This window comes from Streptomyces sp. CAI-85 (genome assembly GCF_013363615.1).
Classification (GTDB): domain Bacteria; phylum Actinomycetota; class Actinomycetes; order Streptomycetales; family Streptomycetaceae; genus Streptomyces; species Streptomyces antibioticus_B.
The window spans coordinates 1-57,671 of the sequence record NZ_JAANNX010000019.1; the positions used below are offsets into that span (position 1 = coordinate 1).

The window sequence follows — 57,671 nt, forward strand, 5'->3', positions numbered from 1 at the left end:
AGGACTGGCAGGACGCCCTCGACGAGACCGAGGTCGAGGACTGCCGCTGGACGCCGTGCTTCGACTGCGGGGTGTGCCCGGCGATGGACACCAGCATCCAGATCGGCCCCACGGGCAAGAAGCTGCTGCCGCTGACGGTGAAGCAGCCGGCGGGGAGCGGCGCGCACAGCCACTGAGGTACAAGCTCGCTGAACTGCTTTTCGAGCCCCCTTTCCCCGGATTCCGGCCGGGAAGGGGGCTCGGTGCATCCAACCGGCGTGCGCCGGCGTCCTTACCGGTATGGACCTGGAGAAACGTCCCGTCGCCCCGGAGCGGCCGGAGGGGTGTCTCGTCGTGGCGATCCGGCTGCCGGTGCGGATCGTGGCGCTCGTGCTGGTGCTGCCCGTGCGGATGGCCTGGGACGCGCTCGTCGTCGCGGGCCGCTTCCTGCTGGACACGCTGCTGCGGCCGGTGGGCCGTGGGCTGCTGTGGCTGGGAGTGTGGCTGGGGCGCGTGCTGTTCGTGTGGCCGCTGGTGGGGCTGTGGCGGTACGTCGTCGTCCCCGTCGGCACGGCGCTGGGCTGGCTGGTGAAGGTGCTGGTCGTCGTCCCGGCGGTCTGGCTCTACCGGGCGGTCCTGACACCGGTGGGCCACGGGCTCGCCTGGGTGGGGCGGACGGGCTGGGCCGGCCTCGCGTGGCTGGGCCGCGGCTTCTGGGCCGGACTGGTGTGGCTGGCCCGGGGGTTCGGGGCCGGGCTTGCGTGGGTGTACGCGCGGCTGATGACACCGTGCGGCCACGCCGTGCTCTGGCTCCTGCGGTACCTGGTCGTCGTACCGGCGGCATGGCTGTACGCATGGATCCTCGCCCCCGTCGGCCGGGCCGCCGTGTGGTGTGTGGCGGCGCTGGTCACGGGGGTGGGGCTGGCTCTGTACTGGGTGTGCCGGGTGCTGGTGGTGTGGCCGGCGGTCGGGCTGTGGCGGTGGGTGCTGGTGCCCATCGGGCGGGTTCTGGGGGTCGTCGTCCATGAGGTGGGGCAGGCGCTCGGGCACGCCTGGCGGATCGCCGGGCGGATCTCGCTCGCCGTCGGACGGTTCCTCGCGACCCTCTTCCGGTGGATCGTCGTGGACCCGGCCCGCTGGGTGTACCGCACGGTGCTCACGCCCGTCGGACACGTGGTGCGCGACGCCGTCCTGCGGCCCGTCGCCCAGGCCGCCCGGGCCCTGGGCCGGGGCACCCGGCAGGCCCTGGCCACCGCCCGCGAGACGGTCCGGCAGGCCCGCGCCGACGTACGACGGGCCCTCTTCGGGGCACCCCGGGAGAGGGAGACCGCCGCCGGGCGGGAACTGGTGGACGCGCAAACGCGTACTCTAGAAAAGAGGACCGGACGCGAAGCCTCCCCGCCGATGCGGGGGTGATCCCGACCGCACGACCCTGGGAAGGCGTCGGCCGGACCGCTCCCCGCCACCGCGGGGATCCGCGCCACGGTCCCGACCGCCGTAACACAAGGAGAAGTCCCCTGGGCAAGCGACAGCCCGAAGGCCCGCCGCCCGCACCCGCGGTGCAGCGCATCCGACTGCGCTACACCAAGCGCGGCCGCCTCCGGTTCACCAGCCACCGTGACTTCCAGCGTGCCTTCGAGCGCGCGTTGCGCCGTGCCGAGGTGCCGATGGCCTACTCGGCGGGGTTCACACCGCACCCGAAGGTGTCGTACGCCAATGCCGCACCCACCGGCACGGGCAGTGAGGCGGAGTACCTGGAGATCGCGCTCACCGCGGCGCGTGATCCGGAGAAGCTGAGAGCCCTGCTCGACGAGTCGCTGCCGGCCGGGCTCGACATCGCGGACGCGGTCGAGGCCCGCACCTCGGGCCTCGCCGACCGGCTCACGGCCTCCGTGTGGGAGCTGCGGCTCGACGGGGTGGAGGCGGCCGACGCCGAGCGCGCCGTCCTGGCCTTCAACTCCGCCGAGTCCGTCGAGGTCCAGCGCATGACCAAGAACGGCGTGCGCACCTTCGACGCCCGCCCGGCGGTCGTCCGACTCGAGGCAGGACCCGAAGCACGACCCGAAACACAGAGTGAAACGGCTGATAGGCCGACCGACCGGCCCTGTGCGATACTGCGGCTGGTTGTTCGGCACGTGACGCCTGCCGTACGACCCGACGACGTCCTGTCCGGTCTCCGCGCCGTGGCCGACCTGGCGCCGCCGGTCCCCGCAGCGGTGACCAGGCTGGCGCAGGGGCTGTTCGATGAAGAGACCGGCGCGGTGACCGACCCGCTCGCGCCCGACCGCGAGGCAGCCGGGGCCCCATCGGCCGATCCGACTGCCGCCGCGAAGGCGCCGGCGTAGGGAAGGCCCGCACCGGGACGGACGTCGTAGCGCCGCCCTCGTACTCGGGAGCCACCTGGGTCGGGCAGCGCACCCACCAGAAGACTTTCGCCAGGCCGTAGGCAACACGGCGTACGGAACCGGCGAGACAAGACACAGAGAGCTCCCGTGCGGCGGCCGCGCCCCGGACGGCGGCAGCGCGCAGGGCGCGCGAGCCGCGGACGTCAACGGTGACCGATCCCCAGTGATCGGCACCGGACCAGCGCGGCGCCCGGGAGCCTGACGGGAGACACACCCGCATGCTCGAGCCGACCGAACCCGCCCAGGGTTCCGCAGACCAGAACGACACCCCCAGCGACACCCTGCCGCCGCGTCGCCGGCGCCGTGCCGCTTCCCGGCCCGCCGGCCCGCCGGCCGCCGGTGCCGAGGCGTCGACGGAGATCACCGCGCCGGCCATACCGGCCGCGGAGTCCGTCGAGGCCCTGGCGGAGGAGGACGCCGAGAACGCCGAGGGCGTCGAGGAAACGAAGATCGACGAGACCGTCACCGACGTCGTCGAAGAGGCGCCCGCGCCGCGCACCCGCCGCCGGGCCACCCGCCGGGCGTCCGCGCCGGCCGGGGCCCCCGCGGCGGCCGAGGCCGCCGAGACCGTCGTAGCCGCCGCGCCCGCCGAGGTGAGCGCCGAGAGCCCGGCCGCCGAGGTGACCGACGAGGCCGAGGCCCCCGCCGAGGACGCCGCGCCGCGCCGTACCCGCCGTCGCGCCACCCGCCGGGTGTCCGCGCCGGCCGAGACCCCCGCGGCCGTGGAGCCGGCGGAGTCCGAGGCCGTCGAGTCCGCCGAAGCCGTCGCGTCCGCCGAGGCCGTCGAAGAGGCGCCCGCGCCGCGGACCCGGCGCCGGGCCACCCGCCGCGTGGCCGCGCCCGCCGTCGAGGAGACCGCCGAGGCCGTGACGTCGGCCGGTACCGAGGATGCCGAGCAGGCCGTCGAGGCCGCCCCCGCTCCGGCCGCCGAGGCCGTCGCCGACGAGCCCGCGCCGCGTACCCGCCGTCGCGCCACCCGCCGGGCCTCCGCCCCCGCCGGTGCGCCCGCGGAGACCGAGGCCGCCGAGGCGCCCGTCGCCGCCCCCGCCGCCGTGGAGCAGGCCCCCGAGGTTGCCGACGACGAGGACTCCGGTTCCCGCCGTCCGCGCCGCCGGGTGGTGCGCCGCGCCGCCGGCGGGTTCTCCGAGCCCGCGCGCGCCAAGGGCGGTGACGAGGGCGACTCCCCGCGTCGCCCGGCGCGTCCCGCCGTCGCCGTGTTCCAGGCGCCCGTGTTCGCCGAGCCGCAGTTCCAGACGCCGCAGCGGGCCGCCGCCGAGGCCGCGGCCGCCGTGGCCGACGAGCCCGAGGAGCCCACCGAGGTCGAGGAGACCGAGGAGCCCGTGGCGGAGGAGCCGTCCGGCTCGCGCCGCCGCCGTCGCCGCAGGGGCGCCCCCGCCGCCGAGGAGACCGAGGCCCCCCGCCCCGCCGCCGCGCCCGTCGCGGAGGAGGAGCCCGAGGCGGAGGAGGAGGCCGACGAGGCCGCCGAGGACGCCGTCGAGGGGGACGACGACGGCGAGGAGACCGGCTCGCGCCGCCGTCGCCGCCGCGGTGGCCGTCGCCGCCGCCGGGGCGAGTCCGCCGACGGTGACGCCGGGGACGACACCGACGAACTGGCCGCCGAGCAGGCGGAGCAGGACGCCGAGGACACCGCCGAGCAGGAGGACGAGGACGCCGAGGAGGAGACGGCAGGATCCACCGCGGGCAGCCGTCGCCGCCGTCGCCGTCGCCGCCGTGCCGGGGACAGCTCCGCCGACGCCGAGGCCGGTGACGGCGACCCCGAGCGCACGGTCGTCAAGGTCCGTGAGCCGCGCAAGCCCTCCGAGCCGTCCGACGAGGTGCAGTCCATCAAGGGCTCGACCCGTCTGGAGGCCAAGAAGCAGCGCCGCCGCGAAGGCCGTGAGCAGGGCCGCCGGCGCGTCCCGATCATCACCGAGGCCGAGTTCCTGGCCCGCCGCGAGGCCGTCGAGCGGGTGATGGTCGTCCGCCAGAGCGGCGAGCGCACCCAGATCGGCGTCCTGGAGGACGGCGTGCTCGTCGAGCACTACGTCAACAAGGAACAGTCGACCTCGTACGTCGGCAACGTCTACCTGGGCAAGGTCCAGAACGTGCTGCCGTCGATGGAGGCCGCGTTCATCGACATCGGCAAGGGGCGCAACGCCGTCCTGTACGCCGGTGAGGTCAACTTCGAGGCGCTCGGCATGGCCAACGGGCCGCGCCGGATCGAGTCCGCCCTGAAGTCCGGCCAGTCGGTGCTCGTCCAGGTCACCAAGGACCCCATCGGTCACAAGGGTGCCCGTCTGACCAGCCAGGTCTCCCTCCCGGGCCGCTACCTCGTGTACGTCCCCGAGGGCTCGATGACCGGCATCAGCCGCAAGCTGCCCGACACCGAGCGGGCCCGGCTGAAGACCATCCTCAAGAAGATCGTCCCCGAGGACGCGGGCGTCATCGTGCGCACCGCCGCCGAGGGCGCGAGCGAGGACGAGCTGCGCCGTGACGTCGAGCGGCTCCAGGCGCAGTGGGAGGAGATCCAGAAGAAGGCCAAGAGCGGCAACGCCCCGACGCTGCTCTACGGCGAGCCGGACATGACCGTCCGGGTCGTCCGCGACATCTTCAACGAGGACTTCTCCAAGGTCGTCGTCAGCGGCGACGAGGCATGGTCGACCATCCACGGATACGTCTCCCATGTCGCCCCCGACCTGGCCGAGCGGCTGTCGCGGTGGACCTCCGAGGTCGACGTCTTCGCCACCTACCGGATCGACGAGCAGCTCGCCAAGGCGCTGGACCGCAAGGTCTGGCTGCCGAGCGGCGGTTCGCTGGTGATCGACCGGACCGAGGCGATGGTCGTGGTCGACGTCAACACCGGCAAGTTCACCGGCCAGGGCGGCAACCTGGAGGAGACGGTCACCAGGAACAACCTGGAGGCGGCCGAGGAGATCGTGCGTCAGCTCCGGCTGCGCGACCTCGGCGGCATCATCGTCATCGACTTCATCGACATGGTCCTGGAGTCCAACCGCGATCTGGTGCTGCGGCGTCTGCTGGAGTGCCTCGGCCGTGACCGGACGAAGCACCAGGTGGCCGAGGTGACCTCGCTGGGCCTCGTGCAGATGACCCGCAAGCGGGTCGGCCAGGGTCTGCTGGAGTCGTTCTCCGAGACCTGTGTGCACTGCAACGGCCGCGGTGTCATCGTCCACATGGAGCAGCCGACGTCCCCCGGTGGCGGCGGCAAGCGCAAGAAGCGGGGCCGGGGCGGCGACGCGTCCGGCCACGACCACGAGCACGAGACGGTGACCGCCGAGGTGACCGAGGCGGCCGTGGCCGTCGAGGACACCGACACCGAGACCGAGGCGGAGGTCGCCGCGGAGGTGGCCGAGCCGGTCGCGCTGTCCGCGCCCGACTTCGCCCTGGACGAGGAGCTGTTCAGCAGCGTCGCCGAGGCGGAGGCCGCGGCCTCGCGCGGGCGGGGCCGTCGCCGGTCCGGCCGTCGGGCGTCCGCCCCGGCGGGCGCGCCGAGGAGCGGCGGGTCGCGGCGGCAGGGCGGCGCCGAGGCGGAGTCCGAGCGTCCGGTGCAGCCGGCCGACGCGGTCGCCGCGCACGCGGAGCCGGTCGCGGTGGAGGACCCGGTCGTCGAGGCGCCGGTCGCCTCCGAAGAGACGGCCGCCGTGGTCGAGGCTCCAGTCTCCGAGGCCCCGGCTGTCGAGGCCCCGGCCGTCGACGAGGCCGCGCCCAAGGGGCGGACGCGTCGGCGTGCCACCCGGAAGGTGTCCGCGCCGGCCGGTTCGCCCGCCGGGGCGGAGGCCGCCGTCGTGACGGTCACCGAGCCCGCGGCCGCTCCGGTCGAGCAGGCCGAGGCCGCGCCCGAGCCGGCGGCCGTGGAGCCGGTCGCCGCCGAGCCGGTCGCCGAGAGCGCGGCCCCGGCCCGTCCGCGGCGCCGCGCCGTGCGCAAGGCCACCGCGCCGACCGCGTCCGAGGAGACGGCCGTCGTGGTCGTCCCGTCGGCCGAGGCGCCGGCGGCGGAGGCGCCCGAGGTTCTGGAGGCCGAGGTGTCCGAGGCCCCAGTTGCCGACGAGCCGGACGCCGCCGCTCCCGCCAAGAAGGCCGCCGCGCGCAAGACGGCCAAGAAGGCCACGGCGAAGAAGGCCGCCACGAAGAAGACGGCGGCCAAGAAGACGACCGCGACCGCCGCGAAGAAGACCGCCGCCAAGAAGACGACGGCCAAGAAGGCGGCCAAGGCCACCACGGCGAAGAAGACGGTGGCGGCGCAGCAGAGCGCGCCGTCCGTGTCGGCCTCCACGGAGGACTGACCCGGTCTCACCCCGACGGCGGCGCGGGCACCCGGATCCCACCGGGCGCCCGCGCCGCCGTCGTACGGGCCCGTGCCGGGTGCCACCCCCCACGTACCCGCGTCGCCGTGCGTTCATCGCGGAGTTACTCTGTGTCTTGCTTGTGATGGAGCGCACCAGAGCCCTGGGTTTCTCTGTGGTAACACCCGCGAAAAATGCCGTCCCCGTGCTGGTAACGTGCAGTCTGGTCCCGGTGGCCAAAGACATGCACACCGTGACCACAGCCGATGAGCACCTCCGGCCCTCCGGACCGGGTACGGCTGACTTCCCGCCAGGAACCCTCGGGGGGCGGGCTCCTGTGTACAACCCGTCCACTCGCCCACAGGCGCCGGTGGACACAGGGATGCGGCCGTGCTGAGCATCGACATGGCCCTTCCCGACCCTGCATGACGTGGTGCGCCTTCGAGGTCGCCGTAGAGGAGGGGATGTCGATGACCGACGCCCATGAGTTCATACCGGCCGCCAGACCAGTGATCGCCGAGGAGGAGATCGAGGCCGCGGTGCGCGTGCTGCGCAGTGGCATGGTCGTCCAGGGCCCCGAGGTGGCCGCCTTCGAGGAGGAGTTCTCGGAGCTGGTCGACGGGCGGCACTGCGTCGCGGTCAACTCCGGCACCTCCGCCCTGCACCTGGCCCTGATGGCGCTGGACATCGGCCCGGGCGACGAGGTCATCGTGCCGTCGTTCTCCTTCGCCGCGTCCGCGAACGTCGTCCGGCTGGTCGGCGCCGACGTGGTCTTCGCCGACATCGATGCCGACACCTTCTGTCTGGACCCCGCCGCGGTCGAGGCGGCCATCACGCCGCGCACCGCCGCGATCATGCCGGTCCACCTCTACGGCCACCCGGCCGCGATGGACCGCATCATGGCCATCGCCGCCAAGCACGGGCTCGCCGTCGTCGAGGACGCCTGCCAGGCCCACGCGGCCGCGCTGAACGGCACCCCGGTCGGCGCCTTCGGTGCCGCCGGCACCTTCAGCTTCTACCCGACGAAGAACATGCACAGCCTCGAGGGCGGCATGATCTCCACCGGTGACGCCCAGGTCGCCCGCACCCTGCGCCTGCTGCGCAACCAGGGCATGGAGCAGCGCTACGCCAACGAGATCGTCGGCGCCAACGTCCGGATGACGGACGTCTCCGCCGCGATCGGCCGCGTCCAGCGCCGCAAGCTCGACGGCTGGACCGAGCAGCGCATCGCCAACGCCGCCTACCTCACCGAGCACATCAGCGCGCCGAACGTGGTCACGCCGAAGGTCGCCGAGGGCGCCCGGCACATCTACCACCAGTACACCGTGCGCATCCGCGGCGACCGCGACGCCGCCATGGCCCGCCTCACCGAGGCCGGCGTGGGCAACGCCGTGTACTACCCGACCCCCATCCACCGGCTGAAGCCGTACTGGGAGCCGGACCAGAAGGCCGGCCGCACCTGGGACCTGCCCGAGACGGAGCGCGCCGCCGCCGAGGTCGTGTCGCTGCCCGTCCACCCGGCGCTGTCCGCGGGGGACCTGGAGCGGATCGTCGCCGCCGTGAACGCGCTGGGGGAGCTGTGAGCACCGGTAGGCCGCTGCGGGCCGGACTCGTCGGCCTCGGTTCGATGGGCCGTCACCACGCCCGTGTCCTGTCGGGTCTGGAGGGCGTCGACCTGGTCGGCGTCGTCGACCCGATGGGCGACAAGTTCGGCGCCGCCCAGGGCGCGCCGATCCTGGACACCGTCGAGGAGCTGATCGCGCTCGGCGTGGACTACGCCGTCGTGGCCTGCCCCACCCATCTGCACGAGCAGGTCGGTCTGGCGCTCGCCGAGGCCGGCGTGTGCGCGCTCATCGAGAAGCCGGTCGCCGAGACCGTCGACGGGGCCCGCCGGCTCGTCGAGGCGTTCGAGTCGCGTTCGCTGGTGGCCGGCGTCGGTCACATCGAGCGCTGCAACCCGGCGCTGCGCTCGCTGCGCGCCCGCCTGGAGGCCGGTGAGCTGGGCGACGTCTACCAGGTCGTCACCCGCCGCCAGGGCCCCTTCCCGCACCGCATCGCGGACGTCGGCGTGGTCAAGGACCTCGCCACCCACGACATCGACCTCACCGGCTGGGTGACGGGCCGTGAGTACGTGTCCATCGCCGCGCACACCGTCTCCAAGAGCGGCCGGGTCCACGAGGACATGGTCTCCGCGGTGGGCCGCCTCGACGACGGCACCATGGTCAACCACCTGGTGAACTGGCTGAGCCCGCTCAAGGAGCGGTTCACCTCGGTCACCGGTGAGCGCGGCTGCTTCATCGCCGACACCCTCACCGCCGACCTGACCTTCCACTCCAACTCCGCGGTGACCACCGAGTGGGAGGCCCTCCAGGCGTTCCGCGGGGTCTCCGAGGGCGACATGATCCGCTACGCCATACCGAAGCGCGAGCCGCTGCTGGTCGAGCACGAACTGTTCCGGGACGCGGTGCTCGGCAAGGACGCCGACATCTGCACCCTGCGCCAGGGGATGCGTACGGTTCAGGTGGCGGCCGCTGTGCTGGAGTCGGCGACCCAGAACCGTAGCGTTTCCCTTCAGGTGGAGGACCTGGCAACTCATGGCTCTTGAGAACACGTCGGCGCGGAAGTCGGTGCGGGGACGCATCGTCATGCTGGTCGACAACGGGGTGAACGGCGACTCGCGCGTGCAGAAGGAAGCACGTTCGGCCGCCGCCGCCGGGTGGGACGTCGTCCTGCTCGGCAAGGCACGGGGGAAGCAGGAGACGACCTGGGAGATCGGTGAGGCGCAGGTGCGTCTGCTGCCGGTCCCCGGTCCGCTGCACCGCCGTCGCCACGAGTACCGCCGGGCCGTGCTGCGCTCGCCGCTGGCCTACAAGCCCGGCCCGCTGGCCGCGTACCGCCGGCAGAAGATCAAGGCGTGGCGTGCCGATCTCAACATCCGGCTGATCCTCGCCCAGCAGGAAGGCTCCTTCCTCACCAAGCTGCGGCTGGTGCTGCCCCGGCTGGCGTCCCGCTTCATCCAGAACTGGGTGAACCTGCGGGCCCGCAGGACGGCCGAGCTGGAGAAGCGCCGCAAGGAGATGGAAGGCCCGCTGGACCGGTTCACCACCGCGTTCTGGCACCGCACCATGGGCACCCGTAGCTGGCGCAGGCTCGACCCGCACCTGTGGGACATGGAGCTGGCGTACGGCAAGGTCATCGACGAGCTGGACCCGGACCTCATCCACGCCAACGACTTCCGGATGCTCGGCGTCGGCGCCCGCGCCACCCTGCGCGCCCGGGCCCGCGGCCGCAACGTGAAGCTGGTCTGGGACGCGCACGAGTTCCTGCCCGGCATCAAGCCGTGGAACCCGCACCCGCGCTGGCACCTCGCGCAGTGCGCGCACGAGCTGGAGTACTCGCGGTTCGCCGACGCCGTGACCACGGTGTCCGACACCCTCGCCGGGATGCTCCAGGAGCGGCACTCGCTCAAGGAGCGCCCCTCCGTCGTGCTGAACGCGCCCGACGCCGAGGTCTCCCCGGAGCAGGCCGCCGAGCCGGTCCCGGACCTGCGCGAACTGTGCGGCATCGGCGCGGACGTGCCGCTGACCGTGTACAGCGGTGCCGCCGCCCCGCAGCGCGGCCTCGACATCATGGTCGAGTCGCTGCCGCAGCTCCCGGACGTGCACACCGCGTTCGTCGTGCTCAACACCGAGTCCGAGTACATGCGGACCCTGAGCGAGCGCGCCGAGGAACTGGGCGTCTCCGACCGGCTGCACATCCTGCCGTACGTGCCGCACTACCAGGTGGTGCGGTTCCTGGCGGCGGCGGACCTCGGGGTCATCCCGATCCACCACTGGCCGAACCACGAGATCGCCCTGATCACCAAGTTCTTCGAGTACTCGCACGCCCGGCTGCCGCTGATCGTCAGCGATGTGAAGACGATGGGCGAGATGGTCCAGCGCACCGGCCAGGGCGAGGTCTTCCGCGCCGAGGACACCGAGGACTACGTACGGGCCGTGAAGTCGGTGCTCGGCGACGCCGACCGCTACCGCGGCGTCTACGACCGTGACGGGCTGCTCGACGAGTGGACCTGGGAGGCCCAGGCCGAGCTGCTCGACAAGGTGTACACCCGGCTGGTTCCCGGCAGCGCGGTCCGTCCGGCCGAGCGCAGACCGGTGGAGGCGGGCGCATGAGCACCGCGCCGGACGTCAGCGTCGTCGTCGCGGTGTACAACACGATGCCCTACCTGACGGAGTGCCTGAACTCCCTGATCGGGCAGAGCATCGGCAGAGAGCGCCTGGAGGTCGTCGCGGTCGACGACGGCTCCACGGACGACAGCGGCCGCGAACTGGACCGGTTCGCGGCGCTGTACCCGGACACCGTCAAGGTGATCCACCAGCCCAACTCCGGCGGCCCGGCCGCGCCCAGCAACCGTGCGCTGGACGTGGCCACCGGCCGTTACGTGTACTTCATCGGCTCCGACGACTACCTCGGCGAGGAAGCGCTGGAGCGCATGGTGAAGTGCGCCGACGACAACGACGCGGACGTCGTCGTCGGCAAGATGGCCGGCACCAACGGCCGGTACGTGCACCAGGCGCTCTACAAGGAGAACGCCGAGCACGTCGGGCTGACCGACTCGGCGCTGCCCTTCACCCTCGCCAACACCAAGCTGTTCCGGCGCGAGCTGGTGGAGAAGCACCGGCTGCGGTTCCCCGAGCACCTTCCGGTGGGCAGCGACCAGCCGTTCACCATCGAGGCGATCGTGCGCGCCCGGAAGGTGTCGGTGGTCGCCGACTACACCTGCTACTACGCGGTCAAGCGCGGCGACGCCAGCAACATCACCTACCGCGCCGACCATCTGGCGCGGCTGGCTGCGGCGGCCGAGATCATGGACTTCACGGCCGGTCTCGTCGAGGCGGGCGCGGAGCGCGACGCGGTGCTGCGCCGGCACTTCACCTGGGAGCTGGCCAAGCTCGTCCAGGACGACTTCCCGTCCCTGGACCGGGAGTTGCAGCGCCAGTTGTGCGCGGGCATCGCCCGGCTGGCCGACCAGTACTTCACGGACGGCATCCGGGACGCCATGGACGTCAAGCGCCGGGTGCGGATCGCCCTCGCGCGCGCGGGCGCGATCGACGAGCTGGCCGAGGCGATCTCCTCGGAGAAGGAGTACGGGGCGCCCCCGTTCGTCCTCGACGGCGAGCGCGCCTACGCCCGTTACCCCGGCTTCCGCGACGCGCTCGTCGGGGTTCCCGACCGGGTGTACGAGCTGGTCGGGGAGAAGGTCCCGGGCCGGCTCGCGGCCGGCACCGAGCTGGTGGCCTCCGGCTGGGAGCAGGAGGGCGAGTCCCTCGCCTGGACCGCGACCGTACGGGTGCCCGTCCTCGGTGACGTCGACAGCGCGGTGCTGCGCCTCGCCCAGGGCGCGATGCCGGGCTCCGCGGACAAGGCGGGCGCGCGCCGGCTCAAGGACGATCACGAACTGCCTCCCGTGGTGGGCGAGATGACCCGGGAGACGGCACCCGACGGCACCGCGACCCTGCTGCACGCCCGGGTCCCGCTGGCCCTCGTCACCGGCAAGCGGGGCGTGCGCGTGTACGTCGACGTGGCGGGTGAGACGTACGAGATACCCGTGCGCGGCAAGGGCCTGCCCATGCCGCTGGCCCGTCGGTGGGGCCGGGACGGCGACCCGTACCGGGCGTCGGCCGTGGTCAACCCGAAGGGGCGTGTGGTGATCGACACCGCCCGGCTCCATCCCCCGAAGAGGACGTTCGTCCGGCGGGCACTGGGGAGCCTCGCCCGGAAACTGAAGTCCCGTTCCAAAAGGAAGAAGTAGCGACCCTCCATGAACATCTGTGTAGTAGCGCTCGGCAAGATCGGGCTCCCGCTGGCGGTTCAGTTCGCCTCCAAGGGCCACCGGGTCATCGGCGCGGACGTCAACGAGAAGGTCGTCGAGCTGGTCAACGCCGGTGTCGAGCCGTTCCCCGGTGAGCACGACCTGGACGTCAAGCTGAAGCAGGCCGTCGACGCCGGTCTGCTCAGCGCGACCACGGACACCGCGTCCGCGGTCGCCGAGTCCGAGGCCGTCGTCGTGGTCGTCCCGCTGTTCGTGGACGCCGAGGGCACCCCGGACTTCGGCTGGATGGACGCCGCGACCAAGGCGATCGCCCAGGGCCTCAAGCCCGGCACGCTGGTGTCGTACGAGACGACGCTGCCGGTCGGCACCACCCGCACCCGCTGGGCGCCGATGCTGGCCGAGGGCTCCGGTCTGACCGCGGGCGAGGACTTCCACCTGGTGTTCTCCCCGGAGCGGGTCCTCACCGGCCGGGTCTTCGCCGACCTGCGCCGCTACCCCAAGCTGGTCGGCGGCGTCGACGAGGCGTCCACCGCCCGCGGTGTGGAGTTCTACGAGCAGGTCCTCGACTTCGACGAGCGCCCCGACCTGCCGCAGGCCAACGGTGTCTGGGACCTGGGCACGGCGGAGGCGTCCGAGCTGGCCAAGCTCGCCGAGACCACCTACCGGGACGTCAACATCGGCCTGGCGAACCAGTTCGCCCGCTTCGCCGACCAGAACGACATCGACGTCAAGAAGGTCATCGAGGCCTGCAACTCGCAGCCGTACAGCCACATCCACCAGCCGGGCATCGCCGTCGGCGGGCACTGCATCCCGATCTACCCGCGGATGTACCTGTGGAACGACCCGGCGGCCACCGTCGTGCGCTCCGCCCGTGAGGCGAACGCCGCGATGCCGGAGTACGCGGTGGACCTGCTGGCCGCGGCCTACGGCGACCTGACCGGCGTCAACGTCCTGGTGCTGGGTGCCGCCTACCGCGGTGGCGTGAAGGAGACGGCGTTCTCGGGAGTCTTCCCGACCGTCGAGGCGCTGCGGGCGCGCGGCGCGGTGCCGTTCGTCTCCGACCCGATGTACACGGCCGAGGAGCTGGCCGCGCACGGCCTCCCGCCGCACGCCGGTGAGACGGTCACCGCGGCGATCCTCCAGGCCGACCACGCCGAGTACCGCACCCTGACCCCGGCGGACCTGCCGGACGTCACGGTCCTCGTCGACGGCCGCCGCACCACCGACCCGGACGCCTGGAAGGGTGTTCGGCGGGTGGTCATCGGCGGCTGACCCGCCCCGCCGTCGATAGGATGCGGCCCCGGCCTCCAGGTCCCTCGGGACCCGGTGGACCGGGGCCGCAGTCCGTTGTCCGCCGTCTGTTGTCTGTTGTCCGCCGTCTGTTGTCCGCCGTCTGTTGTCCGCCGTCCGTCACCGGGGGAGCCGCACGTGTCCGCTGCCGGAGCGCGCCGGGTGCGGGTCGCGCTGCCCCTGCTGGTCTGTGTGCTGTACGCCGTCCTCCAGTCGGCCTCCGGCGACCGGTGGACCCTGTTCCCGGACTCCTACCGGTACGCCCGCGCCGCCGAGCAGTACCTGGGCGCGTCCCGGGCGGAGGCGCACCGTACGGCGCTCGCCGCGTTCTGTGTGAGCCGGGCGCGGAAGGAGGCGCACGAGGCGCGGCTGCGGCCCACGGTGGTGACGAGCGAGCGGGCGCTGGAGGCCGAGGCGGACCGCTCGTGCGTGCGCCGGTGGGCGGACGCCGAGGACATCACCACGGCCGACCCCCGCTACCAGGCCATCTTCTCCGCCCGCCCCGGCTATCCGCTGCTCGCGGTGCCCTTCGTCGGCGTGCTGGGCGTGCTGGACGGTCTGCGGCTGCTCGGCCTGCTCACGGCGGCGGGCGGCTCCCTGCTGGTCTTCGGCCTGCTGCGCCGGGGCGCCGGGCTGAGCCCGGCCGCCGCCCTCACCGGCCAGGTGGCCTTCCTCGTCACGCCGCTGGGCTGGTGGAGCGCGCAGGCCCTGGGCGAGGGGCTGTTCACGGTGTGCGTGCTCGGGGTGCTGTGGGGCGGCCTGGCGCTGCTGCGGGGCCGGGCCGGTCCCGGGGCCGTCGCCGGTGTGGCGCTCGCCTACGCGGTGGCCGCGGTGACCCGTTACTCGTCGGCCCTGGTGTTCGCCGCGTTCATGGCGGTGGCCGTGACGGGAACGCTGTGCTTCTCCCGCCGCCGGCGGCACCGGGGCGCGGCCGTGCTCGCGGGCCTCTCGGCGCTGACCGCGGTCCTGGTGGGGGTGGCGATGCGGGTCCTGTCCCTGCCGTCCTCGCAGACGACGCTCCAGGACACCTTCACACGCCACTTCACGGCCCCGGCGGTGCCCGACCCCTGGTCCCGGCTGTTCGGCCTGGCCGCCCGCTTCTGGCAGGACTGGTTCGCCCAGCAGGCGGCCATGCCGTACTTCCTGGCCCTCACCGCCGTCGCGGCCTGGACCCTGACCCGCCACGGCGACGGCCTCGGCCCCCTCGCCACGGCCACGGCCCTCACCGGAGCCTTCGTCCTCACCAACCACCCCCTCCCCCAGGAGGCGGACCGCCTCGGCGTCCTGATGTGGATGCCGGTGATCCTGGGGGTGCCGGTGCTGGTGGAGCGGTACCGGGCCCGGCAGCCGGGACCGACGCCGGCGGCGACAGGCACAGCGACACCGGCCCCGGAACCACGCCCCGCCGCCGACTAGGGCGGCGTCATGACACCGGCAGGGCCTCGTCCTTGACGTGCCGTGGCCGTTCGGGCACGCGGGGTCCCACGCGGCGCAGGAAGCGCTCCAGCGGATGCTCCACGCAGTGGTAGGCGAGACCCGCCAGCGCCAGGCTCACCCCCAGCACGAGCGCCCAGAAAACGGCCGTGTCGAAGGTGCCGCCGGGGCGGCCGGTCACGTCCAGCAGGATCCGCAGCACGATCTCGTGGATCAGATACCAGGCGAACGACCAGTTGCCGAGCCGGATCATCCACGAACCGCCGAGACCGGTGGTCCGGCGCCGGAGGTCGCTGTACGCGGCCGCGGAGACCAGCGCGGCGAAGAGCGGCGCCGACAGCAGGTGCGAAGCGCTGTACGCGCTGTTCCAGGCGGAGTCCGGGACGGCACGCGACCACGGGATGAGCGCCACCTGGAACGCCACCACGAGCGCCACCGCGACCGGCAGGTTGACCGGCGGACGCCAGCCCCGCTTGACGGCGAGTCCGGCGGCGACACCGAGCACGAACTGGAGCATCCGGACCGGCGGGAAGTAGTCGAGGAACCAGCGGCGGGTCAGCAGGTCGGTGATCTCCGAGCCGGCCAGCCACACGGCGAGCGAGGCGGCGCACACGGCGACCGCCACCCACAGCCGGCGGCGCGAGGTGCGCAGCAGCGGCAGCGCCATGAGCAGCGGGAACGTGGCGTAGAACCACGCCTCGTCGCTGAGCGACCAGGCCGCCGGATTGCCGCCCTTCAGCAGTGCCTGCTCCGGGACCCAGGCGTTGACCAGCAGCAGCGTCGCGACGACGCCCTTGCGGGACCACTCCGTGCCCAGGGCGTGCCAGGCGGCGACGGAGGCGACCACCGACACGGCGAGCATCGGCCAGATCCGGGCGAAGCGACGCCACATGAACACCTTCGCGGGCACGCTCTTCCCGTCGTACGTCCACGCCAGGACGAACCCGGACAGGACGAAGAAGAACGTCACACCGCTGCGGCCGTACCAGGCCAGGTCGCTCAGCACCGGCAGGCGCCCGGCCTGACGGGAGAGGTGGTAGAGGACGACGACCAGGGCCGCCCAGAACCGCAACCCGGTCAGCGACGGCAGACGGCCACGACCGGCCAGGCTCCCGGACGGCTCACCTGACTGACGGGCTATGCCCACTGCTCATCCATTCTTCGTGGTCCTCGGCGTGCGGTGCTGGTCTGGCGGTGCGGTGCTGGTCAGACGGAGCGTTCCGTCAGGACGTCGTTCTTCTCGTCGTACAGTTCGCCCGTCTGGGGGCATTCCCAGGCGCCGGGCTCGTCGGTGCGTTCGGTGAGGCGGACGCCGGCGCGGCCGACCCAGCCGATGCGGCGGGCGGGGACGCCGACGACGAGGGCGAAGTCGGGGATGTCCTTGGTGACGACGGCGCCCGCGGCGATCATCGCCCAGCGGCCGATGGTGATCGGCGCGACGCACACGGCGCGGGCGCCGATGGACGCCCCGTCGGAGATCTTGACGCCGACGGCCTCCCAGTCGCCGCCGCGCTTCTGCTTGCCGTCGGGGTCCACGGAACGCGGGTTGTGGTCGTTGGTGAGGACGACCGCCGGGCCGATGAAGACGCCGTCGCCCAGCTCGGCGGGCTCGTAGACGAGCGCGTAGTTCTGGAGCTTGCAGTTGTCGCCCATCCGCACGCCCGAGCCGACGTACGCCCCGCGGCCGATCACGCACCCCTCACCGAGGCGCGCGCCCTCACGGATCTGCGCGAGGTCCCAGACACTGCTGCCGGCACCGATCTCGGCACTCCCGTCGACCTGCGCACTGGGCTGGACCCTGTAGTTCACTTCTTCGCCTTCCGGTGTCTGGGTTCGCCCGGTGAGCATACGGGCCCCGGGGAATCCCGCCGAGGGGTGGAGGGGCGGAGGGAAACGCGGTGCGCGGTGCGGCCGCCGGGGGCGGCTCGGGCGGCTTCGTCAACTGTCCATATCTGTGCGCCCGTTGTGGCGAATCTGTGATCCATGTCATGGGTTCGCCGTTGAACAATCTCTTGCATGTACGCGTCACGGCCGAGATGATCTTTGGCGTTTGTTTGTCGGTTCTTTCTTGACCAACGGGGCGAGGCTGAGTTCACGGTGGGGAAAACGTGGCGTTGGCGGCACAGTGCTGCCGCGGTGGTGTCGGGGGCGTTGATCGCCTGGGGGATCGGGGCCGGGGTCACACCGGCCGCGGCCGCCGTGGCGTGTCCCTCCGGTGTCGAGTCGGACTTCAACGGTGACGGCTTACGCGACACCGTGATCGCCGACCCGGAGGCGGCCGACGCCGGCGTCCCCGAGGCGGGTGCCGTGTACGTCGTCTACGGCGGCGGCAAGGGACAGGTGACGCTCACCCAGTCCCTGGAGAACATCCCCGGCGTCCCCGAGCCGGGCGACCGGTACGGCTACGCGATGGCCGTCTACGACGCCGACCTCGACGGATGCAGCGACCTCGTCCTCGGCTCGCCGTACGAGGACATCGGCACCAATCCCGACTCCGGCGCCGTCCATGTCGTCTTCGGCTCCACCAGCGGGATCAACGCGGGCACCAAGCCGGTCCGCGAGTTCTACCAGGGCGAGGGCAAGGCCCTCGGCGGCGGCCCCGAGGCCGACGACTGGGTCGGCTACGCCGTCGCCGCCGGCAAGACCTCGGCCGGTCAGCCGTATCTCATCATCGGCAGCCCCGGCGAGTCCCTCGGCACCATCGACGACGCGGGCGCCTTCTACTACGTCAGCGGCACCGCGATGACGGTGACCATGAACGGCCAGGACACCGAGACCGCGGGCGCCGTCCCCGGCGCGGCCGAGCAGGACGACCGCTTCGGCTCCACCATCGCCGCCACCCCGACCCACTTCGCGGTCGGCACCCCCGGCGAGGCCATCGGCACCGTCCCGTTCGCCGGCGGCGTGGCCCTGTTCACCCACGCCCTCACCTCCGGCTACCCCAAGCCCACCGCCGGGATGGCCCAGGACCAGGACGTGATCGGCGGAGCCGAGGAGGCCGGCGACCAGTTCGGCGCCGCCCTCGCGATGGTCCCGTACCGCGCCTCCGGCGCCACCTCCACCACCGAGTCCCTCCTCGCCGTCGGCGTTCCCGGCGAGGACCTCTCGACCACCGTCGACGCGGGCGCCGTCCAGGTCTTCCGCGTCTCGGCCGCGGGCTCGTTCACCGAGACCGCCTGGATCGACCAGAACTCCGCCGACGTCGACCAGGAGTCCGAGCCCGGCGACTTCTTCGGCAAGCGGCTCGCCGCCGTCAACACCTCCCCGAACGCCGTCTCCACGGCCACCACCACCCGGCTCGCCATCGGCGTGCCCGGCGAGGAGTCCTCCGAGGAGCACGCGGAGAAGGGCGGCGTCCAGATCGTCCCCCTGGTCGGCCCGGCCGGCGCCTCCGACCAGTGGATCGACCCCGGCTACGGCGTCCCGGGCGTCCCGGCGCCGCGCCAGCTCGCCGGTCTCTCCCTGGCCGCGACCCCGTCCGTCCTCTACGTCGGCATGCCCTACGGCCCCGCCGAGGCCCGCGCGGTCCACGGCTTCCCGTGGAACGTCGCCTCCGGCGGCGCCCCGACCGTGACGTTCAAGCCCGGCGAGGGCGGCCTCCCGGCGACCGGCGTCGCCTTCGGCGCGACCGTCCGCTGACGGACCGGACCCCGTACGGCATCGGCACCGGCCCGGCCCCCGACAGGAGGGGGCCGGTGGCCGTGCCGTGCCCCTGCCCTCGTGAGACAGACATGAACCGACTGGAGAGTGGACCCGTGTCCGCAGACAGACACAGACCGATACGGCGACCGATACGGCGCGGCCTCGTGCTGCGCGCCGCCGTCGCCGCGGTCGTCACCGGCGCGGTGGTGGCCGGTGCGGCGGCCCTCCCGTACGGCGCCGGCCAGGACGGCCCCGCGCCGGTCGCCGCCGATCAGCCGCTGGTGACCGAGCAGCAGGCCCTCGCCGCCGCCAAGGACAGCGGCAAGCGCAAGGAGGTCGTCGGACTGCGCACCGAGCGCAGGGAGATCTTCGCCGAGCCCGACGGCACGTTCACCGCCCGCGAGTACACCGAACCCGTCCGTACCGTGCGGTCCGGCAAGTGGGTCGACGTGGACGCCACGCTGGTCGAGCACTCCGACGGCAGTTGGGGCCCGAAGGCCGCGACCGTCGACCTCGCCTTCTCCGGAGGCGAGGCGGGCGAGCCGTTCGTGACGATGCGGCGCGCGGGCCGGGAGTTCGCGCTGACCTGGCCGTACGGCGACCTGCCCGCACCGAGGATCGACGGCGACACCGCCACCTACGCCGAGGTCCTGCCCGGCGTCGACCTGACCGTCCGTGCGGAGGCGGACGGGTTCGGTCATCTGCTGGTGGTCAAGACGCCCGAGGCGGCGGCGGATTCGCGGCTGGCCGAGGTCGATCTGGGGATGAGCACGGACGGCCTGAAGGTCGCCGAGGACGCCACGGGTGCGATCCTCGCGGAGGACGCGGTGGTCGGCGGCACGGTGTTCGAGGCGGGCAAGCCGGCGATGTGGGACTCGGCCGCGGTCGAGGAGTCGGCCTCCAAGAAGCAGGGTCCCAAGGCCGTCGCCAAGGCCCTGAAGTCCGCCGCCGCCACGACCGCGGACCAGTCCACCCCCACCCCCACCCCCGCCCTCGAAGGCCCGGGCGGCGGCGGCCGTGTGGCCCCTCTCGGCATCGAGGTCGGCAAGGACACGCTCACCCTCGTCCCCGATCAGAAGCTGCTCCAGGGCGAGGGCACGGTCTTCCCCGTCGTCATCGACCCGATCCAGCGCACGACTTCGCGCACTTCGTGGACCGGCGTCATGTCCGGGATGCCGAGCGAGCAGGACTGGAAGTACTCGGGCAGCGCCGGCGTCGGCAAGTGCCCGACGGACTACAACCCGGTGTCCTGCAACGGCGTCGGCGTGCGCCGCGTGATGTTCACGATGCCGCTGTCCTTCTACAAGGGGAAGCAGATTCTGGGCGCGACGTTCTCGGCGCGCGTGGAGCACATCTACAGCGCGTCCCCGACGGCGGAGCCGATCCAGCTCTACCGGATCGGCGGCGCCAACTACAGCCTCTCGTCGTCCAGTAACTGGTCGAACACCAAGGACGATTGGGACGACTATCTCCAGACCGTGGACAAGGCGATCTCGCCGACGTCCTGTTCCAGTAACGCCAATCTGCACTTCGAGAGCGGTGCGAGCGGTGAGCTGACCAGTGAGATCAAGACGGCCGCGTCGGGTGGCTGGAACAGCATGACGCTGGGTCTGCGCGCCGCCGACGAGTCGCGGTTCGCGGAGTGGAAGCGGATCTGCGGCAACGCGTATCTGTCGGTGAAGTACAACAACCTCCCGCGCCAGATCAAGACGTCCGACATGTCCACGGACCCCGGCGGCGTCTGCAAGTGGGGCGCCAACCGGGCCACCACCGACGTGCCGCCGAAGCTCCAGGCCATCGCGAGCGACCCGGACCACGGCAACGGCCAGACCGACAAGGTGAAGGTCGAGTTCAAGGTCGAGTGGGGCGGGACCAACCCCGGCTCGTACACGTATCTCACCCCCGACTGGCTCTCCCCGACGACCGGCACCAAGTTCACACACACCGTGAAGTCGTCGATCCCGCAGAACACCACCATCTACTGGAGCGCCCGCGCCTACGACGGTGACGGCTACGGCCCGTGGAGCTACGACGGCGACACCCCGCAGCGCTGCGAGTTCACCTTCGACAAGACCTGGCCGGGCAAGCCGCTCGTCCTGTCGAAGCAGTACCCGTCGGACACCGTCTACCACGACGGCGTCGGCACCTACGGCACCTTCTCCATCGCGCCGAACCCGAACGACTCCATCCCGGACACCGACGTCGTGAAGTACCAGTACTCCTTCAACGGCGCCGCGATGACCACCCTCACCCCGTCCAAGCCGGGCGGTTCGGTCTCCGTGCAGTGGATGCCGACCCGTGCCGGGCGCCAGGTGCTCGAAGTCGTCGCGATCGACAAGGCCACCCACGCCAGCAGCAACTACTACGACTTCCTGGTCAGCGAGGGCAAGCCGGTCGTCGCCCAGTGGAACCTGGCCGACCCGGCCGGGGACACCGAGGCGCACGACGAGAGCGGCCAGTTCTCGGCGACCGCCGGCAGCGCCGTCACCTTCGGGGCGGAGGGCCCCGGCGGCAAGGTCGACAAGGCGGCGCGTTTCGACGGCAGTTCGGCGTCCTACCTCGACGCGAGCGAGACCGTGCTCGACACGTCGAAGAGCTTCAGCGTCAGCGCCTGGGTGCGGCCCACCTCGCTGGGCAGGAACATGGCGGTCGTCAGCCAGGACGGCACCGGCGAGCCCGGTTTCACGCTCGGCTACGACGCGTCGGCGGGGACCTGGAAGTTCGCCGTCCCGGTCGACGACGTGGACACGCTCGGTGAGTGGAAGGCCGTCTCCACCGGTGTCACCCCGGTCAAGGACCAGTGGGTGCTGCTGACCGGCGTCTACGACGCCCAGAAGGCCGGCGGCCCGCAGCTCCAGCTCTACGTCAACAAGGACCTGAAGGGCTCGTCCGCACGGCGCTCCGCCTGGAAGTCGTACGGTCCGCTCCAGATCGGCCGGTCCACGGCCAAGAGCGGCTACCGCGACCACTTCACCGGTGATCTCGCCGAGGTCCGCGTCTTCGACCGGGTCCTGCCGTCCACCCAGGTGGCCGAGCTGATGACGGTCAAGCCGCTGCGCAAGGGCTACTGGCAGCTCGACGACGCCACCGGCGGCGCCTCGGCGGAGACCGGCGGCGGACAGGCGCTGACCCTCGCGGGCAACGCCTCCGTCTACCGCCCGGCCGACCCGCTGTTCGACACCGCCGCCCTGGTCGGCGACGGCAACCTGGTTCTGGACGGCGACGGGGACTACGCGTCCACCGCCACCGCGCCGGTCCCCGGCAACAGCAGCTTCACGGTGACCGCCCGCGCCCAGCTCACCTCGCTGGACCCGGAGAAGTCGCAGACGGTGCTGTCCCTGCCGGGCGCCAACGCCAACCGTCTCCAGGTGCGTTACCAGGCCGCCACCGGCCAGTGGGAGCTGGCGGTCGCCAAGACGGACGTGGCCGCACCCGAGATCGTCACCTTCACCGACGACCAGGCACTGCCCGACACCGGCGGCTCCGGCCAGCACCTCGCGGTGGTCTACGACGCGTTCGCCAACTCCCTCCGGCTGTACGTCGAGGGGCAGCTCGTCGCCGGTGCCTACGGCAAGGACACGACCCTGTGGTCCGCCACCGGCGGTCTCCAAGTGGGCCGTTCGCTGCGCGGCGCGAGCGAGTACTTCGCCGGCGCGATCGACGAGGTCCGCGTCTACAGCGGTGCGGCGGACGCGATCGCGGTGCAGCAGATGGCCGCGCTGACGGCCGTACCGGACATGTGACGGATCGTCAATGAACAGGTGTGCCGGGCCCCTTCAAGGCCCGGCACACCTGTCCTCAACCCCAACCCCCACCTCACCTCCACTTCTACGATCAGGAAGCAGACGGATGTTCCTCCGTGGCCGCTCATTGAGCCGCCGCATGCCCCGACCGGCGTTGGCCGCGACAGTGCTCGGGCTCACGCTCGCGCTGTCCGCGTCCTCGGTCCAGGCATTGGCGCTCGACGACGGGAACCGGGGCCGCACCAGCCGCCCCGGTGTCCAGGACGACGGGGATCCTGCCAAGGGGTCCTCGGCGAAAGCGAAGTCCCGCCCCTCCGACCCGGCGCGCAAGGCCGCGGTCAAGGGCCTCGACAAGGCGGTGTGGCCCAGGCAGGGCGGCACCGAACTGAAGATCGGCGCCACCGCGGAGGCCGGCGGTCTGCCGGTCAAGGTCACCGAGGCGAAGCCGAAGCCGAAGCCGAAGCCGAAGACGAAGGTGAAGGCGGGGACCAAGGCAAAGGCGGAGGCCGAGGCCACGCCGTCGGTCGACAAGGTCCGTGTCGACGTCCTCGACCCGGCCCGCGCCGCGAAGCTCGGCGCCGGCGCCCTCCTCGGCGTCCAGCGCGCGGATGGCGCGGACCGGGCCGGCACGGTGCGCCTGACCGTCGACTACTCGGAGTTCGCCGAGGGCTTCGGCGGCTCCTACGGCTCCCGGCTGCGGCTCGTCCAGCTTCCCGCCTGTGCCACGATCGCCCAGCCCGGCAGCAAGGACTGCCCCGAGCAGCCCAAGGCGCTCCCGACGGTCAACGACGTCGAGACGGGCACCCTCTCCGCCGACGTGACCGCCGCCCCGGCCTCCGCCGAGGGCGTCTCCACCATGGCGGGCGGCACGGCCTCCCTGGTCGCGGTCGCGGCCGGACCGTCCGGCGCGCAGGGCACCTACAAGGCGACGGCCCTCGCCCCCTCCTCCAGTTGGAGCGTGGCCACCTCCTCCGGCGCCTTCAACTGGAACTACCCGTTCCGTTCGGTGCCGACCCCGGGAGGTCTGACGCCGACCGTCGGTCTCGGCTACTCCTCCCAGTCGGCGGACGGCCGCACCTCGGCCACCAACAACCAGGGCTCCTGGATCGGTGAGGGTTTCTCCTACGACCCGGGTTACATCGAGCGCCGCTACAAGCCCTGTTCGGACGACGGGCACGACAACTCCGGTGAGCAGTGCTGGGCGTTCGAGAACGCCACCGTCATGCTCAACGGCTCGGCCGGTGAACTCGTCAAGGACGACACCACCGGCAAGTGGCACATGTCCTCCGACGACGGCTCCAAGGTCGAGCGGCTGACCGGCGCCGCCAACGGCGACGAGGGCAGTGCCGACGACAAGGGCGAGCACTGGAAGATCACCACGTCCGACGGCACCGAGTACTGGTTCGGCCTCAACCGCCTCCCGGGCTGGGCGTCGGGCAACGAGGAGACCAACTCGGTCTGGACCGCGCCGGTGTTCGGTGACGACTCGGGCGAGCCCTGCTACAACTCGACGTTCACCAGCGCGCATTGCAAGCAGGCGTGGCGCTGGAGCCTGGACTACGTCAAGGACACGCACGGCAACGTGATGTCCTACTTCTACGACCGTGAGACCAACTTCTATGCCCTGAACGGCAAGACGGACGTCAACGGGACGTCGTACGACCGCGGCGGCTGGCTGAAGCGGATCGACTACGGTCAGCGCGACGGCCAGGTGTACGCGGCGAAGGCGCCGGCGCGGATCGTGTTCAACACGGCCGAACGCTGCCTGCCCACCGCGGACTTCGACTGCGCGGAGAGCAAGCGGACGAAGGCGAACGCCGCGAAGTGGCCGGACGTGCCGGTCGACCAGGAGTGCAAGTCGGGCACGAAGTGCACCTCGCCGGTGCAGACGTTCTGGACGACCAAGCGGCTGACGTCGGTCGTCACGCAGATGCGCAAGGACGCGACGTCCTATTCGGACGTGGACGCGTGGCTGTTCACGCACCTGTTCACCGACAACGGTGACGACTCCAAGACGCTGTGGCTGACGAAGATCGAGCACGAGGGCCGCGCGGGAACGGCGGCGGTGAAGCTGCCGTCCGTGGACCTGTTCGGTGAGCAGCTCGCCAACCGGGTGGACGCGATCGGCGACAACATCGCGCCGTTCCACCGCTTCCGTCTGTCGATGGTGCTCAGCGAGACGGGCGCGCAGCTCGACGTGACGTACGCGGCGACGGACTGCGCGAAGGCGAGCCTGCCCAAGCCGGGTGAGTCCACGAAGCGTTGCTATCCGGTGAAGTGGGCCCCGCCGGGCTACATCGACCCCATCACCGACTGGTTCCACAAGTACGTGGTCTCCGCGGTCATCGAGACCGACCGCACCGGCGGCAGCGACTCGATGGTGACCCGTTACGACTACCAGGGTGACGCGGCCTGGCGGAAGGCGAAGCCGGACGGCATCACCGACGTCAAGTACCTGACCTGGGGCGGCTGGCAGGGCTACGGCAAGGTCAAGGTCACCAGCGGCACCTCGGACGTCCAGAAGACCCGCGTCGACTACACGTTCATGCAGGGCATGGACGGCGACAAGGACCCCGACGGCGGAACCCGTTCGGTGAAGGTCAAGGACTCCACGGGCGCCGAGTACACGGACGACGAGGAGTTCACGGGCCACCAGCTCGAAGCCGCCACCTACGACGGCACCAAGCTGATCTCCAAGAGCATCCAGACCCCGTGGAAGCACTACTCCGCGACCCAGACGCGCAGTTGGGGCACCACCCGTGCGGTGATCGTCCGGGGCGAGACCGGCCGCGGCTTCAACCTCCAGTCGGACGGCAGTTGGCTGGAGACGAAGTCCACGACGACGTACGACACCTCCAACGGCACCGGCCGGGTGCTGACGGTGGACGACCTGGGCGATGTCTCGACGGCCAAGGACGACTCCTGCACCCGCACCACGTACGCGGACAACACGGCGAAGAACATCCTGTCGCTGCCCGCGCGCAGTGAGGCCGTGTCGGTCAAGTGCTCGGCCACGCCCGACCGCAAGTCCCAGGTTCTGGCGGACGAGCGCACCTCGTACGACAACCTCGCCTTCGGCGCCGCGCCCACCAAGGGCGACGCCACGAAGACCGAGCGCCTGACGTCCCACAACGGCACCACGGGCACGTACCAGGTCACCGGCGCCACCACGTACGACGCGTACGGCCGTCCGCTGACGCAGAAGGACGCCAAGCAGATCGGCACGACGGACGAGACGAAGACCGTCTACGCCGAGACCAACGGTCTGCTGACCAAGACGACGGTCACCAACGCCCTCGGCCACGCGACCGTCACCGACTACGCCCCCGCCTGGGGCATGTCCAAGGGCCAGACCGACCCGAACGGCAAGCGCACCGACCTCGCCTACGACGCGATGGGCCGCCTGACCTCGGTCTGGCTCCCCGACCGCGCGTCCACGCAGACGCCGAGCATCAAGTACGGGTACACCGTCCGCAAGGACAAGGTCACCTCGATCAAGACCGAGAAGATCGAGAACGACGGCTCCTACGGCGCCGAGTACCAGCTCTACGACAGCATGCTGCGCGCCCGCCAGATCCAGACCGAGGGTCCGGACGGCACGCGGATGGTCGCGGACACCTGGTACGACGGGACGGGCAACGTCCGCAAGACCAACGCCACGTACAACGCCTCCGGCGCGGCCACGGACGAACTGCTGCTGGTCAGCAACGGCCAGGTCGGCCAGCAGAGCCTGATGGAGTACGACGGCCTGGGCCGCACGACGGCCCAGATCTTCGCGGTCTCGGGCGCCGAGCAGTGGCGCACGAAGACCTCGTACGACGGCGAACTGACCCACGTCGACCCGCCGGTGGGCGGCGTCCCGACGACGACGGTCACGGACGGCCAGGGCAACGTCTCCGAGGTCCGCCACTACCGCGGCGCGTCGCCGGGGGTGGGCGTCCCGTACGACGCGACGAAGTACACGTACACCGGCAACGGTCAACTGGAGACGGTCACCGACGCCAAGAACAATGTGTGGCGTTACGAGTACGACCAACTGGGCCGCCAGAAGAAGACCGTCGACCCGGACGCGGGTACGTCGAGCACCGAGTACGACGAGCTGGACCGCCCCGTGGTCACCTGGGACGGCCGTGACAAGAAGACGTCCACCGTCTACGACAGGCTCGGCCGGGTGGTCTCCACCTGGCAGGGCGACGCCGGCACCGGCACCAAGCTGAGCGAGACCAGGTACGACAAGGCGGGCTGGCTCGGCCAGGCGTACGCCTTCCTGAGCTATGTCTCCCCGACGGAGTACTTCGGCACCGCCGTCCAGTCGATGGACGAGTTCTACCGGCCGTTGAAGACCGCCTACCAGATCCCCGTCTCGCAGGGAGCGCTCGCGGGCACCCACGTCTACACCAGCACGTACAACCGTGACGGCACCCTCCAGAGCACGGGTCTGCCCGCGGTCGGCGACCTGCCGGCCGAGGTGCTCACCTACACGTACGACGGCCTCCAGCGCCCCACGACGATGACGGGCTCCACGTCGTACGTCACGAACACCGTGTACTCGGGCAAGAGCCTCGTGCAGCAGCTCGAACTGTCCACGGGCAGCGGCAAGAAGGTCTGGCAGACCTACACCTACGAGAAGGGCACCGACCGGCTGACCCGTTCGGTGACCGACGTCTACGGGGCCACCGCCCCGGCGAAGGACTCCCGTTACTCCTACGACCAGGCCGGCAACGTCCTGTCGATCGCGGACACGGCGAACTCGGCGTCCCCGGACGCGCAGTGCTTCGCCTACGACGGCCGACAGCGGCTGAAGGACGCCTGGACCCCGGCGGCCACCGCCGCGACGGCGGCCGGATCGGGTACCCGCGGCTCCACCACCCCGGTCGACGGCACCGGTCCCACGGCCTGTGACGCCGCCGCCGGGACCGGCGCGCTGGGCGGCCCGGCGCCGTACTGGAAGTCCTACGAGACCGACGCCATCGGCAACCGGGTCTCCGAGGTCAACCACGACACCGGCCTCGACGCGTCGAAGAACATCACCCGCGACTACGAGTACGGCGGCGCGGGCGCGAAGGGCGACGGCCCGCACCAGGTCACCAAGATCACCGAGAACACGCCGACCGGTGACCGTCAGTCGACGTACGAGTACGACGACGCGGGCAACACGACCAAGCGCACGATCGGGGGCAACGCTCAGAACCTGGTCTGGAACGACCGCGGCAAGCTCAGCGAGGCCACGGAGGCGGACGGCGCGAAGACCACCTATCTCTACGACTCCTCCGGCAACCGGCTCGTCCGCAAGGACCCCACCGGTACGACCGTCTACCTGCCCGGCACCGAACTGAAGCTGTCGGCCGACGGCACCAGGACGGAAGCCACTCGCTACTACGAGTTCGCCGGCCAGTCCGTCGCCGTCCGCACCGCGGGCAAGGTCTCCTTCATCGCCTCCGACCACCACGGCACCGGTGAAGTGGCGATCGACTCCGCGACCGGCGCGACATCCCAGCGCCGCTTCGATCCCTTCGGAGTCGAGCGGGGCGCGAAGACCGGCGCCTGGCCGGGGGAGAAGGGCTATGTCGGCGGCACCATCGACGCCTCGACCGGCCTGACCCATCTGGGGGCGCGTGAATACGACGCGGTGATCGGCAAGTTCATCTCCGTCGACCCGGTCATCGACTACACCCAGCCCCAGCAGATCAACGGGTACGCCTACGCCAACAACTCCCCGGTCACGCACGCCGACCCGAGCGGCATGATCATCCCGGAATGCCGGGAGGGCTTGATCGAGTGCCGCGGAGGGATGCCGTACATCCCGAAGACGGAGACCGAGAAGGCCCAGTCGGACGTCGACCAGGCGTCCCGGAACGTCACCCAGGCCGAGGGCCAGCAGTCGGCGGCCAAGCAGCGCATCAAGTCGGCGGGCAAGGCCCTCGTCAAGATCGCCCGGGACATCCTCGGTGTGGACGCGGCCCTGGACTGCATCTCCACCGGCGACGTCGGGGCGTGCGGCGAGACCCTGCTCAACATCGCGGGCAGCTTCGCGGGCGGCCTGGCGGGCAAGATCCTCGCCAAGTACGGCGCCCCGTGGAACTGGGCCAAGGGCATCAAGCTCGCCAAGCGGGTCACCGGCCTGGTCGGGGATCTCATCGGCGGGGCCAAGTCCCTCTGGAAGGCGAACAAGGCGGTCGGCAAGGCGAGAGCCGGGTTCACCAAGGCCGCGGAGAAGCTGGCCGCCGCCAAGAAGAAGGCGGCGGCGGCTCTCAAGAAGAAGAAGTCGTGCGAGGTCGTGCACAGCTTCCTGCCCGGCACCAAGGTGCTGCTCAAGGGCGGCTCCGCCAAGCCGATCGAGAACGTGAAGCTGGGCGACCGGGTCGTCGTCACCGACCCCGCGACCGGTCGGACCACGGTCCGTGAGGTCGTCGGCACGATCGTCACCCAGGACGACAAGCACTTCGTCGACCTCACGGTGAAGGGGACCGGCGGCAAGGACCAGGCGATCACCTCCACCACCACGCACCCGTTCTGGGTGGACTCCCTGAACCGGTGGGTCGAGGCGGGCGACCTGCGCCCCGGTATGCGGCTGCACACGGCTTCGGGTGCCACGGCCGAGCTGACGTCGGTGCGCCCGTACCACAAGATGCAGCGGACGCACGATCTGACGATCGACGGCATCCACACCTACTACGTCCTCGCACAGTCGACCCCGCTGCTCGTCCACAACTGCGACCCGCGGCCGGGGCCGGCCGCCGACGGAACGACCCTGGAGGACTACGCGGAGGCCAACCGCGGAGCCAACCAGGCGTCGACCCCCGACTTCGTCACCGAGTACAAGTCGCCGTCCGGCAAGCGGTACTACGGCCGTACGCAGGCCGACCACGGCATCGAGCCGGACTCCGCCCTGGACGACGTCCTCGGCGCGAACGGCCGCCGCACCTGCTCCGAGGTCTGCGCGATGAACGAGGCGCAGAAGGCCGAGGGCGGTTCGGCGGTCTTCGGCGGGCACTTCAGAACCCTGCGGGTGCGTCCCGTCGGATCGCCCAAACCGAGCGGTACCCTGGCCAACCCGTGCGTGGAGTCGTGCCAGACGGTGGTCAGGAAAACGATGGGGACCTATGACGCTGCCGAATGACAGCCGTGCCGTCCGCGAGGCCCTGCGGCGCGCGGGGTGGACCGAGGGGCGGCAGGTCGACGTCTCCCACTGGGTCGAGGAACTGGAGGCGGTGGGCTACCGCCCGCATCCGCTGGCCCGGCGGATCTGGTCGGAGTACGGCGGGCTCACCGTCCGCAGTGCGCCCGAGCGCGAGCCGGGATCGTCGCTGTACATCGACCCGGTGGACGCGTGCATCGACTCCTTCGAGGAGTCGGTGACCATCGGTGACCGGTACGGGGAGGACTTCTCGCCCCTCGGCATGTGGTCGTCGCAGTTCCGGTCGTACGTGAGTGCCTCCGGAACCGTGGTCGCCGTGACAGTCCGCACGGTCTGGGATCTCGGCGCGAGCTTCGCCGAGGCCCTGGCCTACACCGTCGAAGGGGACGGGCGGGGCAGCCGGGCCCGGCGGGCGGACTGGCTCGGGTGACGCGGCGGGCATGAGAGACGGGGCCCGGTTTGATTCATCGAGCCGGGCCCCGTAGCCTTGACCGTCGGCGTGTTTCCTAGGCACGCCACATCCCCGTAAACCTCTTCCTCCTGGATGCCGGTTCCCGGTGACCGGGAGAGGTTGCCCGTGTTCGTCCCGGGTGACTGGACTGCGGGGGTGCCGTTCCCGAGCGAGAGAGTGAGATCCGCGTGTACGCCATCGTGCGCAGCGGTGGTCGCCAGCACAAGGTTGCTGTCGGCGACATCGTTGAGGTTGACAAGATTTCCACCGCCAAGGTTGGCGACACGGTCGAGCTCTCGACCCTGCTCGTTGTCGACGGCGACGCTGTGACCAGCGACCCGTGGGTGCTGGCCGGCATCAAGGTCCAGGCCGAGGTCGTGGACCACCACAAGGGTGTGAAGATCGACATCCTTCGCTACAAGAACAAGACCGGCTACCGCCGTCGTCAGGGCCACCGCCAGCAGTACACGGCGATCAAGGTCACTGAGATCCCCGCGGCTGCGAAGTAAGGGACTGAGGAGACATGGCACACAAGAAGGGCGCATCGTCCACCCGGAACGGTCGCGACTCGAATGCCCAGCGGCTCGGCGTGAAGCGCTTCGGCGGTCAGGTCGTCAACGCGGGTGAGATCCTGGTCCGCCAGCGTGGCACCCACTTCCACCCGGGCGCCGGCGTCGGCCGTGGCGGCGACGACACGCTGTTCGCGCTGCTGCCGGGCGCGGTGGAGTTCGGTACCCACCGTGGCCGCAAGGTCGTGAACATCGTTCCGGTCGCCTGAATCATCTGATTCACGGCTCGACCGAACACTTCGCGAGGCGGACCTCACTTCCCTTCCGGGAAGGCGGGTCCGCCTTTCGCGTGTTACGCAAGAGACAGTTCCATACATTTCGCAGTGCTGGAGGCACCCACCATGACCACCTTCGTGGACCGCGTCGAACTGCATGTCGCCGCGGGTAACGGAGGTCACGGCTGTGCCTCCGTCCACCGTGAGAAGTTCAAGCCGCTCGGCGGCCCCGACGGGGGCAACGGCGGCCGCGGCGGCGATGTGATCCTCACCGTCGACCAGTCGGTCACCACCCTGCTCGAGTACCACCACTCCCCGCACCGCAAGGCCACCAACGGCAAGCCCGGCGAGGGCGGCAACCGCTCCGGCAAGGACGGCCAGGACCTGGTGCTGCCCGTGCCGGACGGCACCGTCGTCCTGGACCGGGCCGGCAACGTGCTCGCCGACCTCGTCGGACACGGCACCTCCTTCGTCGCCGCCCAGGGCGGCCGCGGCGGTCTGGGCAACGCCGCCCTCGCCTCCGCCCGCCGCAAGGCGCCCGGCTTCGCGCTGCTCGGGGTGCCCGGCGACGTCCAGGACATCGTGCTGGAGCTGAAGACCGTCGCCGACGTGGCGCTGGTCGGCTACCCGAGCGCCGGGAAGTCCTCCCTGATCTCGGTCCTCTCGGCCGCCAAGCCGAAGATCGCCGACTACCCGTTCACCACCCTCGTCCCCAACCTCGGCGTGGTCACCGCGGGCTCCACCGTCTACACCATCGCCGACGTCCCCGGGCTGATCCCGGGCGCCAGCCAGGGCAAGGGCCTCGGCCTGGAGTTCCTGCGGCACGTCGAGCGGTGCAGCGTCCTCGTGCACGTCCTGGACACCGCGACCCTGGAGTCCGACCGCGACCCCCTCTCCGACCTCGACATCATCGAGGCCGAGCTGCGCGAGTACGGCGGCCTGGACAACCGTCCCCGCATCGTCGTCCTGAACAAGATCGACGTACCGGACGGCAAGGACCTCGCGGAGATGGTCCGCCCGGACCTGGAGGCCCGCGGCTACCGCGTCTTCGAGGTGTCCGCCGTGGCCCACACCGGGCTCAAGGAGCTGTCCTTCGCGCTCGCCGACCTGGTCGCGAAGGCGCGGGCGGCCAAGCCCAAGGAGGAGGCGACCCGTATCGTCATCCGGCCCAAGGCCGTGGACGACGCCGGGTTCACCGTCACCCTGGAGGAGGACGGCCTGTTCCGGGTGCGGGGCGAGAAGCCCGAACGCTGGGTGCGCCAGACCGACTTCAACAACGACGAGGCCGTCGGCTATCTCGCCGACCGGCTCAACCGCCTCGGTGTGGAGGAGGAGTTGATGAAGGCGGGCGCCCGCGCCGGCGACGGCGTCGCGATCGGTCCCGAGGACAACGCGGTCGTCTTCGACTGGGAGCCGACCGTGATGGCCGGCGCCGAGATGCTCGGCCGCCGCGGTGAGGACCACCGCTTCGACGCCCCGCGCCCCGCGACCCAGCGGCGCCGCGACAAGCAGGCCGAACGCGACGAGGCGGCCCAGGAGTTCGACGGCTTCGAGCCCTTCTGACCGGCCCGCCGGCACCGGCGTACCGAAGGACCCGTCGCGGGACACCGCGGCGGGTCCTTCCGCGTCCGCCCGCACTGTCTCTCCACGCCCCGTCCCCGCCCCCCCGCCGCCCTCCGCGCTGTCCTTCGGGTTGTCATGTATGCGCGGCCCAGTGTTCAGCGGGCCGGCCGGTTGCCCGTGCCACCTTTCTTGCGTCCACGACCCCCGCGACGCAAGGGAGTTCACCGATGGCCGCCGGATCGAACCGCACCGCGTCCCCCGACCGCCGCCGTCTGCTCACCACCGGTGCCGCCGTGCTCGGTGCCGCCGCCTCCGCCCAGCTCTGGCTGCCCGCCACCGCCCGCTCCGCCGAACCCCCGCTGCCCGACGGCCTGTTCACGCTCGGCGTGGCGTCCGGCGACCCGCTGCCCGACGGGGTCGTGCTGTGGACCCGGCTGGCCCCCGACCCGCTGAACGGCGGCGGCATGCCCCGCCGGACCGTGCCGGTGGAGTGGGAGGTCGCCACCGACTCCCGCTTCCGCGCCGTGGTCCGCCGGGGCGTCGCCCAGGCCCGGCCCGAGTACGGACACAGCGTCCATGTGGACGTACGGGGACTGCGGCCCGGCCGGGTCCACTGGTACCGCTTCCGGGCCGGCGGTCAGCTCTCCCGGGTGGGCCGCACCCGCACCGCGCCCCTGCCCCTCGGCATCCGGACGCCGGTGCGGATCGCGCTCGCCTCCTGCCAGAACTGGCAGCAGGGCCACTTCACCCCGTACGCCGACATGTACGCCCAGGACCCGGACGTCGTCGTCTTCGTCGGGGACTACGTCTACGAGTCGGCGCCCTCCGCGACGGCCGTACGCCGGCACGAGGGCCGCGGGGAGCCGTACACGCTCACCCAGTACCGCAACCGGTACGCGCAGTACCGCACCGACCCCGATCTCCAGCGGATGCACGCCCACGCCCCCTGGGTGGTCACCTTCGACGACCACGAGGTGGACAACGACTTCGCCGGGGAGACACCGCAGGACCCGGGCAGCCAGCCGCACGACGCCTTCACCGCCCGGCTGACCGCGGCCTACCGGGCCTACTACGAGCACATGCCGGTGCGGGCGGCGCAGATCCCGGACGGCCCGCACATCCAGATGTACCGCAGGTTCCGGTTCGGGCAGCTCGCCATGCTGAACGTGCTGGACACCCGGCAGTACCGCAGCGACCAGGCGGTGAGCCAGGAGGGCGCCCAGGAACCCGGGCGCACCATGCTCGGCGCCCGGCAGAAGCGCTGGCTGCTGGACTCGCTGCACGGCTCGGGCACCCGCTGGAACCTGATCGCCTCCCAGATCATGATGGCCGAGACCGATCTGCTGCCCGGCCCGGGCAAGCGCTGGTACTACGACGCCTGGGACGGCTACCAGGCCGAGCGCAACGCGCTCCTCGGCGAGCTGGCCCGGGTCCGCAACCCCGTCGTCCTCAGCGGCGACCGGCATCTGACGATGATCAGCGATCTGAAGCGCGACTTCGCCGACCCGGCCTCCCGGGCCGTCGGCGCCGAGTTCGTCGGCACCTCGGTCTCCAGCGGCGGCGACCGCGACCAGGCCGCCTTCCACGCCCAGTGGGACCCGCTGAAGGCCGACAACCCGCACTGGAAGCTGATCGACGCCCACTGCGGCTACCACCTCTTCGACCTCCGCGGGGACGCCGTCGACGCGCGCGTGCGGGTGGTGGACACCGTCCTGAAACCGCATGCGACCGCGCGCACGCTGGCGAGCCTGCGGGTGACGGACGGGAAACCGGGTGTCCGCAGGGTGTGAGGGTGCTGCGAAATTCTCGTAGGGAATTCAGAGGTCATTCCCAGGCCATTCCCAGCGTCCTCTGATTCTTATTCGAAACTTATCCGCAACGGCGTCGACATCCATTCGGGCGGTCGGCGCCGGGGGCCGGGACCCGGGCGGACCGGGGGCGATTCACCGGGACGGGGGCACGGGACTCCGCCGATCAGGTGCGGTACGGGGCGTACCGTGACGCTCAGGCGTCACCCGTTCGCTGTGGAGTAACTCACAACAAGGTGAATGGGCGGTGGCGCCCACATATGCGGCGAAGGGCGCTCACCTTGCATCGCGGTAACCGCAAGTGGGACCATTTCCCCGTTCCCTGTCGCCCCAAGGTAGGTCTTCTGGTGTCCCAGCACATAGCCAAGCCCCGTACGACCGCAGTGATCCTGGCCGGCGGTACCGGTCAGCGCGTGGGTCTGTCGATCCCCAAGCAACTGCTGAAGATCGCAGGGAAGGCAGTCATCGAGCACACCCTGACCACCTTCGAGAAGGCCGACTCGGTCGACGACGTCATCGTCCTGATGGCCCCGGGCTATGTGCCCGACATCGAGAAGATCGTCGCCAAGGCGGGGTTCACCAAGGTCTCCCGGATCATCGAGGGCGGCACCACCCGGAACGAGACCACCGAGCGCGCCATCGCCGCGCTGGGCGAGGGCCTGGCCGAGGGCGAGGACCTCAACGTCCTCTTCCACGACGCCGTACGCCCCCTGCTGTCCCAGCGCGTCATCGACGACTGCGTGACCGCGCTGGAGCGCTACCAGGCCGTCGACGTCGCCATCCCGTCCGCCGACACCATCATCGTCACCCGGACGCACGGCGGGGACGGCGAGTTCATCACCGAGATCCCGGACCGCTCCCGGCTGCGCCGCGGCCAGACCCCGCAGGCGTTCAAGCTGTCGACGATCCGCCGGGCCTACGAGGTCGCGGCCGGCGACCCCAACTTCCAGGCCACCGACGACTGCTCGGTCGTCCTCAAGTACCTGCCGGACGTCCCGATCCACGTGGTCGCGGGCGACGAGTACAACATGAAGGTCACCCAGCCGGTCGACGTCTTCATCGCCGACAAGCTGTTCCAGCTCGCCTCCACCGCCACCCCCGAGCCCTACGGCGAGGAGGTCTACCGCGAGCTGCTGACCGGCAAGACCGTCGTCGTCTTCGGCGGCTCCTACGGCATCGGCAAGGACATCGCCGAGCTGGCCGAGTCCTACGGCGCCACGGTCTACGCGCTGGGCCGCTCCACCACCGGCACGCACGTCGAGAACCCCGAGGAGGTCGACGACGCGCTGTCCAAGGCGTACAGCGAGACCGGCCGGATCGACTACGTCGTCAACACCGCCGGGGTGCTGCGCATCGGCAAGCTCGCCGAGACGGACAACGCGACCATCGAGGAAGCGCTGAAGGTCAATTACCTCGCGCCGGTGCAAATCGCCCGTTCGGCCTACAAGTACCTCGCCGAGACCAAGGGGCAGCTCCTGCTGTACACCTCCAGCAGCTACACCCGCGGCCGCGCCGAGTACAGCCTCTACTCCTCCACCAAGGCCGCCATGGTGAATCTCACCCAGGCGCTCTCCGACGAATGGGCCGGGGACGGCGTCCGGGTGAACTGCGTGAACCCGGAGCGCACCGCGACACCCATGCGGACCAAGGCGTTCGGACAGGAACCCGCGGGCAGCCTGCTCTCCTCCGAGGCGGTCGCCCGGACCTCCCTCGACGTGCTGCTCTCCGAGCTGACCGGGCATGTCATCGACGTCCGCCAGCAGGACCCGACCGCGCCCGCGGGCAAGGCGTCCGGCTTCGAGCAGGCGCTGGCCTCGGTGCTCGACCGTCAGGACGGCGTGGCATAATCAATCGCAAAAGCCATTGATATTCAGGCCCCTGTGGCTCCCTGTTTACGGAGAATTCACAGGGGCCTGAATCCGTAAAACTCCCGAAACCTTCACAAAGGATTTTCCGGACTTTTAAGGCTTCTATGACCGGCACCCCTCCCAGAGCAGGTTTCTCCGTGATATCGACCGCTATTCGCGTGGCCCGCGTGGGCAGCGCGGCCGAGCTGGCCGCGGCGGTTCTCATGATGCTGGGCTACCCCTGCCTCATGCTGGCCGCCCTCGTCCCGAGCATCCCCGCCTTCGCCGCCGTGGCCGCCGTGACGTACCTGGCGGACCTCTACCTCCACCGCAAGGGCACCTACCTCCTCAGCCTGCTCAGCCGGCTGCGGGTCGGTCTGCCCATCCGGTTCCTGGTCCGCGAACTGCTGCTGATCCTGCTGCTCGCGCGGCTCGAACTCTCGGACGAGCCGGTCTTCTACGCGGCCATCGCCTGCTTCGCGCTCTTCTTCGGCCTCCAGGCCCCGCACGGCGCCCTGGTCACGCTGATCGGCAAGCGCCGCCAGATGCCGGTCGTCACCCGCAACGTCGACCTGGTCTCCCGGCTCACGATCCCCGACGCCCCGCCGCGCCGGCTGATGACCCGGGCCGCCCTGAAGATGCTGCACCTGGACCTCGCCGCGATGGCGGGCCTGCTCGTCTACGCGGCCACCGGCTCCGACGCCGCCGGCTACGCGGGCGCGGCCGTCACCGTCGTCCTGGGCCTGCTCTACGTCGCCGCCCTGGTGCCGTATCTGCGCGCCCGCCGGCTGCCGCCCAAGCCCGACAAGGTGCTGTCCGTCGTGAGCACCTGGCTGCGCGAGTACCGCCCCGAGACCGTGCTCTACTTCTCCGGCTCCAAGGACTCCGCCTACCAGGTCAACATGTGGCTGGAGACGATGGAGCAGATCGACTCCCGGCCGCTGATCATCCTGCGCGAGCGCGCCGTCCTGGAGCGCATGGCCCCCACCACGGTCCCCGTCGTCTGCGTGCCCGGAGGGGTGCACCTGATGAACATGGACCTGTCCATGGTGCGGGTCGCGCTGTACGCCGCGAACGTCGGCAAGAACATCCACCTGCTCCGCGTCCCCACCATGAAGCACGTCTTCATCGGCCACGGCGACAGCGACAAGCTCGCCAGCGTCAACCCGTTCAGCAAGGCGTACGACGAGGTGTGGACCGCCGGCCGGGCCGGCCGCGACCGCTATGCCATCGCCGACGTCGGCATCCGTGACGAGGACATCGTCGAGGTCGGCCGCCCCCAGCTCGCCCCGATCGAGACCTGGAGCGGCGCCCCCGGGGACCGGATCCCCACGATCCTGTACGCGCCCACCTGGGAGGGCTGGGACGACAACCCGGGCAACACCTCGATCCTGCTGGCCGGCGAGAACATCGTGAAGAAGCTGGTCGCGGCCGAGCCCCCGGTGCGCGTGCTCTACAAGCCGCACCCCTTCACCGGCACCCGCAGCGCCAAGGCCGGCGCCGCGCACCGCCGGATCACCGCCCTGATCAAGAAGGCCGCCGAGCGGCGCGCCGCCGACCCCCGGTTCACGGCCGACCCGGCCGGCCAGGCGAAGGCGGCGGCCGAGCTGACCCGCCTCAAGGCCCGCCTCGAAGAGCTGTCGCTGTCCTTCGACGAGAAGGCCGACGAAGCGGTGACCAGCCGCGACGGCATCGTCGACATGCGCAAGCACGAGGAGGCCGCCCGGCTGCGGGCCGAGTGGAACGCGGCGTACTGGCGGAGCTTCCCGTCCTTCGAGCACCGGGTGATCACCGGCGCCGAACCGCGGCTGTACGACTGCTTCAACGCCTCCGAGGGCATGGTCTCGGACATCTCCAGCGTGGTCTCCGACTTCATCGCCAGCGGCAAGCCGTACGCGGTCACCGACTCGGCGGAACTGGGCGCGGAGGAGTTCCGGCGGCAGAACACCGCGGTGCGCGCGGCCGTGATCCTCGACAACGGCGCCGAGGGGCTCGACCTGCTGCTGGACGCGGTGCGCGATCCGGCCGCCGACCCGCTGGCCGAGGACCGCAAGGCGCTGAAGCAGTACCTGCTCGGCCCCGACGAGCCGACCTCCCTCCAGCAGTTCGACACCGCGATCGCCGACCTCGCGCTCAAGGCCGAGGCCCGCAACGTCGGCCAGGAGTCCCGGATCGCCGCCGCGGCGGAAGGCGCCCCCGAGAGCGCCCCCGAAGGCGGCGCCGAAGGCGGCGCGGCCCTCGCGAACGAGGTGACGGCCGGCTGACCGGATGCTGACCGGATGACGGTCGCGTTACCGTCGCATTACCAAAGATTTGGCCCCCGGAGAATGCTCTCCGGGGGCCGAATCATTGGCGCACACTGTGATGTGCAACACGTGCGGCGGCCAGGGCAACCCGCTCAGGACCTCGACCGTCTGACCGGGTATCAAGAACCTTTCCTAGGGGGAAACGTTGCGTGCTGAGGGGGAGAAATGACCCTTGCGCAGCCTGACGTCACGGTCGTCATCGGGGCGTACGAAGCGATGCCGTACCTGGTCGAGTGCCTGGCCTCGATCGAGGCGCAGAGCATGGACCCGGACCGTATCGAGGTCGTCGCCGTGGACGACGGCTCGCAGGACGGCACGGGGGAGTACCTGGAGGAGTTCGCCGCCCGCGCCCCCATGGCCGTCACCGTCATCCGCCAGGAGAACAGCGGCGGCCCCAGCGGCCCGCGCAACGTCGGCCTGGGCAAGGCCACCGGCCGCTTCGTCTTCTTCCTCGACGCCGACGACCGGCTCGGCCCCGAGGCCCTGGAGCGGATGGTCGCCATGGCCGACCGCAACGGCACGGACGTCGTCCTCGGCAAGGTGGAGGGCGTCAACCGCAACGCGCCCAAGTCCATGTGGGGCCGCAACCGCGAGCGTACGGACGTCTTCTCCTCCAACATCAAATTCACCCTGAGCGCCCAGAAGTTGTTCCGCCGGGAGCTGCTGGAGCGGCACGGCATGCGCTTCGACGAATCGCTGTGGACCGGCGAGGACGCCCTGTTCACGATGGAGGCGTATCTGCGGGCCGACGGCGTCTCCATCGTCGCCGACCACACCTGCTACTACCTCGTCGGCCGCGACGACGGCAAACACGTGACGAAGAGCGGCAGTTACACCCTGCGCTTCGACTCCGCGCGCGCCCTGATGGGGCTGCTGGAGCGGATGCTGCCGCCGGGACCCAAGCGGGACGTCCTGATGGTCCGTCCGTTCCTGGTCACCCTGCTGCCGCAGTTCGGGCCGGTCTTCCTCCGCCAGGACGAGACGATCCGGCGCACCAAGCTCGAACTGGCCGGGCCCCTGATGGACGCCCACTGGAACGAGGGCGTGGCCCAGCGCCTCAAGGTCCATGAACGCCTGCGGCTGGAACTGGTCGCGATGCGGCGCCCGGACCTCCTCGAAGACGTCATCCGGTTCATCGCGGACAAGCAGGAGCCCAAGCCCGTCCTCAAGAAGGGCGCCACCAAGCTCTACCTCGCCTACCCGCACTACCGCTCCCGCAAGGCCGGCGTCCCCGACCGGGTCTACCTCGCCGAACCCCGCGAGGCCAAGGCGTACCCGGGCTGGCGCGAGACCCCGGCGGAGACCTTCCTGCGCGCCGCGAACCGCAAGGTGCGGCGCAAACTGCGCCGTATCAAGAAGCGCTTCACGGGGCCGCGGGGGACAGCGACCGTCTAGACCGTACAGCCGTCGGGCTTGGGCTGTACGGCCGTCGGTCAGCTCACTTCGTGGGCTTCAGCGCCCGCCGGATCGGGCCGCCCACCACGCGCCGGGCCCGGCGGTAGATCGAGGGCGCCGGGATGGCCATGGCGGCCTTCGCGGCCGCCTTCGCGCCGGCCCGCGACTTCGCCAGCTCCCGACGCAACTGCGCGTTGTCCGCGTCCAGCGAGCTGATCTGCTGCTGGAGCCAGCCGAACCGGCTGGTCAGCGAGGCGAGATCGGCGTCGGTCCAGGGCCGGATGCCCGCCGGGAAGCGCAGCGAGCGGAGCTGCTTGTCGAAGGCCGCGCCGCCGTCGCCGTGGGTGAAGGTGTTCTCCAGGCCGTTCTTCTCCAGGAAGCCCATGAACCGGTCGAACCGCTCCCGGTGGTTGCCGTTCAGCGCGCTGAAGTCGGCCTCCTCGTACAGCCGCGCCGGATCCGTGTCCGCCGGCGCCTCGTTCAGCGGCCGGTGCGGGATCTCGAAGTAGCGGCACAGCTCCAGCGTCCGCGAGTCACCGCACAGCACGGTCGCCGGCGTACCCGCCAGCAGCGCCGCGATGTTGCCGTGGATGCGCGAACCGAAGGAGAAGTCGTACCCCTTGAGGTCGTCGATCCAGGTGACCGGGTCGATGTAGACCCGGGCCTTGCCCTCGCGGTACATCGGGTGGTCGGGGTGGGTCGGCATCTGCTTGACGCGGCCGGCCGGGGAGTTGACGTCCCGCCAGTGCAACTGCCGGGCGTCGGTGATGTTCTGGCCGATGAAGCACAGGTTGGGATAGTGCTCGTGGGTGCGCGTGAGGATCGGCTTGAGCCCGCCGGAGCGGACCGCGGTGTGCGAACCGTTGATCGCGATGCGCGACTCCGCGGTCAGCGCCTCCACCCGCTTCTCGACGCCGAGCCGGTCGCCGTGCATGAACAGCGACGGACAGCCGATGATCTCCACGTCCCGGAAGCCCATGTCGGTCAGGTACTTCGCGGTGAACTCGCCGCGCACCCCGATGGACGCGCTGTGGTCCAGCACCGCCGAGACGAACGCGCGCACGGTCGGCTCCATGGCCTTCAGCCGCGCCGGGTCGTTGTCCAGACCGGCCTGCGCGCCGACACCCAGCACCACGACCGGGATCTTCAGCTTGGAGATCAGCTTGGTCAGCCGCTGGAGCGGCAGCTCGAACGTCGGCCGGAAGGCGTTGGCCAGCGGGACGACGAAGGCGTCGTACTCCTCGTTGATCCGGCCCGCGGCACCGACCTCGGTGGCTATGCCGTTGGACACGACCTCCGTGCGGCCGGGCACGGTGAGGATCTTGTGTGCGGCATCGCTGAAGATGAGGTTGCCGGAGTTGGTGGCGAAAACATCGCGGTGGAGAGCTTCCTCGACGGGAACCACGTCGAAGGGGCTCTTCCCCGATCTGAGGAGTAGGCGCTTCACAGGGCGAACTGTAAGGGACACGTACTTCAAAATAAATTTGGATGACCTTCAAACTTCATGTGGAACCCTCACAACCTTTTTGCCGTACGCAACCTGTGAGCAAATGGTCACGAAAAGCGCGGTTCGCCCCGCTGTCCGGGGACTGGAACCCGCGCGCGTCCCGAGGCCCCGTTCGCGTAGATTGCCAGGCAGTCGTGGACTAGCCGAGGGGCGAGGATCAAGGTGGCAGGGGCAAGGCAGGCCGTGGGCGAGGCCCGCAGGATCGTCGTCAAGGTGGGCTCCTCGTCGCTGACCACCGCCTCCGGCGGACTGGACGCCGACCGGGTCGACGCGCTCGTCGACGTCCTCGCCAAGAGCCGCAGCGGCGGCGAGCGGGAGATCGTCCTGGTCTCCTCCGGCGCCATCGCCGCCGGACTCGCCCCCCTCGGCCTGCGCCGCCGGCCCCGGGACCTCGCCCGCCAGCAGGCCGCCGCCAGCGTCGGCCAGGGACTCCTCGTCGCCCGCTACACCGCCTCCTTCGCCCGCTACTCCGTGCGCGTCGGACAGGTCCTGCTGACCAGCGACGACATGAGCCGCCGCGCCCACCACCGCAACGCCTCCCGCACCCTGGACAAGCTGCTCGCGATGGGCGCGTTCCCGATCGTCAACGAGAACGACACCGTCGCCACCGACGAGATCCGCTTCGGCGACAACGACCGGCTCGCCGCCCTCGTCGCCCACCTCGTCCACGCCGACCTGCTCGTCCTGCTCTCCGACGTCGACGGCGTCTACGACGGCGACCCCGCGAAGCCGGGCACCTCCCGGATCGCCGAGGTGCACGGCCCCGCCGACCTCGCACACGTCGAGATCGGCAGCGCCGGCAAGGCGGGCGTCGGCACCGGCGGCATGGTCACCAAGGTCGAGGCCGCCCGGATCGCGGCCGCCGCCGGCATCCCCGTGGTCCTCACCAGCGCCGTCCACGCGGCCGACGCCCTCGGCGGCGGCGACACCGGCACCTACTTCCACGCCACCGGCAAGCGCTCCGCCGACCGGCTGCTCTGGCTCCAGCACGCCTCCACCCCGCAGGGCTCGATCACCCTCGACGACGGCGCGGTGCGGGCGGTCGTCGAGCGGCGCTCCTCGCTGCTGCCCGCCGGGATCGCCGGCGTCGAGGGCGAGTTCAGCGCGGGCGACCCCGTCGAGCTGCGCGACACCGGCGGACGGCCGGTGGCGCGCGGGCTCGTCAACTTCGACGCCCGTGAGATCCCCCGCCTGATCGGGAGGTCCACCCGGGAACTGGCCCGCGAACTGGGCGCGGAGTACGAACGGGAGGTCGTCCACCGCGACGACCTGGTGATCCTGCACCCCTGAGGCCCCGTACACCCCGGGTACACCCCGGGTACGGCCCCCGAGGGCGTCGAACGGCTGTCTGCGGACGGGCTCGAACGGCCCGTACCGGTGGGGGACGTTCCGTGAAAGCGCCCCACGGAGCCTTGCGGCCTGCTCAACTTTGTCTCACGGAGTCGTTCCGCACGAGCGCTGGGTAAAGGAGGCCGTCGTGAGACGAGTGCGCCCTGGGGTGGCGGCGGCCCGTGGGAGTACCGGTGAGGAACGGGCCGCCCTGACCAGTGTGGCGGCCGGCGACCGCTACCGGGCCGGGGAGACGGAGGCCGCCGAGGGCGGCACCCGCCCCGCCGACGCGCCCCGGCTGTGGCACGTGACCCTGAGCGTCTCCGGCGAGGAGGCCCCGCTCAAGGAGGTCCGGCGCGCGCTGGAACAGCTCGCCCACGACCACCCCTTCCTGCTGACCAGCCGCTACGCCCCCGACCACGCCGAGATCCGGTACTGGGAGGAGGCCCGCGATCTGCACGACGCGGCCGCCGTCGCCCTGCGACTGTGGGGCGAGCACCGGCAGACGGCCGGACTGCCGCCGTGGGAGATCGTCGGCCTGGAGGTCATCGACCGCCAGACCTACCACCAGCGCATCGCGGAGGGCTACGGCCCGGCCCCGGCGACACCGGTGGGCGTCCACCCGTTCTGACGAGCGGTGAGGCGGGGCGTCCGGGGAGCGTCCGCCGGGTCCCGGGGTTCGCCCGGAGCGGGTCTCGGGGTGTGTCTCGGGGTGTGGGATACGCGACAGCGCGTTTCCCGGGGCGCACTACCCTTCCGGTATGACCACGCTCTCGCCGTACGACGCCATGTCCCCGGTCACCCAGGCCGCCTACCGCGCCAAGGCCGCCGCCGCCGATCTCGCGCCGCTGCCGCGGGCCGCCAAGGACGACGCGCTGCTCGCCATCGCGGACGCGCTGGAGGTCCGTACGAGCGACATCGTCGAGGCCAACGCGCGGGACATCGCCAAGGCCCGCGAGGCCGGCACCGCCGAGTCCGTCATCGACCGGCTGACCCTCACCCCGGAGCGGGTGCGGGCCATCGCCGCGGACGTCCGGGACGTCGTCGCGCTGCCCGACCCGGTCGGCGAGGTGGTCCGCGGCTCCACCCTCCCCAACGGCATCGACCTGCGCCAGGTCCGCGTCCCGCTCGGGGTCGTCGGCATCGTCTACGAGGCCCGCCCGAACGTCACCGTGGACGCCGCCGCCCTCTGTCTGAAGTCCGGCAACGCCGTCCTGCTGCGCGGCTCCGCCTCCGCCTACGAGTCGAACACCGCCCTCGTCCGGGTGATCCGGGACGCCGTCGGCGGCGCCGGGCTGCCCGCCGACGCCGTCCAGCTCGTGCCCGGCGAGGGCCGCGAGTCCGTGCACGAGCTGATGCGCGCCCGGGGCCTGGTCGACGTCCTCATCCCGCGCGGCGGCGCCTCCCTCATCCGGACCGTCGTCATGGAGTCGAAGGTCCCCGTCATCGAGACCGGCACCGGCAACTGCCATGTCTACGTCGACGCGGCCGCCGACCTCGACATGGCGGTCGACATCCTGATCAACTCCAAGGCCCAGCGGGTCAGCGTCTGCAACGCCGCCGAGACCCTCCTGGTCCACCAGGACATCGCCGCCGAGTTCCTGCCCCGCGCCCTGGACGCGCTCGCCGAGGCCGGGGTCACCGTCCACGCCGACGAACGCGTCATGGCGTACGCCAAGGACTCCAAGGCGACCGTCGTCGAGGCCACCGCCGACGACTGGGAGACCGAGTACCTCTCCTACGACATCGCCGCAGCCGTCGTCGACTCCCTCGACAAGGCCGTCGAGCACATCCGGCTGTGGACCTCCGGGCACACCGAGGCGATCGTCACCGGCTCCCAGCAGGCGGCCCGCCGCTTCACCCAACTGGTCGACTCCACCACGGTGAGCGTGAACGCCTCCACCCGCTTCACCGACGGCGGCCAGTTCGGCTTCGGCGCGGAGATCGGCATCTCCACCCAGAAGCTGCACGCCCGGGGCCCGATGGGCCTGCCGGAGCTGACCAGCACCAAGTACATCGTCACCGGCGACGGACACGTCCGCCGCTGACGGCCCATGGCCCTCGGCCCTCGGCCCTCGGCCCGAAAGCGTCTCATCAGGCGGATGAATTTCCGTACCGTCTGCCCAAATTGACCCCCCAGGTCTACTCTGGATCCGTGCCGGAGGACGTGGGGGGTACGCCGTTCCCTGACGGCTGGGAGCCCGACGACGACCACGACCGCGGGGTGTCGGACGAAGAGTTCGCCTCCGTGGTCTTCGACGAGGACTTCGTACGGTCGGCCGTGATGCACGAGCCGACCGCCGTCGAACGCCTCCTGGCCGCCGCCGAGGCGAGAGCCGAGGCGTCCGAGGCCGAGGCCCGAAGAGCCCGCGCCCGCGGCGACCACTACGACGACCCCTACGGGCACGGCGACTACGGCCACGACCCGGACCTCGACGAGCTGGACGACTCCGACGACCTCGACGGCCCCTACGGGTCCTCCGGGCCGTACGCCCGGCAGGTCCGCTGGCACCGCCCGGTCGCCTGGATGCTCGCCGTCGTCATGGGCGTCGGCATGGTCGCCCTCGCCTTCGCCGCCGTCTACCGGGGCGCCTCCTCGGGCAGCCGGGACCCGGTGCCGTCGCCCGCCTCCACCGGCCTGGAGAGCGGCCCGGGGGCGAGTCTGGACGCCGGCCCGGACACCGGTCTCGACTCGGGCCTGGACGCCGGCCTCGACCAGGGGAGTGCCTTGCCGCCGTCCGTGTCCGCCGACCACTCCCAGCCGCCCGTGTCCGCCGTCCCGCGGACCCCCTGATTCCACGTCGGCTCCCGGCCCACTCCTGGTGAGAACCTGTCAGAACTTGTCGCGTGGCAGGGCGTTTACCCGACCGCCGCGCGACCTACTCTGAAAGTATGGGCGGGCCTGGAGAGCCACCTGAGGGGCCACCCGAGGGCGCCCCCGGAAGTGGCGAGGACGAGTACCGATCCGTCGTCTTCGACGAGTCGTTCGTCCGCGCTGCCCGCCTCCAGGAGTACTCCGCGCAGGAGCGCATCGCCGACCACGCGCCCGCCGTGCGCCACCGCCCGCCGCTGCGCCGGGGCCTGACCCGGCAGGCCCTCCTGCTGGTCGTCCTGATCGCCCTCGCCTTCGGCACCGCCGTCTACATGGGCGTGCGCAACCCCTACCAGAGCCCCGCCGCCCGCCGTCCGGCCGAACCCCTGCGGATGACGCTCGTCCCGCTCGCCCCGCAGGGAGCCGTGCCCGGCGCCACCGACATCGAGGCGCTGTACGCGCACAGCCCCGCCGCCCGCTACCGGATCGGCGCCGCCGGCATCGCCCTGCCGAGCTACCGGCGCACCGCGCACTTCTCCGACAGTGAGGTCTTCTCCGCGCTGAACAGCGCCAAGGAGTACCTGGTGCGCTCCTCCCTCTACCCGGAGGTGCTCACCGGACAGCAGGTGCAGCCGGTGCGCGGGCTGATCGACGGGGCGCAGCTCGAACAGTTCGACGAGAGCTTCGCGCATCCGGCCGCCGACGGGCGGCACGCCCCGACCGGCTGGCTGATCCGCTTCGACCCGGCCCGGGTCGCGCTGGCGGGCGAGCGGATCCGCGTCCAGGGCACCCTGGTGGCGGCCGAGGCCGACTCCGCCACCCTGGAGGTCACCGCCGACCACACCTTCGTCTACGCGCTGCGGCCGGCCGGGGCGGACACCGGGGCCCCGGCCTCCCTGTTCACGGTCCGCCGCGAGCTGCACTTCCGCTTCGACCGGGACGCCCTGCGCACCCATCAGCTCCAGCTCGTGACCGCCGCCGTCCAGGCCGGACCGCTGTCCTGCGCCGAGGACTCCGCCAACCGTCTGCGGCCGCTGCTGGCCGGCCAGACCGCGAAGGAGGGCGGCCCGGCCGGCACCGACCCCTTCGCCACGGGCGGCGTCCCCGCGCTGTGCGGGGTGCTGGCGACGGGGGCGCAGCCTCGGGTGTGAGAGCCGGCCTCGGGTGGGGGAGCCGGGCACCGCTGTGGCCGGAGCGGCTCTCGGTGGGGTCGGCTGTCAGCTCTTGCCGGGTGCCTCCGTGTCCGACGGGCTGTCGTCGCCGTCCGAGCCGCCCGAGCCGTTCCTCGGCCGGTCGTCCGTGGACGTCGAGCCGGTGAAGCCGCCGAAGCCGCGACGCACCCGGCCGCCCAGGTCGCCCGCGCCGCCGGCTATGTCGGTGACCAGCTTCATCAGCGGGTCCTTGGAGTTCTTCACACTGCTCGTGTAGTGGGCGGCCGACTCCCGGAAGGAGTCCGAGACCGAGGCGTCCTTGTCCTCGCTGCGCCGCGGGTAATGGCCGTCCATGATCCGCTGGTAGTCGCGGGACTGCGCCCACTTCCTCAGCTCGGCCGCCCGCACGGTGGTGAAGGGGTGCGTCCGGGGCAGGACGTTGAGGATCTTCAGCACGGAGTCGCGCAGGTCGCCGCCCGCCTCGTACTCGTCGGCCTGCTCCAGGAACGCGTCCACGTTCATCTCGTGCAGGTGGTTGCCGCCGGCGATCTTCATCAGACCGCGCATCGAGGCCCGCGGGTCCTGGCCGACCAGCAGACCGGCACGGTCGGCGGACAGCTCCGACTTGCGGAACCACTCGCGCAGCGCCGTCACGATCGCCATGATCGCGATGGTGCCCAGCGGGATCCAGGCGACCCGGACCGCGAGGTTGGTCAGGAACAGCAGGATGGTGCGGTACACGGCGTGGCCCGACAGGGCGTGGCCCACCTCGTGACCGACGACCGCCCGCATCTCCTCCTCGTCGAGCAGCTCGACGAGCCCGGTGGTGACCACGATGATCGGCTCGTCCAGGCCGATGCACATCGCGTTGGGCTGCGGGTCCTGGTTGACGTACATCGGCGGGACCTTCTCCAGGTCCAGGATGTGACAGGCGTCCCGCAGCATGTCGTTGAGGTGCGCGAACTGCCGGTCGGAGACCCGCACCGAGTCGGACAGGAACAGCAGCCTCAGGCTGCGCTCGGGCAGCAGCCCGCTGAGCGCCTTGAACGCCGTGTCGAAACCGCTCAGCTTGCGCAGCGCCACCAGCGCCGAGCGGTCGGCGGGGTGCTCGTACGCACGCGAGGAGATGCCGGGGAAGCGCCGCCGCTGCCTGCTCGGCACGCTCCCGGAGCCGTTGTTCTCGCGGCTGTCGTCGGACATGGTCTTTCCCCCTGTGCGTCGGTGTGGCCCTGGCCGCACGCTCTCTTCCACGGCCTCTTTCTTTGCGGACCCTTTTTCTTTGCGGACCCTTGTGCGGTCCTTTGCGTCCCCGCAGCGGTGCCCGGCCCGGGCGGAGCTACCGTGGACGGGCACCACACCGTAAGGAGTCCCGCCCCATGGAGCACCACCCCGTCACCGCCTGGCTCACCGAGGCCGCCGGCGCCGCCCAGCAGCAGGGGGCGGGGAATCTGCTCCGCGTCATTCTGATCGTGATGGTGCTGGGATCCGCCTTCACCGCGTGGTTCCTGTTGCGGGGATACAAGCGGAAGGACGACTGAGCCGCCGGGAAGGTTCCCGGCCCGTCCGGGACGGCCGCCGGAGCAACCCGCGTCCCCAATGGCGGAGTCGGCGTGATCGCCGAGGAGCCGCCCGCTTACCATGGGCCGACATCTTCATCCCGCCCACACCGGATAGGTCCTGCCGACGATGAGCCTTCACAGTGCCGCCGCCCAACTGGTCACCCTCGCCGCCGAGGGCGAGGAGCACGGCGGCAGTCACGCCAGCCTGAACCCCCTGGTCACCGGTGGCGGCGCGTTCATCATCCTGATGCTGCTGCTGTGGATCACCACCCGCTTCAACCGCGACCGCTGAGGCACCTGATGGGCATACCGGGGCAGACCGGACGCTCGTCGGGCGGTGCCCTCAGGCGGGGCCGGTAGGGTCTGCACGCATGGGAGAGCAGGACATGCCTACCGGCCCGTCGAACCCGGGCAAACGCCGCCTCGGCGTCATGGGTGGCACATTCGATCCGATCCACCACGGACACCTCGTGGCGGCCAGTGAGGTCGCCGCGCAGTTCCACCTGGACGAGGTCGTGTTCGTGCCGACCGGCGAGCCCTGGCAGAAGAGCCACCGCCGAGTCTCCCCGGCCGAGGACCGCTATCTGATGACGGTCATCGCGACCGCCGAGAACCCGCAGTTCTCGGTGAGCCGCATCGACATCGACCGCGGCGGGCCCACCTACACCGTGGACACCCTGCGCGACCTGCGGGCCCTCAACCCCGAGACCGACCTGTTCTTCATCACCGGTGCCGACGCCCTGGGCCAGATCCTGACCTGGCGGGACAGCGAGGAGCTGTTCTCCCTGGCGCACTTCATCGGGGTCACCCGGCCGGGTCACCAGCTCACCGACCCCGGTCTGCCCGAGGGGGGCGTCTCGCTGGTCGAGGTGCCCGCCCTCGCCATCTCCTCGACCGACTGCCGCGCGAGAGTCGCCAAGGGCGACCCCATCTGGTACATGGTGCCGGACGGAGTCGTGCGTTACATCGACAAGCGCGAGCTGTACCGCGGCGAGTGAGCCGAGAGGGGTACCGGTGAACGACCGATACGACGCGGGGTACGGGGGCGACCCGTACCAGCTCGTCGGCTACGACGAGTACGGACAGCCGGTCTACCGGCAGGTCCCGGCCCAGCAGGTCCCACAGCAGCAGCCCTACGACCCTTACGGGCAACAGGGCGGACAAGGTGTCCAGGGAGTCCAGGGCGGTCAGGGCTACGGGTACGACCCGTACGCCCAGGGCGGTCAGCCCCAGGGCGGACCGCAGGCGACCCCCTACGACCCGTACGACACCGGTCACCAGCAGCCCGTCGCCGGATACGACACCGCGTACGACACCCCGTACGACACCGGACGTCAGGCCACCTACGACCCGTACGCCACCGACACCGGCGGCGGTGCGGGCACGAGCACCGGCACCGACGCCCCGTACGACCCCTACGGGCAGACCGCCCACATCCCCCAGCAGGCCCGCCCGGCCGCGCCGGAGGAGACCGGCCGGCGGGGCGGACCGGCCGAGCGGCCCCGTCCGCAGGACGCCGACAGTCCCCAACCCGACTACCGCACCGAGCAGTTCGCGTTCGTGGAGGAGCCCGACGGCGACTCCGAGGACGTCATCGACTGGCTGAACTTCACCGAGAACCGCACCGAGCGCCGCGAGGAGGCCAAGCGCCGCGCCCGCGGCCGGCTGATCGCCCTCGTGGTCGTCATGGCCCTGGTCGCCGTCGGCGGCGTCGGCTGGCTCTGGTACGCCGGGAAGCTGCCCGGACTCTCGGACTCCTCGGACACCGGGGCGAAGACGGCGGCCGCGGGCGCCGCGCAGAAGCGGGACGTGGTCGTCGTCCATCTGCACGACACGGCCGGCGGCGACACCGCCACCGCGCTCCTGGTCGACAACACCACCACCCGGCAGGCCACCACCGTGCTGCTGCCCAACTCCCTGGTCCTGACCACCGACGACGGCACCACGACCACGCTCGCCAAGTCCGTGGACGACGACGGCTCCGACGGCACCCGCACCGCCCTGGACGCCGTCCTCGGCACGGACATCGAGGGCACCTGGCGCCTCGACACCCCCTACCTCCAGAACCTCGTGGACCTGGTCGGCAACATCGAGGTCGACACCGACACCGACGTGCCCGACCCCAAGGCCAAGAAGGGCGAGGCCCCCCTCGTCCGCAAGGGCGAGGGCCAGACCCTCAGCGGCAAGATGGCCGTCGGCTACGCCACCTACCGCGCCCCCGGCGAGGCGCAGAACGCGCAGCTCGAACGGTTCGGGCAGGTCCTCCAGGGCGTCCTGCGCAAGATCTCCTCCGACCCGCAGGCCGCCACGGTCACCGTGCAGACGCTGGCCCAGATCCTCGACCCGTCGCTGACCGACAAGGACCTCGGCACCTTCCTCGCGAACCTCGCCGACCTCGCCAAGGGCGGCGACCACCAGACGGCCCTGCTGCCCGTCCAGGCCGACGGCACGCTCAGCACCGAGGGCAGCTCCGGTGTGGTCAAGGACGTCCTCGGCGGCACCGCGAAGAGCCCCGACAAGGACGCCGCCGTCAGCGTCTCCGTGCAGAACGCCACCGGCACCAAGTCCGACACCGAGGACGCGCGCGTGGTGCTCCTCAACGGCGGCTTCACCTTCCTGGACGCCGGTACGGCATCCGCCGCCCGCGCCACCTCCGAGGTGCGGTACGCGGACGCCGCGGGCAAGGAGAACGCCTCCGAGGTCGCCAAGACCCTGGGCCTGCCCGCCGGTGCCGTCAAGAAGGGCGAGGTGGGCGCGAACGCGGACGTGACGGTCGTCCTCGGCCAGGACTACGAGCCCTCGTCGTCGTAGCGGCGGGGCCCGGTGATCCACAAACACGTGGGGTGACGTCGGCGGTCCGTGAGACCCTGGAGGTCAAACGACCGCCGACGGAAAGCCACGCAGTGACCGCCACCGACCGCTCCATCGAGCTGATCACCACCGCCGCACAGGCGGCCGCCGACAAGCTCGCGCACGACATCATCGCCTACGACGTCAGCGACGTGCTGTCGATCACGGACGCCTTCCTGCTGGCCTCCGCGCCCAACGACCGCCAGGTCAAGTCGATCGTCGACGAGATCGAGGAGCGCCTCCTCAAGGACCTCGGCGCCAAGCCGGTACGCCGCGAGGGCGACCGCGACGCCCGCTGGATCCTGCTCGACTACGTCGACATCGTCGTCCACGTCCAGCACAGCGAGGAGCGCGTCTTCTACGCCCTGGAGCGGCTCTGGAAGGACTGCCCCGAGCTGGACCTGCCCGAGGACGCCAGGGCGACCCGCGGCAAGGGTGCCGAGCACGCCAAGCTCCAGGCCGAGGAGGACGACACCGCCGGTTTCGAGGAGCTCCGGTGAGCGCCCCGGCGGACGCCGCCGGCCGCAAGCCGGGCCGGGGCCGCCGCGTCATCCTCTGGCGCCACGGCCAGACCGCGTGGAACGTGGAGCGGCGCTTCCAGGGCAGCACGGACGTCCCGCTGACCGAGACCGGCGTGGCCCAGGCCCGCCGGGCCGCCCGGCTGCTGGCCTCCCTGCGGCCCGACGCCATCGTCGCCTCCGACCTCTCGCGCGCCGCGGACACGGCCGCGGAACTGGCCGTGCTGGCCGGCCTGGAGGTCAGCCACGACGAGGCCCTGCGCGAGACGTACGCGGGCGTCTGGCAGGGGCTCACGCACGAGGAGATCGTCGGCCGGTACGGCGAGGAGTACGCCGCGTGGAAGCGCGGTGAGCCGGTCCGCCGCGGCGGCGGCGAGCTGGAGACCGAGGTCGCCGACCGGGCCGCCCCGGTGGTGCTGCGGCACGCCGAGAAGCTGCCGGACGACGGCACGCTGGTCGTCGTCAGCCACGGCGGCACGATCCGCACCACCATCGGCCGGCTGCTCGGTCTGCGGCCGCACGACTGGGAGAGCCTCGGCGGCCTCTCCAACTGCTGCTGGTCGGTGCTGGGCGAGGGCGCCCGCGGCTGGCGTCTGCTGGAGCACAACGCCGGCACCCTGCCGGAGCCGGTGCTCGGCGACGACGACTGAACGGTCCCGGCCGGTCCCGACGGGCCGGGACCCCGGATTTCACTTTCCGGCAGGTCGCAGGCTAAAGTTCTTCTTGTTCGCCCCGCCAGGCGGGAAGAACACCTGGGGCTATAGCTCAGTTGGTAGAGCGCCTGCATGGCATGCAGGAGGTCAGGAGTTCAATTCTCCTTAGCTCCACTTGTGAAGATCCCGTCCCCTTGAGGGGGCGGGATCTTTCGTTGCCCCCGGACCGTCCCGGCGGAGCGGTCGGCGGATCTTCCGCGGACTGTTCTGCCACCGGCTTGAGTCAGTTGGGCCCCAGAGGCGTATACCTCTTCGGAAGCGCTTCTCACATGCACGTTCGCCCTCGAAGCGGCGGCGGGGCCCGGTGCCGTGTCCGGACTGGTACTGAGGCGTCGCTGACCGTATCGGCCCGGCCGTGGCAGAATCAAACGGCCGGAAGGGGGCGCGACCCGACGGGAGGGAGTAAGCGATGCCTGCGAGCATCCTCGGAGAGGGCGGTCACCTCTCCGAAGCGGCGTTGACTCGGAACACGGCCACCCGCCTCTACTGCCCCTCCTGCGGTTCCGGCCATGTCGCCCAGGTCCTCGGGGACAACGGCGGCATCTCCTACGTGTGCACGGCCTGCGGCCACAGCTGGAGCTGATCGATGGGTGCACACAGGCGAAAGTGCGACTGGTGTGGCGGCGGCACCCCGATCGTGCGCGACATGGAACCCGTCAACCCCGACTACCAGTACTGGTGCGAGGAATGCGCCCGGGCGCTGATCATAAAAGGCGACCCCATCGAGACGTACCGCGAGCTCGAGGGCGAACCGATCTACGGCCGGCTGCTCGAGGAGCACTGCACGCTGAAGCGGTTCTATTCGTTCGTCACAGCTTGACGTTTCCGTCAAACCGGACAGAACGGAAACGATTTGGTGGTCCACCCCAGGGACCGTGTAATGTTGGCGTCGCCGCCGGGGAAACCCGCCGGAACACCGCAAGGGGCTATAGCTCAGTTGGTAGAGCGCCTGCATGGCATGCAGGAGGTCAGGAGTTCAATTCTCCTTAGCTCCACAAATCAGATCCCGTCCGATCGTCAAGATCGGGCGGGATCTTTTGCATTCGGGATCTTTCCCGTGCGGGATCTTCTTGGTGCGGGATCTTCCGCGGAAGCGCCTCAGGGGGCCGCCCGGTGCCGGGCGGCCCCCTGAGGGTGTGTTCGGTGTCAGCGGCCCAGGGCGCGGCGGCCGCGGCCCTGGGAGAGCACCGGGAGGTTGCGGGACGGCGCCTGCGCGCGCGTGTCCTCCTCCAGCCGCAGCGCCAGCGCGGGGCAGCGGCGTACGGCGCGCAGCGCCTTCGCCTCGGCGTAGCGCGGCACCTTCGCCTGCGCGACGGTCGGGAATCCGTCCGCGCCGAGCTGGAAGACCTCCGGCAGGATGTCCGCGCACAGGCCGTGGCCGCGGCACAGCGTCCAGTCGACGAAGATCTTCTGACGGCTGTCACCGCTCTCCTGGGGCGATGAACCGCTCGTGATGCCCGCGGGGGCCATGCCCTCCTCGAAGAGCGGCAGAACGCCCTCCACGGGCCGTCCGCAGCCGTTTCCGAGGACATGGGCGGCGAGGTCGTCGGTGAACGCCTTGATGGTCGACTCCAGGAACATCGCGGAGCCGTCCGGATGCGAGCACGCGCCGCGCCGCTTGACGTTCTTGGCGACCTGCTTGAGCGCCTCCAGGGCGGCCGGGCCGCCGCCGTTGATGATGTCCTCCATGCCGCGCGCGGCGGCCGGCAGACCGAGGTAGCAGGGACCGCACTGTCCCGCGCTCTCCTCGGCCAGCCACTGCGCCACCCGCAGCGATTCGCCGAGCGGGCAGGTCTCCTGACTGATCGGCAGGATCGCGCCGGCGCCGAGGGCGCCGCCCACCGCGTCCAGCGAATTGCGGGAGACGACCGCCTCGTTGACGGTCGCCGCGTCGATCCACTTGCCGTGGTAGCCGCCGGTCAGCACGCCCTGGGGGACCGGCGGGGCGCCGGCGAGCTGGAGCACGTAGCGCAGCGGTACGCCGGTGGGGACCTCGATCACCATGGGGCGGGCGACCGCGCCGGAGACGGTCAGCATGACGGTGCCGGGCTCGTCGTAGAGGCCGGTGTTGCCGTAGCGCTCCGGGCCGATGCGGGCGGCGATGGCGAGCTGGGCGAAGGTCTCGGCGTTGGACAGCAGGGTGGGGGCGCCGCCGACGCCGTTCTGCGAGGCGCTGACCTTGCGGCCGGGCGGGATGGCCGGGCCGCCGTCGATGGAGCGGATCAGCGACGCGGCCGCGCCGGTGACCATGCGGATCGGGTTGCGCTGGACGAACGCCTTCAGCGCCGAGCGGCGGCCGTTGCTCAGCCCGCGCTCGGCGAGGGCGGCCTCCATGGAGCGCTGGGTCGATTCGCGGGTGACCCCCACCACGAGCGTGCGGGCACCCAGCGCCTCCGCGACCAGCAGCGCGCCGTCCAGGATGAGGTGCGGGGCACGGTTGATCATCACCGTGTCCTTGCGGCAGGCCGGTTCGTCCTCACTGCCGTTGACGACGACGACCGGCCGTACGCCCCGTTTGATCGCCGCGTCGGCGACCGAGCGGAGCTTCTTGTGGAAGGGGAAGCCCGCGCCGCCGCGGCCCTTGAGGTTGATGCGTTCGGAGAGCTGGGCGAGCTTCTCGCCGCCCATGGGTTCGAGCGGCCCGTGCACCTTCAGGTGCATGGGCAGGTCGAGTCTCTCCACAAGGTCGAAGCCGGACGTGAGCTGCGGAAGACCGACCACGCGGACTTCCGGGACGTCGGGCAGGGCCTCGTTCACCTATAGCCTCCGGAAGGCGTGTTCCAAGGTTCGCCCGAACCCGGGGAGTCGTAGGACTGACCCGGGGATGGTTCATTGGCGGGACCGCTGTTGTACGTGTCGTTCGAGTTGTACGCGCCGTACTGGGCGTTCGTCTCACCGGTGTTGTACACATCACCTCCCACGACCGGGATGGTGCCCGTATTGCCATAGACCGGGATGTTGAATCCGGTGTCCTGGAGCGGGTCGTAGACGGACCGGGGCGCCTCGCCGACCGGCGGCGGGGACGGGATCGGCCAGCTTCCCGAGGTGCTGCCGCCGTTGTCCACGCGTGGCATCGCCGCGGTGGCCTGCGTGTCGAACTGGGCGTTCATCTGGGCGGTCTGGTCGGCGCCGGCACCGGCTCCCGCGTACGGCTGCTGCGGGTTCGGTGTGTTGACGGCGCGGTAGGCGGCCGCGTAGCCGTTCGCGGACTCCGCGCCGGCCGGGTTGTCGAACAGCGGGGAGGCCGCCGGGCCGGAGCCGGCCGAGCGGCCGCTGCTCTCGTAGCCGGGCAGGGCGGAACTGCCGGTGCCGCCCCTCTCGGACTCGGACCTGCGTCCGGAGCCGCCGCCCTCGGCCCTACGCGCGCGTGACGCCTCCAGGCCGTCCATGGCGGAGCGCTCCGGGGAGCCGCCCAGGACCGTGTTGATGCGGTCCGCGAGCTGCCGCTTGACCGGGCGCGGGGCGGCGCGGAGCGCGAGGGCGCCCATCACGCCCACCAGGCACAGGCCGTACAGGATGAAGAAGATCGGCTTGGCGAGGCGACCCGCGTAGAGCCCGTGGATCAGCGCGGCGCACCAGGCCGGATAGGCCAGCATGTGCATCGCGCGCCAGCGGGCCGCGACCTCGGCCGGTGCGGCGAAGTGGTTGCGCAGCGCGCCCGTGATGCCCACGAAGATCATCAGCAGGCCGGCCAGGGAGCCCAGGCCGATCAGACCGCCGATGCCGGTGACGCCGAGCGAGAACGGGATGAGCGCCCCGATCAGTTCGGTGTGGTCCAGGGCGATCTTGGTGGTGATGTGCAGCAGCAGGAACGCGATCGACGCCACGGCGGTCGTCCGGTGGACCGCCTGGCCGATGATCCGCTGACGTGTGTTGAGGAAGATCCGGTCCTGGGCGAACAGACCCCAGATCACCGAACAGCTCAGTGAGACGAGGGACAGTACGCCCGCGCCGAAGTTCAGGAACGCCTGGAACTGGTCACCTCCGACCAGCACGATCACGGGTATGAGGACCAGGACGGCAGCCGACGCCACCCCGTAGGCCGACCGACCCGGCTTGGGGAGCGAGCTGTTGGTGCGAAGAGGGTTCATGGGGGCAACTCCGAGCAGTTTCGGGAAAGCGGTCCCGCTGCCGAACTCTAAGTGGCTCCATACCGGGGGGTACGAGGTTTGAGTTATTGCGTTGTTATCAAATGAAAACAGGGGCGTTCCGATGTCCCCTTAGTGGCTGTTACGCGAAGTAATCTTTGACCTTTGTTCAGCTTCGGCTCCGCCGGGTGTGCCCGTCGTCCGTGACAGATACGCACACGCGTGCCGGTCTGCTCAACGTGCGGGAAGTCCGTCGCGGCGCGATCGGGGGCTGCGGTACCCTAGCGCCATGCGTGCCGTACGCCTCCTGCTTAGCGAGCCGCGCTGACAGTCCCGAACCTCCGGTGAACCGACGTGAACCGGACGGCTCGGAATCGGCGCGGCGTCCCCTCCTGTGCGAGGGGATTTTTCGTTTCCGGATGACACAGCCGCTGGCAGAGACGATCGATGGAGCTTTGAGGACATGAGCGAGACGAACCCCGCTGCCACTGCCGAGGTGGCCGCGCCGCACCGCTACACGGCGGCCATGGCCGCCGAGATCGAGGCACGCTGGCAGGACTTCTGGGACGCCGAGGGCACGTACGCCGCCCCCAACCCCACGGGTGACCTGGCCGGCGACCCCGCGGTCGTCGCCCGCCCCGAGAAGTTCATCATGGACATGTTCCCGTACCCCTCCGGTGCGGGCCTCCACGTCGGCCACCCGCTGGGCTACATCGCGACCGACGTCTTCGCCCGCTACCAGCGGATGACCGGCCACAACGTCCTGCACACCCTGGGCTTCGACGCCTTCGGCCTGCCCGCCGAGCAGCACGCCGTACAGACCGGCGAGCACCCGCGCGTGACGACCGAGGCGGCCATCGCCAACATGAAGTCCCAGCTCCGCCGGCTGGGCCTGGGCCACGACAAGCGCCGCTCGTTCGCCACGATCGACCCGGACTACTACAAGTGGACCCAGTGGATCTTCCTCCAGATCTTCGACTCCTGGTACGACGACGAGGCGGACAAGGCCCGCCCGATCTCCGAGCTGATCGCCCAGTTCGAGTCCGGTGAGCGCGGTGTGCCCGGCGGCCGCCCCTGGAACGAACTGAGCGGCGCCGAGCGCGCCGACGTCCTGGGCGGCTACCGCCTGGCCTACGCCTCCGACTCGCCGGTCAACTGGTGCCCCGGCCTGGGCACCGTGCTGGCCAACGAGGAGGTCACCGCCGACGGCCGCTCCGAGCGCGGC

The 57,671-nt window shown here is 71.2% G+C and carries 40 protein-coding genes and 2 tRNA genes (1 of these 42 running past the window's edge); 36 read left to right on the forward strand and 6 right to left on the reverse strand.

Annotated features, from left to right (window positions below; genetic code table 11):
- The first annotated feature begins 279 nt into the window (after window positions 1-279).
- The 9 genes from G6W55_RS21260 (at window position 280) to G6W55_RS21300 (ending at window position 15,224) form a co-directional block, all read left to right on the forward strand.
- Window positions 280-1,395, forward strand: coding sequence for a hypothetical protein (locus tag G6W55_RS21260; RefSeq protein WP_175522428.1), 1,116 nt, complete (start codon window positions 280-282; stop codon window positions 1,393-1,395).
- 143 nt (window positions 1,396-1,538) lie between these two features.
- Window positions 1,539-2,324 (forward strand): TIGR03936 family radical SAM-associated protein, encoded by a 786-nt coding sequence (locus G6W55_RS21265; RefSeq protein ID WP_175522429.1) that lies wholly within the window; start codon window positions 1,539-1,541, stop codon window positions 2,322-2,324.
- A gap of 278 nt (window positions 2,325-2,602) precedes the next feature.
- Window positions 2,603-6,685: an Rne/Rng family ribonuclease gene (locus G6W55_RS21270; RefSeq protein WP_175522430.1), complete on the forward strand. Its 4,083-nt coding sequence runs from the start codon at window positions 2,603-2,605 to the stop codon at window positions 6,683-6,685.
- Window positions 6,686-7,155: 470 nt separating this feature from the next.
- Complete coding sequence (locus G6W55_RS21275; RefSeq protein WP_175522431.1) at window positions 7,156-8,268, forward strand: DegT/DnrJ/EryC1/StrS aminotransferase family protein; 1,113 nt, start codon at window positions 7,156-7,158, stop codon at window positions 8,266-8,268.
- Window positions 8,265-9,290 (forward strand): Gfo/Idh/MocA family protein, encoded by a 1,026-nt coding sequence (locus G6W55_RS21280; protein WP_175522432.1) that lies wholly within the window; start codon window positions 8,265-8,267, stop codon window positions 9,288-9,290. The genes G6W55_RS21275 and G6W55_RS21280 overlap by 4 nt, the downstream gene beginning before the upstream one ends.
- Complete coding sequence (locus tag G6W55_RS21285) at window positions 9,280-10,857, forward strand: glycosyltransferase family 4 protein (protein ID WP_205070268.1); 1,578 nt, start codon at window positions 9,280-9,282, stop codon at window positions 10,855-10,857. The genes G6W55_RS21280 and G6W55_RS21285 overlap by 11 nt, the downstream gene beginning before the upstream one ends.
- Complete coding sequence (locus tag G6W55_RS21290) at window positions 10,854-12,497, forward strand: glycosyltransferase (protein WP_175522433.1); 1,644 nt, start codon at window positions 10,854-10,856, stop codon at window positions 12,495-12,497. Before G6W55_RS21285 ends, G6W55_RS21290 begins: the two co-directional genes overlap by 4 nt.
- Window positions 12,498-12,506: 9 nt before the next feature.
- Window positions 12,507-13,790, forward strand: a complete 1,284-nt coding sequence (locus G6W55_RS21295) for a nucleotide sugar dehydrogenase (RefSeq protein ID WP_175522434.1) — start codon at window positions 12,507-12,509, stop codon at window positions 13,788-13,790.
- A 156-nt stretch (window positions 13,791-13,946) separates the two neighbouring features.
- The gene (locus G6W55_RS21300; RefSeq protein WP_175522435.1) at window positions 13,947-15,224 is read left to right on the forward strand and encodes a hypothetical protein; all 1,278 of its coding nucleotides are present in this window, start codon (window positions 13,947-13,949) and stop codon (window positions 15,222-15,224) included.
- 7 nt (window positions 15,225-15,231) lie between these two features.
- Here the strand turns inward: G6W55_RS21300 and G6W55_RS21305 are convergent, their stop codons facing one another.
- Window positions 15,232-16,389: an acyltransferase gene (locus G6W55_RS21305; RefSeq protein ID WP_175522436.1), complete on the reverse strand. Its 1,158-nt coding sequence runs from the start codon at window positions 16,387-16,389 to the stop codon at window positions 15,232-15,234.
- A 59-nt stretch (window positions 16,390-16,448) separates the two neighbouring features.
- Complete coding sequence (locus G6W55_RS21310) at window positions 16,449-17,051, reverse strand: acyltransferase (protein ID WP_175522437.1); 603 nt, start codon at window positions 17,049-17,051, stop codon at window positions 16,449-16,451.
- Window positions 17,052-17,393: 342 nt separating this feature from the next.
- Here G6W55_RS21310 and G6W55_RS39295 point away from each other — a divergent pair, with 342 nt between their 5' ends.
- The 11 genes from G6W55_RS39295 (at window position 17,394) to G6W55_RS21365 (ending at window position 39,919) form a co-directional block, all read left to right on the forward strand.
- Entirely contained in the window at window positions 17,394-18,881 is a 1,488-nt protein-coding gene (locus G6W55_RS39295) for a VCBS repeat-containing protein (RefSeq protein ID WP_175522438.1), read from the forward strand.
- Between the two features lie 167 nt (window positions 18,882-19,048).
- Complete coding sequence (locus G6W55_RS21320) at window positions 19,049-22,627, forward strand: LamG domain-containing protein (protein ID WP_175522439.1); 3,579 nt, start codon at window positions 19,049-19,051, stop codon at window positions 22,625-22,627.
- Between the two features lie 139 nt (window positions 22,628-22,766).
- On the forward strand, window positions 22,767-29,747 hold the full coding sequence (locus G6W55_RS21325; RefSeq protein WP_254876366.1) for a polymorphic toxin-type HINT domain-containing protein: 6,981 nt from the start codon (window positions 22,767-22,769) through the stop codon (window positions 29,745-29,747).
- Window positions 29,731-30,195, forward strand: coding sequence for an SUKH-3 domain-containing protein (locus G6W55_RS21330; protein ID WP_175522440.1), 465 nt, complete (start codon window positions 29,731-29,733; stop codon window positions 30,193-30,195). Before G6W55_RS21325 ends, G6W55_RS21330 begins: the two co-directional genes overlap by 17 nt.
- Window positions 30,196-30,404: 209 nt before the next feature.
- Entirely contained in the window at window positions 30,405-30,725 is a 321-nt protein-coding gene (gene rplU, locus G6W55_RS21335; protein ID WP_007381993.1) for a 50S ribosomal protein L21, read from the forward strand.
- 14 nt (window positions 30,726-30,739) lie between these two features.
- A complete protein-coding gene (gene rpmA, locus G6W55_RS21340) occupies window positions 30,740-30,994 on the forward strand; it encodes a 50S ribosomal protein L27 (protein WP_030779398.1) in 255 nt (84 codons plus the stop codon).
- Window positions 30,995-31,126: 132 nt separating this feature from the next.
- The gene (gene obgE, locus G6W55_RS21345) at window positions 31,127-32,563 is read left to right on the forward strand and encodes a GTPase ObgE (protein ID WP_175522441.1); all 1,437 of its coding nucleotides are present in this window, start codon (window positions 31,127-31,129) and stop codon (window positions 32,561-32,563) included.
- A 227-nt stretch (window positions 32,564-32,790) separates the two neighbouring features.
- Window positions 32,791-34,353, forward strand: a complete 1,563-nt coding sequence (locus G6W55_RS21350) for an alkaline phosphatase (protein WP_175522442.1) — start codon at window positions 32,791-32,793, stop codon at window positions 34,351-34,353.
- Window positions 34,354-34,718: 365 nt separating this feature from the next.
- Complete coding sequence (locus G6W55_RS21355; RefSeq protein WP_175522443.1) at window positions 34,719-36,218, forward strand: bifunctional cytidylyltransferase/SDR family oxidoreductase; 1,500 nt, start codon at window positions 34,719-34,721, stop codon at window positions 36,216-36,218.
- Window positions 36,219-36,376: 158 nt separating this feature from the next.
- Window positions 36,377-38,482, forward strand: a complete 2,106-nt coding sequence (locus tag G6W55_RS21360; RefSeq protein WP_175522444.1) for a hypothetical protein — start codon at window positions 36,377-36,379, stop codon at window positions 38,480-38,482.
- 207 nt (window positions 38,483-38,689) lie between these two features.
- Window positions 38,690-39,919, forward strand: coding sequence for a glycosyltransferase family 2 protein (locus tag G6W55_RS21365; RefSeq protein ID WP_175522445.1), 1,230 nt, complete (start codon window positions 38,690-38,692; stop codon window positions 39,917-39,919).
- Between the two features lie 43 nt (window positions 39,920-39,962).
- On the opposite strand, the gene G6W55_RS21370 is transcribed toward G6W55_RS21365, so the two are convergent.
- Window positions 39,963-41,366, reverse strand: coding sequence for a polysaccharide pyruvyl transferase family protein (locus G6W55_RS21370; RefSeq protein ID WP_175522446.1), 1,404 nt, complete (start codon window positions 41,364-41,366; stop codon window positions 39,963-39,965).
- A 243-nt stretch (window positions 41,367-41,609) separates the two neighbouring features.
- Between G6W55_RS21370 and proB the strand changes: the two genes are divergently transcribed.
- From proB to G6W55_RS21395, 5 genes are all read left to right on the forward strand, one after another.
- Window positions 41,610-42,716, forward strand: coding sequence for a glutamate 5-kinase (proB, locus tag G6W55_RS21375; RefSeq protein WP_175522505.1), 1,107 nt, complete (start codon window positions 41,610-41,612; stop codon window positions 42,714-42,716).
- A 187-nt stretch (window positions 42,717-42,903) separates the two neighbouring features.
- On the forward strand, window positions 42,904-43,386 hold the full coding sequence (locus G6W55_RS21380; protein ID WP_175522447.1) for a hypothetical protein: 483 nt from the start codon (window positions 42,904-42,906) through the stop codon (window positions 43,384-43,386).
- A gap of 130 nt (window positions 43,387-43,516) precedes the next feature.
- Window positions 43,517-44,803 carry a glutamate-5-semialdehyde dehydrogenase gene (locus tag G6W55_RS21385; RefSeq protein WP_175522448.1) on the forward strand — a complete coding sequence of 429 codons (1,287 nt, stop codon included), beginning with the start codon at window positions 43,517-43,519 and terminating at the stop codon, window positions 44,801-44,803.
- A gap of 80 nt (window positions 44,804-44,883) precedes the next feature.
- Window positions 44,884-45,549, forward strand: coding sequence for a hypothetical protein (locus G6W55_RS21390; RefSeq protein ID WP_175522449.1), 666 nt, complete (start codon window positions 44,884-44,886; stop codon window positions 45,547-45,549).
- 98 nt (window positions 45,550-45,647) lie between these two features.
- Complete coding sequence (locus G6W55_RS21395) at window positions 45,648-46,718, forward strand: hypothetical protein (RefSeq protein WP_175522450.1); 1,071 nt, start codon at window positions 45,648-45,650, stop codon at window positions 46,716-46,718.
- Window positions 46,719-46,784: 66 nt separating this feature from the next.
- On the opposite strand, the gene G6W55_RS21400 is transcribed toward G6W55_RS21395, so the two are convergent.
- Window positions 46,785-47,918 (reverse strand): M48 family metallopeptidase, encoded by a 1,134-nt coding sequence (locus tag G6W55_RS21400; protein WP_175522451.1) that lies wholly within the window; start codon window positions 47,916-47,918, stop codon window positions 46,785-46,787.
- Between the two features lie 176 nt (window positions 47,919-48,094).
- On the opposite strand from G6W55_RS21400, the gene G6W55_RS21405 reads away from it, so the two are divergent.
- The 10 genes from G6W55_RS21405 to G6W55_RS21450 all read left to right on the forward strand — a co-directional run bounded on the left by G6W55_RS21405 (window position 48,095) and on the right by G6W55_RS21450 (window position 53,353).
- Window positions 48,095-48,256 carry a hypothetical protein gene (locus G6W55_RS21405; RefSeq protein ID WP_175522452.1) on the forward strand — a complete coding sequence of 54 codons (162 nt, stop codon included), beginning with the start codon at window positions 48,095-48,097 and terminating at the stop codon, window positions 48,254-48,256.
- A 148-nt stretch (window positions 48,257-48,404) separates the two neighbouring features.
- Entirely contained in the window at window positions 48,405-48,569 is a 165-nt protein-coding gene (locus G6W55_RS21410) for a hypothetical protein (RefSeq protein ID WP_175522453.1), read from the forward strand.
- A gap of 79 nt (window positions 48,570-48,648) precedes the next feature.
- Entirely contained in the window at window positions 48,649-49,275 is a 627-nt protein-coding gene (nadD, locus tag G6W55_RS21415) for a nicotinate-nucleotide adenylyltransferase (RefSeq protein ID WP_030779356.1), read from the forward strand.
- A 16-nt stretch (window positions 49,276-49,291) separates the two neighbouring features.
- A complete protein-coding gene (locus tag G6W55_RS21420; protein WP_175522454.1) occupies window positions 49,292-51,088 on the forward strand; it encodes an LCP family protein in 1,797 nt (598 codons plus the stop codon).
- 92 nt (window positions 51,089-51,180) lie between these two features.
- A complete protein-coding gene (gene rsfS, locus G6W55_RS21425; RefSeq protein ID WP_175522455.1) occupies window positions 51,181-51,627 on the forward strand; it encodes a ribosome silencing factor in 447 nt (148 codons plus the stop codon).
- Complete coding sequence (locus G6W55_RS21430) at window positions 51,624-52,295, forward strand: histidine phosphatase family protein (protein ID WP_175522456.1); 672 nt, start codon at window positions 51,624-51,626, stop codon at window positions 52,293-52,295. Before rsfS ends, G6W55_RS21430 begins: the two co-directional genes overlap by 4 nt.
- 104 nt (window positions 52,296-52,399) lie before the next feature.
- Window positions 52,400-52,472, forward strand: a tRNA-Ala gene (locus G6W55_RS21435).
- Window positions 52,473-52,767: 295 nt separating this feature from the next.
- On the forward strand, window positions 52,768-52,941 hold the full coding sequence (locus G6W55_RS21440) for a hypothetical protein (RefSeq protein ID WP_107419081.1): 174 nt from the start codon (window positions 52,768-52,770) through the stop codon (window positions 52,939-52,941).
- Between the two features lie 3 nt (window positions 52,942-52,944).
- Window positions 52,945-53,178, forward strand: coding sequence for a hypothetical protein (locus G6W55_RS21445; protein WP_030779348.1), 234 nt, complete (start codon window positions 52,945-52,947; stop codon window positions 53,176-53,178).
- A 102-nt stretch (window positions 53,179-53,280) separates the two neighbouring features.
- A tRNA-Ala gene (locus G6W55_RS21450) sits at window positions 53,281-53,353 on the forward strand.
- A 151-nt stretch (window positions 53,354-53,504) separates the two neighbouring features.
- Here G6W55_RS21450 and G6W55_RS21455 read toward each other — a convergent pair.
- On the reverse strand, window positions 53,505-55,115 hold the full coding sequence (locus G6W55_RS21455) for an NADH-quinone oxidoreductase subunit NuoF family protein (protein ID WP_030779346.1): 1,611 nt from the start codon (window positions 55,113-55,115) through the stop codon (window positions 53,505-53,507).
- Entirely contained in the window at window positions 55,112-56,449 is a 1,338-nt protein-coding gene (locus tag G6W55_RS21460) for a cytochrome b/b6 domain-containing protein (RefSeq protein WP_175522457.1), read from the reverse strand. The genes G6W55_RS21455 and G6W55_RS21460 overlap by 4 nt, the downstream gene beginning before the upstream one ends.
- A 460-nt stretch (window positions 56,450-56,909) precedes the next feature.
- Between G6W55_RS21460 and leuS the strand changes: the two genes are divergently transcribed.
- Window positions 56,910-57,671, forward strand: partial view of a leucine--tRNA ligase gene (gene leuS / locus G6W55_RS21465; RefSeq protein WP_175522458.1) — the 5' end (the start) only. The gene runs 2,109 nt beyond the window's last position; 762 of the gene's 2,871 nt are visible here — the first part of the coding sequence; the start codon lies at window positions 56,910-56,912; the stop codon falls past the right edge of the window.

What these genes read in the sequence shown, in the direction of transcription:
- G6W55_RS21260 (WP_175522428.1), top strand. Translation starts at nt 280, where the DNA reads ATGGACCTGGAGAAACGTCCCGTCGCCCCGGAGCGGCCGGAGGGGTGT.
- G6W55_RS21270 (WP_175522430.1), top strand. Translation starts at nt 2,603, where the DNA reads ATGCTCGAGCCGACCGAACCCGCCCAGGGTTCCGCAGACCAGAACGAC.
- G6W55_RS21275 (WP_175522431.1), top strand. Translation starts at nt 7,156, where the DNA reads ATGACCGACGCCCATGAGTTCATACCGGCCGCCAGACCAGTGATCGCC.
- G6W55_RS21285 (WP_205070268.1), top strand. Translation starts at nt 9,280, where the DNA reads ATGGCTCTTGAGAACACGTCGGCGCGGAAGTCGGTGCGGGGACGCATC.
- G6W55_RS21290 (WP_175522433.1), top strand. Translation starts at nt 10,854, where the DNA reads ATGAGCACCGCGCCGGACGTCAGCGTCGTCGTCGCGGTGTACAACACG.
- G6W55_RS21295 (WP_175522434.1), top strand. Translation starts at nt 12,507, where the DNA reads ATGAACATCTGTGTAGTAGCGCTCGGCAAGATCGGGCTCCCGCTGGCG.
- G6W55_RS21325 (WP_254876366.1), top strand. Translation starts at nt 22,767, where the DNA reads ATGCCCCGACCGGCGTTGGCCGCGACAGTGCTCGGGCTCACGCTCGCG.
- G6W55_RS21330 (WP_175522440.1), top strand. Translation starts at nt 29,731, where the DNA reads ATGACGCTGCCGAATGACAGCCGTGCCGTCCGCGAGGCCCTGCGGCGC.
- rpmA (WP_030779398.1), top strand. Translation starts at nt 30,740, where the DNA reads ATGGCACACAAGAAGGGCGCATCGTCCACCCGGAACGGTCGCGACTCG.
- obgE (WP_175522441.1), top strand. Translation starts at nt 31,127, where the DNA reads ATGACCACCTTCGTGGACCGCGTCGAACTGCATGTCGCCGCGGGTAAC.
- G6W55_RS21350 (WP_175522442.1), top strand. Translation starts at nt 32,791, where the DNA reads ATGGCCGCCGGATCGAACCGCACCGCGTCCCCCGACCGCCGCCGTCTG.
- G6W55_RS21365 (WP_175522445.1), top strand. Translation starts at nt 38,690, where the DNA reads ATGACCCTTGCGCAGCCTGACGTCACGGTCGTCATCGGGGCGTACGAA.
- G6W55_RS21385 (WP_175522448.1), top strand. Translation starts at nt 43,517, where the DNA reads ATGACCACGCTCTCGCCGTACGACGCCATGTCCCCGGTCACCCAGGCC.
- G6W55_RS21395 (WP_175522450.1), top strand. Translation starts at nt 45,648, where the DNA reads ATGGGCGGGCCTGGAGAGCCACCTGAGGGGCCACCCGAGGGCGCCCCC.
- G6W55_RS21400 (WP_175522451.1), bottom strand. Translation starts at nt 47,918, where the DNA reads ATGTCCGACGACAGCCGCGAGAACAACGGCTCCGGGAGCGTGCCGAGC.
- G6W55_RS21405 (WP_175522452.1), top strand. Translation starts at nt 48,095, where the DNA reads ATGGAGCACCACCCCGTCACCGCCTGGCTCACCGAGGCCGCCGGCGCC.
- G6W55_RS21410 (WP_175522453.1), top strand. Translation starts at nt 48,405, where the DNA reads ATGAGCCTTCACAGTGCCGCCGCCCAACTGGTCACCCTCGCCGCCGAG.
- nadD (WP_030779356.1), top strand. Translation starts at nt 48,649, where the DNA reads ATGGGAGAGCAGGACATGCCTACCGGCCCGTCGAACCCGGGCAAACGC.
- G6W55_RS21440 (WP_107419081.1), top strand. Translation starts at nt 52,768, where the DNA reads ATGCCTGCGAGCATCCTCGGAGAGGGCGGTCACCTCTCCGAAGCGGCG.
- G6W55_RS21445 (WP_030779348.1), top strand. Translation starts at nt 52,945, where the DNA reads ATGGGTGCACACAGGCGAAAGTGCGACTGGTGTGGCGGCGGCACCCCG.
- G6W55_RS21460 (WP_175522457.1), bottom strand. Translation starts at nt 56,449, where the DNA reads ATGAACCCTCTTCGCACCAACAGCTCGCTCCCCAAGCCGGGTCGGTCG.